The 46164-nt window shown below is 73.9% G+C and carries 31 protein-coding genes (1 of these 31 cut by a window edge); 19 read left to right on the forward strand and 12 right to left on the reverse strand.

What is annotated here, in order from left to right; genetic code table 11:
• Positions 1-757: the 5' portion of an ROK family transcriptional regulator gene (locus tag AC07BF_RS04530; protein WP_063349467.1), read on the reverse strand. The gene continues 422 nt to the left of window position 1, outside the view; only the first 757 of its 1179 coding nucleotides appear in the window; it begins with the start codon at positions 755-757; its stop codon lies off the left edge, out of view.
• A 419-nt stretch (positions 758-1176) separates the two neighbouring features.
• On the opposite strand from AC07BF_RS04530, the gene AC07BF_RS04535 reads away from it, so the two are divergent.
• Both AC07BF_RS04535 and pepN read left to right on the forward strand, forming a co-directional pair.
• Entirely contained in the window at positions 1177-2901 is a 1725-nt protein-coding gene (locus AC07BF_RS04535; protein ID WP_478332914.1) for an outer membrane protein assembly factor BamB family protein, read from the forward strand.
• Positions 2902-3066: 165 nt separating this feature from the next.
• Positions 3067-5649, forward strand: coding sequence for an aminopeptidase N (gene pepN / locus AC07BF_RS04540; protein WP_363580372.1), 2583 nt, complete (start codon positions 3067-3069; stop codon positions 5647-5649).
• A gap of 186 nt (positions 5650-5835) precedes the next feature.
• Here the strand turns inward: pepN and AC07BF_RS04545 are convergent, their stop codons facing one another.
• Positions 5836-6069 (reverse strand): hypothetical protein, encoded by a 234-nt coding sequence (locus AC07BF_RS04545; protein ID WP_363580370.1) that lies wholly within the window; start codon positions 6067-6069, stop codon positions 5836-5838.
• A gap of 106 nt (positions 6070-6175) precedes the next feature.
• Complete coding sequence (gene malQ / locus AC07BF_RS04550) at positions 6176-8311, reverse strand: 4-alpha-glucanotransferase (protein WP_478332915.1); 2136 nt, start codon at positions 8309-8311, stop codon at positions 6176-6178.
• Between the two features lie 259 nt (positions 8312-8570).
• Between malQ and AC07BF_RS04555 the strand changes: the two genes are divergently transcribed.
• The gene (locus AC07BF_RS04555; RefSeq protein ID WP_478332916.1) at positions 8571-12587 is read left to right on the forward strand and encodes a beta-N-acetylglucosaminidase domain-containing protein; all 4017 of its coding nucleotides are present in this window, start codon (positions 8571-8573) and stop codon (positions 12585-12587) included.
• A 112-nt stretch (positions 12588-12699) separates the two neighbouring features.
• Here the strand turns inward: AC07BF_RS04555 and AC07BF_RS04560 are convergent, their stop codons facing one another.
• Positions 12700-13344, reverse strand: a complete 645-nt coding sequence (locus AC07BF_RS04560) for an HNH endonuclease (RefSeq protein WP_363580364.1) — start codon at positions 13342-13344, stop codon at positions 12700-12702.
• Positions 13345-13780: 436 nt separating this feature from the next.
• On the opposite strand from AC07BF_RS04560, the gene AC07BF_RS04565 reads away from it, so the two are divergent.
• From AC07BF_RS04565 to AC07BF_RS04600, 8 genes are all read left to right on the forward strand, one after another.
• Positions 13781-14962: a mechanosensitive ion channel family protein gene (locus tag AC07BF_RS04565; protein WP_363580362.1), complete on the forward strand. Its 1182-nt coding sequence runs from the start codon at positions 13781-13783 to the stop codon at positions 14960-14962.
• 232 nt (positions 14963-15194) lie between these two features.
• Positions 15195-16385 (forward strand): ROK family transcriptional regulator, encoded by a 1191-nt coding sequence (locus tag AC07BF_RS04570; RefSeq protein WP_363580360.1) that lies wholly within the window; start codon positions 15195-15197, stop codon positions 16383-16385.
• 165 nt (positions 16386-16550) lie between these two features.
• Positions 16551-17906: an ABC transporter substrate-binding protein gene (locus tag AC07BF_RS04575; protein ID WP_363618758.1), complete on the forward strand. Its 1356-nt coding sequence runs from the start codon at positions 16551-16553 to the stop codon at positions 17904-17906.
• A 23-nt stretch (positions 17907-17929) separates the two neighbouring features.
• Positions 17930-18928 carry a carbohydrate ABC transporter permease gene (locus AC07BF_RS04580; protein WP_363580356.1) on the forward strand — a complete coding sequence of 333 codons (999 nt, stop codon included), beginning with the start codon at positions 17930-17932 and terminating at the stop codon, positions 18926-18928.
• Positions 18929-18969: 41 nt separating this feature from the next.
• Positions 18970-19878, forward strand: a complete 909-nt coding sequence (locus tag AC07BF_RS04585; protein WP_363580354.1) for a carbohydrate ABC transporter permease — start codon at positions 18970-18972, stop codon at positions 19876-19878.
• The gene (locus tag AC07BF_RS04590; RefSeq protein ID WP_363580352.1) at positions 19878-21167 is read left to right on the forward strand and encodes a 6-phospho-beta-glucosidase; all 1290 of its coding nucleotides are present in this window, start codon (positions 19878-19880) and stop codon (positions 21165-21167) included. The genes AC07BF_RS04585 and AC07BF_RS04590 overlap by 1 nt, the downstream gene beginning before the upstream one ends.
• 153 nt (positions 21168-21320) lie before the next feature.
• On the forward strand, positions 21321-22340 hold the full coding sequence (locus tag AC07BF_RS04595) for an N-acetylglucosamine kinase (protein WP_363580350.1): 1020 nt from the start codon (positions 21321-21323) through the stop codon (positions 22338-22340).
• 130 nt (positions 22341-22470) lie between these two features.
• On the forward strand, positions 22471-23049 hold the full coding sequence (locus AC07BF_RS04600; protein ID WP_363580348.1) for a hypothetical protein: 579 nt from the start codon (positions 22471-22473) through the stop codon (positions 23047-23049).
• 154 nt (positions 23050-23203) lie between these two features.
• Here AC07BF_RS04600 and AC07BF_RS04605 read toward each other — a convergent pair whose 3' ends face one another.
• Together AC07BF_RS04605 and AC07BF_RS04610 are read right to left on the reverse strand one after the other, a co-directional pair.
• The gene (locus AC07BF_RS04605; RefSeq protein ID WP_063349448.1) at positions 23204-23866 is read right to left on the reverse strand and encodes a response regulator; all 663 of its coding nucleotides are present in this window, start codon (positions 23864-23866) and stop codon (positions 23204-23206) included.
• On the reverse strand, positions 23863-25038 hold the full coding sequence (locus AC07BF_RS04610; protein WP_363627970.1) for a sensor histidine kinase: 1176 nt from the start codon (positions 25036-25038) through the stop codon (positions 23863-23865). The genes AC07BF_RS04605 and AC07BF_RS04610 overlap by 4 nt, the downstream gene beginning before the upstream one ends.
• 133 nt (positions 25039-25171) lie before the next feature.
• On the opposite strand from AC07BF_RS04610, the gene AC07BF_RS04615 reads away from it, so the two are divergent.
• A complete protein-coding gene (locus AC07BF_RS04615) occupies positions 25172-26086 on the forward strand; it encodes an ABC transporter ATP-binding protein (protein WP_363580342.1) in 915 nt (304 codons plus the stop codon).
• Positions 26083-26946 carry an ABC transporter permease gene (locus AC07BF_RS04620; protein WP_363580340.1) on the forward strand — a complete coding sequence of 288 codons (864 nt, stop codon included), beginning with the start codon at positions 26083-26085 and terminating at the stop codon, positions 26944-26946. Before AC07BF_RS04615 ends, AC07BF_RS04620 begins: the two co-directional genes overlap by 4 nt.
• A 19-nt stretch (positions 26947-26965) precedes the next feature.
• Here AC07BF_RS04620 and AC07BF_RS04625 read toward each other — a convergent pair whose 3' ends face one another.
• Positions 26966-27724 (reverse strand): tyrosine-protein phosphatase, encoded by a 759-nt coding sequence (locus AC07BF_RS04625; RefSeq protein ID WP_478332917.1) that lies wholly within the window; start codon positions 27722-27724, stop codon positions 26966-26968.
• Between the two features lie 287 nt (positions 27725-28011).
• Here AC07BF_RS04625 and AC07BF_RS04630 point away from each other — a divergent pair, with 287 nt between their 5' ends.
• The 5 genes from AC07BF_RS04630 to AC07BF_RS04650 all read left to right on the forward strand — a co-directional run bounded on the left by AC07BF_RS04630 (position 28012) and on the right by AC07BF_RS04650 (position 38071).
• On the forward strand, positions 28012-28827 hold the full coding sequence (locus AC07BF_RS04630; RefSeq protein WP_363580336.1) for a GntR family transcriptional regulator: 816 nt from the start codon (positions 28012-28014) through the stop codon (positions 28825-28827).
• A 99-nt stretch (positions 28828-28926) separates the two neighbouring features.
• Positions 28927-30042: a PucR family transcriptional regulator gene (locus AC07BF_RS04635; RefSeq protein WP_478332918.1), complete on the forward strand. Its 1116-nt coding sequence runs from the start codon at positions 28927-28929 to the stop codon at positions 30040-30042.
• Positions 30043-30197: 155 nt separating this feature from the next.
• Entirely contained in the window at positions 30198-30932 is a 735-nt protein-coding gene (locus AC07BF_RS04640; RefSeq protein ID WP_478332919.1) for a hypothetical protein, read from the forward strand.
• Between the two features lie 107 nt (positions 30933-31039).
• Positions 31040-33058: a flotillin family protein gene (locus tag AC07BF_RS04645; protein ID WP_363580330.1), complete on the forward strand. Its 2019-nt coding sequence runs from the start codon at positions 31040-31042 to the stop codon at positions 33056-33058.
• Positions 33059-33124: 66 nt separating this feature from the next.
• A complete protein-coding gene (locus AC07BF_RS04650; protein WP_478332920.1) occupies positions 33125-38071 on the forward strand; it encodes a DNA repair ATPase in 4947 nt (1648 codons plus the stop codon).
• 54 nt (positions 38072-38125) lie between these two features.
• Here AC07BF_RS04650 and AC07BF_RS04655 read toward each other — a convergent pair whose 3' ends face one another.
• From AC07BF_RS04655 to AC07BF_RS04665, 3 genes are all read right to left on the reverse strand, one after another.
• Positions 38126-39220, reverse strand: coding sequence for a restriction endonuclease (locus AC07BF_RS04655; protein ID WP_478332921.1), 1095 nt, complete (start codon positions 39218-39220; stop codon positions 38126-38128).
• Positions 39221-39496: 276 nt separating this feature from the next.
• Complete coding sequence (locus AC07BF_RS04660) at positions 39497-41326, reverse strand: FAD-dependent oxidoreductase (RefSeq protein WP_478332922.1); 1830 nt, start codon at positions 41324-41326, stop codon at positions 39497-39499.
• 108 nt (positions 41327-41434) lie between these two features.
• Positions 41435-42364 carry an AurF N-oxygenase family protein gene (locus tag AC07BF_RS04665; protein WP_363618774.1) on the reverse strand — a complete coding sequence of 310 codons (930 nt, stop codon included), beginning with the start codon at positions 42362-42364 and terminating at the stop codon, positions 41435-41437.
• 196 nt (positions 42365-42560) lie between these two features.
• On the opposite strand from AC07BF_RS04665, the gene AC07BF_RS04670 reads away from it, so the two are divergent.
• A complete protein-coding gene (locus AC07BF_RS04670; RefSeq protein ID WP_400807379.1) occupies positions 42561-43256 on the forward strand; it encodes a tyrosine-protein phosphatase in 696 nt (231 codons plus the stop codon).
• 85 nt (positions 43257-43341) lie between these two features.
• Here the strand turns inward: AC07BF_RS04670 and AC07BF_RS04675 are convergent, their stop codons facing one another.
• Both AC07BF_RS04675 and AC07BF_RS04680 read right to left on the reverse strand, forming a co-directional pair.
• The gene (locus AC07BF_RS04675; RefSeq protein WP_363580318.1) at positions 43342-44394 is read right to left on the reverse strand and encodes an alpha/beta hydrolase; all 1053 of its coding nucleotides are present in this window, start codon (positions 44392-44394) and stop codon (positions 43342-43344) included.
• 469 nt (positions 44395-44863) lie between these two features.
• The gene (locus AC07BF_RS04680) at positions 44864-45937 is read right to left on the reverse strand and encodes an RNA ligase family protein (RefSeq protein WP_478332923.1); all 1074 of its coding nucleotides are present in this window, start codon (positions 45935-45937) and stop codon (positions 44864-44866) included.
• Positions 45938-46164 lie beyond the last annotated feature (227 nt).

The raw sequence follows: 46164 nt of genomic DNA on the forward strand, positions 1-46164 counted from the left end.
CCGGCCCGGCCTCGTCCAGGGTGATGTGCCCGATCTCACCGGCGGTGCCGCCCGGCCCACGGTAGATCTGGCCATTGACCACCAGTCCGGCGCCGACCCCGCTGGCGACCTTGATGTACGCGAGGTCGCTCAGCCCCCGCCCGGCCCCCCAGACCAGTTCGCCGAGCGCGCCCAGGTTGGCGTCGTTGTCCACGTGCACCGGCATGCCGAGCCGTTCGGCCAGCTCCCGGCCCGGGGCGATGCCCGTCCAGCCGGGCAGGATCGCGGTGGAGCCCAGCGCACCGGTCTCCACGTCGATCGGGCCGGGCACGCCGAGGCCGACGCCGATCACCTTCTCCGGGCGGAACCCGGCCTGCCGGAGCAGCCGTTCCACCATCGCCTCGGCCCGGTCGAAGCCCTGCGCGGCGGAGACGTCCACGTCGATCGGGGCGCTCTCCTCGGCGAGCACCCGGTGCGCGAGGTTGCCGACCGCGACCCGCAGGTGGGTGTGGCCGAAGTCGATGCCCACCACGATGCCCGCGTCCCCGCTGAGCGAGACGCTGCGCGCCCGCCGGCCGCCGGAGGAGGTGTCGGCGACCACGACGGTGCCGCTCTCCTTCAACTCCCGCACGATGTTGGAGACGGTGGCCGCGGACAGACCGGTGCCGCGGGCGATCTCGGCCTGGGTCAGCGAGCCGGCCGTCCGCACCGCGCGCAGCACCCGCTCCAGGTTCGCCCGGTGCAAGGACGACTGCGAGCCCGGTGTGTCCGTCGACATGATCCACCCTCCCAGGGCGGGGACCCCTCCGCCGGGACGTCCCCTTCAACTCCTGAAGGGTAGGGCCTGTGCCGCGGATCGGCGCTGATCGGGCCGGGACGGGGCGACGGGGACCGGCGGCGGGCCCGGGAGCGCGCGGGGGAAAGTGGCGGGGGGAGGTGGCGGGGGAACGGACGGAAACGGGCCGACGGAGTCCTGGGTTCGACCGAAAAACACCCACCACTAGCATGGTGCCCTATCTCACGCGTCCCCCCGGACCGCGGGGCGGTATCGGCAGGGGGACGCTTCCAGGAATGACGGGGAATCAGATGGCAGGGGATCACCCTACGCCGGGGGCAGGCGCAGTGCCGGGCAGCGGCCCGCAGGACAATCGGGGCGTCTCGTTCGGGCGCCCGCCCGGCGGCGTGGATCCGGCCGCCGTGGCGGACCAGGTGACACAGCTCGACGGCGCGGCGATCCCGGGCCCGGCCTCGCCCGCCGGGCCGCCGCCGGCCCAGCCGCCGGCTCCGCCCGCGCAGCCGCCCGCCGCCGGTGCCGGTGCCGGTGCCGGTGCCGGTGCCGGCTACCAGCCGTACGCGCCGACCGCGGCCGCCTTCCCCGGCCAGGCTCCGCCGCCGCCGGCCGGGGCGCCGGTCGGCCCGTACGACCCGATGCCCGGTGGCGCCTACGGCGCGCCGGACGGCGGGCAGGCCTACGGCGCCGGCTACGGATACCCGCAGCAGCAGCCCGGGTACTACCCGGGCGCGCCGCTGCCCCCCGCGCCCAAGCAGCGCAACCCCGTGATGCTGTGGGGCGGGATCATCGGCGGCGTCCTGGCGATCGCCATCGTCGCCGGGCTGGTCGTGCTCCTCAAGGGCAACGACCCCGACCCCACGCCGAACGCCAGCTCCGGCGGCACCACCACGTCCGGTGGCGCCACTTCCGGAGGCACCGTCACCAACGCCCCGACCGCCGACAGCACCAGCGGCAGCACCACCGGTGGCACCACCGGCGGGGCCGGCTACAACATCGCCTGGAATGCCCCCAAGGCCGCCAACGCGGACAGCGGCTCGCAGCTGCTCGGCATCTGGGGCAGCGACAAGGTCGCGGTGCGCGCCGACAGCACCGGCATCCGGGCGTTCAACACCTCCGACGGCAAGGAGGCCTGGAACATCCCGGTCCCGGCCGGCAGCAAGGAGGTGTGCACCGCCTCCTACTCGGCCAACTCGAAGAACATCGCCGCCGTCTCCTTCAACACCGGTGACAGCGACTGCTCCACCATCGGCGCCGTCGACGTCAGCCAGGGCAAGCTGCTCTGGAGCGTCAAGGTCTCCACCGACCGGATGTCCTCGCCGACGCTCAGCGTCACCGACAAGGTGGTCGCCATCGGCGGCAACGTGGTCGGCGGCCTGAACATCGACAACGGCTCGGCCGCCTGGCAGTTCCAGCCGCGCGACAAGGACTGCAGCCTCTACGGCCGCGCGGCCGGCAGCCAGATCGCGGTCAGCGACCGCTGCTACGGCGGCTCCGGCCCGAAGTCGCAGCTGGTCATCGTGGACGCCGACAGCGGCAAGGCCGCCAGCACGCCGATCACCCTCACCGGCAGCATCGAGCGGATCGACAAGGTCGTCCAGGACCAGCCGCTGGTGCTGCTGATGAGCAGCGGCCCCAACGGCGACTACATCCTGCCGTTCGACAAGAGCAACAAGCCCGGCAACCAGATGTCGGTCAAGGAGCCCGGCGCGGACAGCCTTCGGCTGTCCGGCCAGTCCGACGCCTACAGCCAGAACGTGGTCAGCGGCACCACCCTGTACGCCCAGATCACCGGCGCCAAGTCGGCCGTCAACGCGTACGACCTGACCACCGGCAAGCGGATCTGGTCCGCCGCCAGCGCCACGTCCAACCAGGACATCCGGCTGGTGTCCGGCACCGACAAGGACGGCAAGGTCCGCGCCATCGTCAGCCAGGGCTACAACAAGCCCGCCCGGCTGGTGACGCTCTCGCCGGCCGACGGCTCGATGACCGACCTCGGCACCATGGCCATGCCCAACGGCCTGGACATCGGGATGAGCATGTCCGAGTACGTCCTCTCCAGCGACGGCAGCGCCGTGTACGCCTTCCGCCGCGGCAGCTCCGACGCGCCGCTGACCAAGTGGAAGAAGTGACGGCGGGGGGCTGAGCACCCCTCGGACACGAGCCCTCGCGGCTCGTCCTGGCGGGGCGGGAACGGGCGATCTGTCCGGACCCGCCCCGCCTGCGATTTTTCCGGGAGCCCGTCCGTTGGGTCATGGGAGGATTCGCCCCATCAGCCTGACGAAGGAGTGCAGCGAGTGCCCGGCACCAACCTGACCCGCGAGGAGGCCCGCACCCGGGCCGACCTCCTCCACGTGGACGCGTACGACATCGAGCTCGACCTGAGTTCGGCCCGCGAAGGAGGCACCTTCCGGTCCACCACCGTGGTCCGGTTCACGGCCACGACCCCCGGCGCGGACACGTTCATCGACCTCGTCGCGCCGAGCGTCGAGGAGATCACCCTCAACGGCGCGCCGCTCGACCCGGAGAGCTTCGCCGACAGCCGGATCCCGCTGCCGAACCTGGCCGCCGAGAACGAGCTGCGCGTCGTCGCCAACTGCGCCTACACCAATACCGGTGAGGGCCTGCACCGGTTCGTCGACCCGGTCGACGGCGAGACCTACCTGTACACCCAGTTCGAGGTGCCGGACGCCCGCCGCGTCTTCGCCTCCTTCGAACAGCCCGACCTGAAGGCCGCGTTCGCGTTCACCGTGACCGCCCCCACCGGCTGGGTCGTGGTCTCCAACTCGCCCACCCCGACCCCGGTCGGCGAGGGCGCCTCGCAGGTCTGGACGTTCGAGCCCACCGGCCGGATCTCCACCTACATCACCGCGCTCGTCGCCGGCCCGTACGTCGGCGTCTTCGACACCTACGAGAACGGCGCGCAGAAGGTGCCGCTGGGCGTCTACTGCCGCCCCTCGCTGCGCGAGTTCCTGGACGCCGAGGACATCTTCGCCGTCACCAAGCAGGGCTTCGACTACTTCCAGGAGAAGTTCGACTTCCCCTACCCGTTCGCCAAGTACGACCAGCTGTTCGTCCCGGAGTTCAACGCCGGCGCGATGGAGAACGCGGGCGCCGTCACCCTGCGCGACCAGTACGTGTTCCGCTCCAAGGTCACCGACGCCGCCTACGAGGCCCGCGCGGCGACGATCCTGCACGAGCTCGCCCACATGTGGTTCGGCGACCTCGTCACCATGGAGTGGTGGAACGACCTCTGGCTCAACGAGTCCTTCGCCACCTTCGCCGAGGCCGTCTGCCAGGCCGAGGCCCCCGGCTCCAAGTGGCCGCACTCCTGGACCACGTTCGCCAACCAGATGAAGACCTGGGCCTACCGGCAGGACCAACTGCCCTCCACCCACCCGATCATGGCGGACATCAACGACCTGGAGGACGTCCAGGTCAACTTCGACGGCATCACCTACGCCAAGGGCGCCTCGGTGCTCAAGCAGCTGGTGGCGTACGTCGGCCAGGACGCCTTCTTCCAGGGCGTGCAGGCCTACTTCAAGCGCCACGCCTGGGGCAACACCCGACTCACCGACCTGCTCGGGGCCCTGGAGGAGGCCAGCGGCCGCGACCTGCGGACCTGGTCCCAGGCCTGGCTGGAGACCGCCGGCATCAACGTGCTGCGGCCCGCCATCACGCTGAACACCGACGGCGAGATCGAGTCCTTCGCCGTCCTCCAGGAGGCCCCCGCGCTGCCCACCGGCGCCAAGGGCGAGGCCGTGCTGCGCCCGCACCGCATCGCCATCGGCCTGTACGAGCTCGCCGACGGCGCGCTGGTGCGCACCGACCGGATCGAGCTCGACGTCGACGGCCCGCGCACCGAGGTGCCCGAGCTCGTCGGCCGGCACCGCCCGGCCGTCGTGCTGCTCAACGACGACGACCTCTCGTACGCCAAGATCCGGCTCGACGAGGACTCGATGGCCGTCGTCACCGAGCACCTCGGCGGCTTCACCGAGTCGCTGCCGCGCGCCCTGTGCTGGGCCTCCGCCTGGGACATGACCCGCGACGGCGAACTCGCCGCCCGCGACTACCTGGCGCTCGCCCTCTCCGGCATCGGGCGGGAGAGCGACATCGGCGTCGTGCAGTCCGTGCAGCGCCAGGTCCGGCTCGCCCTCGACGCCTACACCGACCCCGACTGGCGCGAGCAGGGCCTCGCCCAGTGGGCCGCCGCCGCCGAGGAGCACCTGCGCGCCGCCGAGCCCGGCAGCGACCACCAGCTCTCCTGGGCCCGCACCCTCGCCTCCGTCGCCCGCACCGACGGGCAGCTCGGCCTGCTCGCCGGCCTGCTCGACGGCACCGCCGAGATCAAGGGCCTCGCCGTCGACACCGAGCTGCGCTGGACCCTGCTCACCCGGCTCTGCGCCACCGGGCGCGCCGACGAGGCCGCCGTGACGGCCGAGCTGGCCCGCGACAACACCGCGGCCGGCCAGGAGCACGCCGCCACCTGCCGCGCCGCCCGGCCCACCGCCGAGGCCAAGGCCGAGGCCTGGACCGCCGTCGTCGAGTCGGACACCCTCACCAACTACGTCCAGGAAGCGACCATCGCGGGCTTCCAGCAGTCCGACCAGCAGGAGCTGCTCGCGCCGTACGCGGCCAAGTACTTCGCCGCCGTCAAGGAGGTCTGGGAGACCCGCAGCCACGAGATCTCGCAGCAGATCATCGGCGGGCTGTACCCGGCGCTGCAGGTCACGCAGGCCACCGTGGACGCGACCGACGCGTGGCTGGCCGAGGCCGAGCCGGCCCCGGCGCTGCGGCGCCAGGTCGTCGAGGCCCGGGCCGGGATCGAGCGCGCGCTCAAGGCCCAGGCGGTCGACCGGGCGGCGGGCGCCGGCCGCTGACCTGCCGAGGCGCCCGGCGGGGTCCCGGTCGGGGTCCCGACGGGCGCCTCGGGGCTCCGGCGGGGCGCCGTCGGGGCGCCGTCGGGCGCCGTCGGGCGCCGTCAAGGTGCGCTGGAAACGCCTGAAGGGGCACCGGAGATCTCCGGTGCCCCTTCAGGGTCGTGCAGGTCCTGGTGGACGCGGTGGTTACTTCTTCTTGCCCTTGCCCTTGCCGTACGGCAGGCCCGCGAGGGCGGCGATGATCACGAAGGCGGCGATCGGGATCAGCACGTACAGGCCGATGGTCTGGCCGACGCTCAGGCCAGGACCCGGGTCGTCGCCGTCGTCCCTGGTGAAGGCCATGGCGGGCGACGACAGCAGCATCATCAGCGTGACCGTTGCGGAGACCGCGCCGGCTCGCAAAGCGTTCCTCTTGTCCACGTTTCCAACTTACCCGCCGCTTATGACCCCCCGCGCGTCGGGGTCGGCCTTCCGGAAGGGGGCCGTCCGCGGTGCCGGGGTCAGGCGGCGGGGCCGCACGGCGGGGTCAGACGGCGGGGTGGGCGCCGGGCGGGGCCAGCAGGTGGGCGAGCAGGCGGGCGGCCGGGGTGGCGGCCAGCCGGTCGAGGGTGACCGGGTCGCCGGCCCCGTCTGCGACCGGCAGGCGCCAGTTCGGGTACTGGTCCCAGGTGCCGGGCAGGTTCTGCGGGCGCGGATCGCCGACCAGGTCCGGCAGCCAGACGCCGACCAGCTCCGCCGGGGTCGCGCGCAGGAAGCGGTACAGCACCGGCATCGACAGCGGCTCGCCCGGCGCGAGCAGCCCCCGCGCGGTCAGCTCGGCCCGCCAGTCCGCCAGCTCGGCCACCGCCTCCTCCTGCTCCTCGCCCAGCGGACGGGCCAGCAGCCCGAGCCGGTGCCGCAGCTCGACGTGCTCGCCGGAGAGCCGGGCGGCGGTGCTCGGCAGGTCGTGGGTGGTGAGGGTGGCCAGGCAGCCCGGGCGCCAGCGGTCCGGGGCGAGGATCTCCCCCGCCCCCTGCCAGTCCCGCTCGAACCAGAGCACGGAGGTGCCGAGGATCCCGCGCGCCGCCAGCTCCTCCCGGACGCCCGGCTCCACCGTGCCCAGGTCCTCGCCGATCACCGCCGTCCCGGCCCGGTGCGCCTCCAGGGCCAGCACGCCGAGCATCGCCTCGGCGTCGTAGCGGACGTACGCGCCCTCGGTCGGCGGGTGGCCGTCCGGCACCCACCAGAGCCGGAACAGGCCCATCACGTGGTCGATCCGGACCGCGCCCGCGTGCCGGGCCGCCGTGCGCAGCAGCTCCGCGTACGGGGTGTAGCCGGCCGCCGCCAGCGCGTCCGGGCGCCAGGGCGGCAGGCCCCAGTCCTGGCCGTGGGCGTTGAAGGCGTCCGGCGGGGCGCCGACGGAGATGCCGCCGGCCAGCACGTCCTGGAGCGCCCAGGCGTCCGCGCCGTCCGGGTGGACGCCGACGGCCAGGTCGTGGATCAGGCCGACCGGCATGCCGGCCTGCCGGGCCGCGCGCTGGGCCTCCGCGAGCTGCCGGTCGACCTGCCAGGCGAGCCAGCGGTGGAACTCGACCCGGTCGGCGAGCTCCCGGGAGGCGTGCCCCACCTGTGGGCCGTCCGGGTGACGCAGCCCCTTCGGCCAACCGTGCCAGTCGGCGCCGTGCGCCTCGGCGAGCGCGTTCCACAGCGCGTGCCGGCGCAGCCAGTCGCCCTCGCGGCGCTGGTAGGCCTCGTACGCGGCCTGGCGGCCGGGGCCGCGCGGCACCTCGTGCAGCAGTTCCAGCGCCTCGCGCTTGAGCGCCCAGACGGCGTCCCGGTCGATCAGGCCGTCGTGCCCCAGCACCTCGTCGCGCAGCCGGGCGGCCCGGCGGCCCAGCTCCTCCGCCTCGGCGCGCTGGTCGCCCGTCAGGTAGGCGTACTCGGGGACGGCCTCGACCCGCAGGTGCACCGGATCGGCGAAGCGGCGGGAGGAGGGGCGGTAGGGGGACGGGTCGGTGGGGGCGGCGGGGGCGGCGGGCAGCGCCTGGTGCAGCGGGTTGATCTGGACGAAGCCCGCGCCGAGGCCGGCGCCCGCCCACTGGGCCAGCTCGGCGAGGTCGCCGAGGTCGCCCATGCCCCAGGAGCGGTCGGACAGCACGGAGTACAGCTGGGCGAGGAAGCCCCAGCTGTAGCCGGGCAGCGGGGGGAGCTTCTCCGGTGCGACGATCAGCGCCGCCTGGGCCTTGCCCTCGCCGCACTCCGCCCTGAGCACGTGCCGCCCGAGCGGCAGGTCCGGCGGCAGCCAGTGCGAGTGGCCGCGCGGCAGCTCCCACACCCCGCCGTCCTCCAGCTCCACGTGCAGCCGCGCGTCGGCCGGCACGTCCAGCGCCGTCCGCCGCCCTTGACGGACCACCACGCAGGGCGGCAGCAACCGGGCCTGCTGCGCGGCCCGGTGACGATCCAGCGCCTCGCGCGCCTGCTCCGGCGTCCCCGCCGCCACCCCGAGGGCCGCCAGCACCGCGACCAGCGTTCGCGCCCCCACGGCCACACCCCCCGGCCCGGGGTACCGGGTGTCCACCCCGTACGCCTGCGCCAGCGCCACCAGTTCGGGCGGTGGCGGCGGCGCGTCCTGCGTCGGCACCCTCAGCCCGTCGGCTCCGTCACGGTCGAGATAAGCGGCCACTCGCGGCTCCTGCGATGTCTCGGCAACGCCTGGTCAGGACGACCACAGTCCTACCCGGGTGATGGCCCGACGACGCTGCGCGACACGACCGCGCGGGTGGATCGGCCTGCCGGCCGGGGGCTGCCGCGGCCCCGGACCGAATTCTCGAACCGGGGCAGACCAGGCATAGCGGGCGGTCGCGTTGACACCGGGTTGGGTAGCTGGTGGGGTTGCGGCGATGTGGTCCAGGCCTGGCGAGGAGGCTCCTGTGGAAGCCCGAGTGTCCGTTGTGGCCGGGCGGCGGCTGCGGCAGCGGTTGGAGCGGAGTGCGGCGTTGCGGGAGGTGCTGTACCACCCGGCGGCGCTGGCGGCGCGGCGGGCCACGGCGCGGACGTGCCGTCAACTGGCGCCCAGGACGGCGGACCGGCTGATCGCCGGTCTCAAGGGGACGGAACCGCTGCTGGCGTCGGGGCGGGCGGAGCGGGCCCGGCGGGCGGCGGGGCGGCCGGGGCGGCGGACCCTGCAGATCGCGGCGGGGGTCGCGGCGGCGGCGGTGGTCGGCGGGCTGCTGGCCGGGCCGGTGTCGTCGGCGGCGTACGCGGCGTCGGCGGGGCCGGACGTGGTGAGCAGCGCGCCGCAGACGCCGCTGGGGAGCATGACGAACCCGCAGGTGTTCCCGCGGCCGCAGGAGCAGACGGTGGCCGGCAAGCCGGTCGCGGTGCCGGCCGTGGTGACGCTGGTGCCGGCACCGGACGCGGACCTCGGGGCGTTGGACGCCGTCCGGGAGGTGCTGGAGATCGCCGGGGCGACGACCGTCACCCCGCAGCCGGACGCCGACGCGCCGGCCGCCGGGTCGCTGGTGGTGTACGTCGGCGGACCGGCCGAGGCCGCCGACGGCGGGACGGACCGGACGCTGCGCGCGCTGTCCGCCGCGGCCGGCGGCAAGGACGGCGCCGCCCCCTCGACCGCGGGCATGCCGGCCGGTGGGTACGTGCTGTCGGTCGGTCAGCTGCCGGCCCAGGGCGGCGGGACGTACGGCGCGGTGGTGCTGGCGGGCGCGGACGCGGCGGGCACCTTCTACGCCGTGCAGAGCCTGCGCCAGCTGCTCGCCGCCGTCCCGGCCGGGCAGGGGCAGGCGCCGGGCGCCGCCGGGCTGGGCCTGCCCGGGATCACGCTGCGGGACTGGCCGAGCGGCGCGCCGGTGCGCGGCACCGCGGAGGCGTTCTACGGCAGCCCGTGGACCGCGCAGCAGCGGCTCGACCAGGTGGACTTCCTCGGCCGCTCCAAGCAGAACTTCTACCTCTACGCTCCCGGTGACGACCCGTTCCGGCTCTCCCGCTGGCGCGACGCCTACCCCGCCGCCCAGGCCGACGAGCTGCGCGAACTGGGCGCCGCGGCCCGGCGCAACCACGTCACGCTCGGCTACGCGATCGACCCGGGGCAGTCCCTCTGCTTCAGCTCCGGCAAGGACGTGAACGCGCTGGTGGCCAAGCTGGACGGGCTGCGCAAGCTCGGCTTCACCGCCTTCCAGCTCCAGTTCCTGGACGTCAGCTACGACGAGTGGCACTGCGGCGACGACCGCGACACCTACGGCACCGGCCCGGCCGCGGCCGCCAAGGCGCAGGCCGCGCTGGTGACCAAGGTGAGGGACCGGCTGATCGCGCGCAACCCGGGCCTGGCGCCGCTGTCCGTCGTGCCCACCGAGTACCACAAGCAGGGCGTCACGCCGTACCGCAAGGCGCTGGCCGCGGCGCTGCCGGACGGCGTGCAGGTGGCCTGGAGCGGGGGCGGGGTGATCCCGGAGAAGATCACCGGCGCCCAGGCCGCCGAGACCGGCGACCTGTACGGCCACCCGCTGGTCACCATGGACAACTACCCGGTCAACGATGCCAGCCCGGACCGGCTCTTCCTCGGCGCCTACACCGGGCGCGAACCGGAGGTGGCCACCCGCTCGGCGGTGATGCTCACCGGTGCCATGCAGCAGCCGATGGCCTCCCGGATCGCCCTCGCCACGGCCGGCGACTTCGCCTGGAACCCGGCCGGCTACCGGCCGGAGGACTCCTGGCAGGCCGCGGTGCGCTCGCTCGCCGGCCCGACCGGTGCCGGCAGCACGCCCGCCGGCACCGCCCTGTCCGCGGTCACCGCGCTGGCCGGCAACAGCTCCTCCTCGCCGCTGTCCCAGCAGGAGTCCGGCTACCTGACGCCGCTGCTCGACCGGTTCTGGGCCGCCGCCGAGCCCACCTCGGGCACCGCGTCGGACCTCGCCAAGCTGATAGAGGCCGCCGCGCCCCTGCGGGACGCCTTCGCCGCGATGGCCACCGCCCAGCAGACCCTCGCCGGCACCCAGGCCACCGCCCAGCTCGCCGCCGAGGCCGCGCCCTGGCTCGCCCCGCTGCACGACTACGGGCTGGCCGGGCAGTCCGCGCTGGACATGCTGCTGGCCCAGCACGGCGGCGACGGCGCGGCCGCCTGGAAGGCCCGGGTGGAGCTCAACCGGCTGCGCGAGCAGCTCGCGCAGAGCCCGGCCACGATCGGCGCGGGCGTGCTCGACCCGTTCCTGGAGCGGGCCGTCGGGGCCGCCGACAACTGGGCCGGGGTGGCCGGCGGCGGGATCACCCCGACCACCACCATGGGCACCGCGCACGACCACCTGCCCGCGCTGATGACCGACGGCGTAGCCGACACGTTCTACTGGAGCTCCGCTCCCCCGCAGCCCGGCGACGCGGTCGGCGTCGACCTCGGCGGCGGGCGCCCGGTCGGCGCCGTCACCGTGCTGATGGGCTCCTGGGGCAACGGGCCGGACGGCCGGAGCGCGGTCGACGACTACCTCCACGACGGCGTGCTGGAGTACAGCACCGGCGAGGGCGGCTGGAAGCAGCTCGCCGTGGTCAAGAACCAGAAGTCGGTCAGCGCCAAGCTGCCGGCCGGCTCGGTGGTGCGGGCCGTGCGGCTGCGGGCCACCGCCGCCCAGAAGACCGCCGTCGCGGTGCGCGAGTTCACCGTCACCGCGCCCGACGACGCCCCCGCCAGCGTCACCGGCGGCCCCGCCGCGCTGCCCGGCTCCTCGGCGTCCGCGGTGCTGGACGGCAATCCGGACACCGCGTACCGGGCCGCCAAGCCGCCCACCGCGCAGGACGAGCCGCTCACCGTCGAACTGGGCGCCGCCCGCCCGCTCGACCGGCTCACCGTGCTCACCGACCCGGGCGTGCACGCCACCGCCACCGTCTCGGTGCGCCGCTCGGACGGCGGCTGGACGGACATCGGCACCGTGCAGCCCGGCTACAACGAGCTGCCGGCTGGCGGGCAGGCCGCCGACGCGTTCCGGCTGGCCTGGAAGCCGGGCGGCGACCCGCCGGTGGTCAACCAGGTGATCCCCTGGTACGCGGACGTCCCGGCGGCCCGGCTCAGCCTGTCCGACCCGACCCTGGACGTGGTGACCGGCGCCGCCGCGCCCGCCCAGACCCGGGCCACCGTCGAGGCCGGCCGCCCCGAGGGGACCAGCGGCGAGCTGCACACCGAGGTGCCGGCCGCGGCCAAGGGCCTGACCGTGACCCCGGCGGCCGGGGTGACCGTGCCGCGCGGCGGCCGCATCGGCGTGCCGCTGCTGGTCAGCGCCGCTCCCGGGACGCCGTTCGGGACGTACCAGGTACCGGTGCAGTTCGCGGCCGGCGCCACCACCGTGAAGCAGGTGCTCCAGGTGCGTGTGGTGCCGCCGACCAGCGGTCCGGACCTGGCACTCGGCGCGAAGGCCACCTCCTCGGGCGACGAGACGCCGAACTTCCCCGCCTCGGCGGTCACCGACGGTGACCCGAAGACCCGCTGGTCCTCCCCCGCCAAGGACGACGCCTGGGTGCAGCTGGAACTTCCGCAGGCGACCCACCTGGGCGCGGCGGTGCTGCACTGGCAGGCCGCGTACGCCGCCGCCTACAGGCTCCAGGTCTCGGCGGACGGCACCACCTGGACCGACGCGGCGACGGTGGACAACGGCAAGGGCGGCGACGAGACCGTGCGCTTCGACGCTCCGGACGCCCGGTTCCTCCGGGTGCAGGGCGTGGCCCGGGCCAACAAGTACGGCTACTCGCTGTGGGGCGTCGAGCTGTACGCCGTCACCCCGCCGCCCCCGTCGCAGCCGCCGGCCGTCCCCCCGGCCCAGCCGGGCGGCGGCGCCACCACCGCGCCCACGGCCCCGACCACGGCCCCGACCGCTCCGAGCACCCCGGCCACGCCCCCGGCGAGCGGGACTCCGGGCGGGACGACAGGCGGGACGACGGGCGGGACACCGCCGCCGAAGCAGTAGCCGCCGCCTCCCCCACCGGACAACGCGGCGGGCCGCCGTGCTCCCCGGTGGGGGGCGCGGCGGCCCATGAGGCGTACCGACGGTATGACGGGCTGGCCCTTGTGGAGCGGGGTCAGGCGGAGAGCGGTTCGGGCTGCTCACCGCGGCGGACGGGGGCGGAGTGGGCCGAGTGCGCCCGGCCGAGCGGGACGGGGAGGCCCTGCTCGGTATGGTCGTGGTGCTCGTACTCGCCCCACTGCGGGGCGCGCAGCTGGTCGGAGCCGCCGTACGGCTCCAGGTAGGGACGCCAGCGCGGGTCCTTGATGCCGGTGCCGATGATCCGCCAGGCGAGGCCGCTGGGCGGGGCCGGTGGCCGCTTCATCCGCCAGCCGAGTTCGGTGAGGTGGCGGTCGGCCTTGGTGTGGTTGCAGCGGCGGCAGGCCGCCACCACGTTGTCCCACCGGTGCTGGCCGCCCCGGCTGCGCGGGATGACGTGGTCGACGCTGGTGGCGGCGGCCCCGCAGTAGACGCAGCGGCCGTGGTCACGGGCGAACAGCGCCCGGCGGGTGAGCGGGACGGGCCCGCAGAACGGGACCCGGACGAAGCGGGTCAGGCGGACGACGGACGGCGCCGGGAGGGCGCTGGTGGCGCTGTGCAGAGTGACTTCCGAGTCCTCCAGGCTGACCGCCTTGTGGTTGAGGACCAGGATGAGTGCGCGGCGCATCGATACGACGCCGAGTGGCTCGTAGGACGCGTTGAGGACCAGGACATGCGGCACGGATGCCTCCTTGGACGCCTGCGGCGCGTGGCTCGCGCCGGGACGAGCGGTTGGATCGCACAACTGGTGCGCGATCTCCCCCAGTGTCGCCTTACGCCTTTGTACGGCGCCACCACTCCTGTGTAACGGACCTGGTGTGAACTTCGGGTGTGGCCTCTGTCATAGCCGGTATGCCCTGGGGAAGGTCGGGTTGCACCCGGGTGCCCTCGGGGTGCCGCCCGTGGCCCTCCCGGGGGAGCGCTCGGCCGGTCGGAGCAGCGGTCGACCCCGTCGTCCGGGGGAGCGCACCGGTGCGCTGACGGGGCGTTCGTGTTGCTCCGTACGCCCTTCGGCGTGTCCGGTCGGGTGTTCGGCGCCGGTTAGGCTGAGGCGGACGGTCCGCGGGCCGCGTGCCGCGGCGCGGGCCCGCCACGCCCCCTTGCAGGAAGGCCCGCACGTGTTCCGCTCCGGCGCCACCGGTATCGCCGACGCGTCCTCGACGCTCTCCACTCCGACACCGGCGCCCAGCCCGACCGCGCCGCAACTGCCGCAGCTGGACCTGAGAATCCCGACCAGCGCGCAGGAGGTCAGCGACACCACCAAGCAGGCCGCCAGCTGGTTCGACACGCACTGGCAGGGCTGGCTGGCCGGCGGGGTGCGGATCGTCTTCATCGTGCTGCTGGCACTGGTGCTGCGCGCCGTGGTGCGCAAGCTGATCACCCAGCTGATCACGCGGATGGCGCGCTCGCACGACCACCACGAGGAGAGCCGGCTCGGCGGGCTGCTGGCCAACACCGGGGTGGTGAACCCGGAGCGGCGCCAGCAGCGGTCGGAGGCGATCGGCTCGGTGCTGCGCAGCGTGGCGTCGTTCTCCATCCTGGGCACGGCCGCGCTGATGGTGCTGTCCGCGCTGGGCGTGAACCTGGCGCCGCTGCTGGCCAGCGCCGGTGTGGCCGGTGTGGCGATCGGTTTCGGCGCCCGCAACCTGGTGACGGACTTCCTCTCCGGGGTCTTCATGATCATGGAGGACCAGTACGGCGTCGGCGACGAGATCGACACCGGGGTGGCCGCCGGCACGGTGCTGGAGGTCGGCCTGCGGGTGACCAAGCTGCGCGGGGCCAACGGCGAGATCTGGTACATCCGCAACGGCGAGGTGAAGCGGATCGCCAACATGAGCCAGGGCTGGTCGACCGCCTCGGTGGACGTGCAGGTCGGGTACAAGGAGGACCTGCTGCGGGTCGAGGACCTGATCCAGGAGACGGCCGAGGCGCTGTCCAAGGAGTCGCCGTACGACGAGCTGGTCTGGGCGCCGGTGTCCGTCCTGGGCGTGGAGTCGGTCGCGGCGGACTCGGTGATGGTGCGGATCGAGGCGCGGACCGCGCCGGGCAAGGCGCCGGCGGTGTCCCGGGCGCTGCGCCAGCGCCTGAAGACGGCCTTCGACCAGGCCGGGATCAAGGTCAAGGAGGAGGCCGCGCCGGTGGCCGCCGCGGCGACGGCGGCCCCCGCCACCGGGGTGGTGATCTCCCCCGCGACCGAGCCGGCACCGCCGTCCGCGCTGTCCGACCCGACCTCGCCCCGGTACCGGGCGACCGAGCCGATACCGGCGCCGAGGCCGACCGACGACCTCGCCAAGCCGTAGGGCCCCAGGCCCGGCAGCACGAAGCCCCGTTCCCAAGACCCTTGGGAACGGGGCTTCGTGCTGCCCGGTAACGCTTCGGCATCCTCCGGGCCACGGACCATTGACACCCCGCTGACGGGGCCCGTACGGTCCTTCCCAAGCGACTGGAAACTTTCCTAACAGTTCGGCTCCCCGAACCGGCGGGTTCACCCTCGTCGCTCCCCCCACCAGCCGGAAGAGGAGGATTTCGCGCGTGACCAAGACCACCGCCAAGGCCCCCCTCGCCGGCACCCCCAGCCTGCTGCGCGCCATCAACGACCGCGCCGCCCTCGAACTGCTGCTGGAGAACGGCCCGCTCTCCCGCACCCAGATCGGCACCCTGACCGGCCTCTCCAAGCCCACCGCCTCCCAGCTGCTGGCCCGTCTGGAGGCGGCCGGACTGGTCCTGCCGGTCGGCACCACCGCCGGCGGCCCCGGCCCCAACGCGCAGCTGTACGAGGTGAATCCGGCCGCCGGCCACGTCGCCGGGCTGGACGTCACCAACAGCGAGATCAGAGTCGCCGTCGCCGACATCACCGGCTCCACGCTGGCCGAGCACGCCGTGCCGACCAAGGGCGTGCCGGCCGCCGAGACCGTCGCCAAGGTCGCCGCCGCCGTCGCCGAGACCGTCCGTGCCGCGGGACTGGCCGCGGGCAGCCTGCGCACCGCCGCGATCGGCGTCGGCGGCGCCCCCGACCCGGTCACCGGCAAGCTGCGCTACGCCTCCCACCTGCCCGGCTGGCACTCGCCGCGGCTGGTCGAGGAGCTGTCCGAGGCGATCGGCGCGCCCGTGTCGATCGAGAACGACGTGAACCTCGCCGCCGTCGCCGAACAGGCCTCCGGCGCGGCGCGGGGCTCCGAGGACTTCGTCCTACTCTGGGCCGGTGCGGGCACCGGCGCCGCGATCGTCATCGCCGGCCGGCTGCACCGCGGCTTCACCGGCGGCGCCGGGGAGGTCGGCTACATGCCGGTGCCCGGCTCACCGGTCGCGCGGGACGTGCGCCGCCGCAAGTTCGGCGGGTTCCAGGAGCTGGTCGGCACACCCGCCGTCCGGACCCTGGCCCGCGAACACGGGCTCGGCGCGCCCACCGCCGAGGAGTCGATCGCCAAGGCCCTGGAGACCCCGGGCGCCGGCGACGCCTTCCTCGTCGAACTGGCCGGCCGGCTCGCCGTCGGACTGGCCGCGATCGTCGCCGTCGTCGACCCCCAACTGGTGGTCCTCTCCGGCGCGGTGCCCACCGCGGGCGGCGAACGCCTGCGCGCCCTCGTCGAGGACGAACTGGCCAGGCTCTCCATCGCCCGGCCCGAGGTCCGCAGCAGTGCCCTGCCCGGCTCGCCCGTCCTGCTCGGCGCCCTGCAACGCGCGCTGGCGGACGCCCGCGAGGCGGTCTTCTCCACCCACTGACAGCCACCCACTGACAGCCGCCCACCGACGCTCACAGACGCCCACCCACCGACGCTCCCCGGTCGCCCGTCACCCCGCACGCACCCTGCACCCACCTCTCCCAACCCCCGAACGCGGGCCCCGAGGCAATGACGCCTGCCCGCGCACCCCCAGGAGGACCTCGAAGTGCACTCCACCACCTCCCGCAGAGGCCGTCGCACGATCGCCGCCGTCACCGGCACCGCCGTCCTGGCCCTGCTCGCCACCGCCTGCACCGGCAGCAGCGAGAGCAGCGGCAGCGACGACTCGGCCAGCGGCAAGGACGTCACCATCACCTTCTGGCACGGCTGGAGCCAGGACAACGAGGTGAAGGCGATCAACGACAACATCGCCGCCTTCGAGAAGGCCCACCCCAACATCCACGTCAAGGCCGTGGACAACATCGCGGACGACAAGGTCAACCAGGCCCTGCGGGCCGGCGGCGACGACGCGCCGGACGTGGTCTCCTCCTTCACCACCAACAACGTCGGCATGTTCTGTTCGACCAAGGCGTTCACCGACCTCAAGCCGCTGCTGCAGAAGAGCGGCATCGACCCGGTCAAGACCTTCCCGGCCGCGATGCTCAACTACACGCAGTTCCAGGGCAACCAGTGCTCGCTGCCGCTGCTCGGCGACGCCTACGGCCTCTACTACAACAAGAAGGCCTTCGCCGACGCGGGCATCGCCAACCCGCCGAAGACCTTCAGCGAGTTCGCCGAGGACGCCAAGAGGCTGACCCTCGCGGACGGCGACGGCTACAAGCAGCTCGGCTTCATGCCGCTGTACCACGGCTACGAGTCGACCACCGAGCACTTCCTGGGCCAGTACGGCCCGACCTACTTCGGCGCCGACGGCAAGTCGAACATCGCCACCGACCCGAAGGTCGCCGCGATGCTCAAGTGGCAGAAGGGCATGGTCGACCAGCTCGGCGGCTACACCAAGCTGGAGAAGTACCGCGCCACCTTCGGCGAGGAGTTCAGCGCCAAGAACCCCTTCCTCACCGGCCAGGTCGCGATGGCCATCGACGGCGAGTGGCGCACCGCCGCCCTCGCCGAGAACAAGCCCGACTTCGACTGGGCCACCGCCGCGTTCCCCGTCCCGGACGACCAGGCCGACACCTACGGCCGCGGCTACCAGACCGGCACCATCGTCGGCATCGCCAGCAGCAGCAAGAAGCAGGCCGCGGCCTGGGAGCTGGTCAAGTACCTGACCACCGACACCGACGCGGTGGTCAGCTTCGCCAACGCGATCCACAACGTGCCCAGCACCTTCGACGCGCTCAACTCGCCGAAGCTGACGAACGACCCGAACTTCAAGACCTTCATCGACGTCGCCAAGAACCAGCACTCGGGCACCACCCCGGCGGCCGTCAACGGCAGCGGCTACATCGCCTCCCTGCAGAACCTCGGCTACGACTACGAGTCCGGCAAGCAGCCCGATCTCGCGGCCGGCCTCGCGGCCACCGCCAAGGAGATCGACGCCGCCATCGCCCAGGCGAAGTAGCGGAAACGGTCCACGGAGCTCCCATGTCACTCGCGTTCGGCACCCGCAGGGGCACCGGATCGACCGACCCGGCGGCGCCCTCCACGCAGCACCTGCTGCGCCGGAAGCGCCGCCGGGAGGCGGCCCGCAACCTCGCCTTCCTCTCCCCCTGGCTGATCGGCTTCGGCGTCTTCTTCCTGTACCCGCTGATCTCCACCGTCTACTTCTCCTTCACCAAGTACAACGGCTTCGGCGCCCCCTCCTTCAGCGGCCTGAAGAACTGGGACTACGTCTTCAACGACCTCCCGGCGTTCTGGCAGGGCCTGCGCAACACCGTGTGGCTGGTCTTCATCATGGTGAGCCTGCGGGTCGCCTTCGGCCTCGGCATCGGCCTGCTCATCACCAAGGTCAAGACCGGCGTCGGCTTCTTCCGCACCGCGTTCTACCTGCCGTACCTGGCACCGCCGGTGGCCGCCACCGTCGCCTTCGCCTTCCTGCTCAACCCCGGCACGGGCCCGGTCAACCACTTCCTCGGTGAGATCGGCCTCCCGCAGCCCGGCTGGTTCGCCAGCGCCGACTGGTCCAAGCCCGCGCTCACCATGCTCGCCATGTGGGGCATCGGCGACCTGATGGTCATCTTCATGGCCTCGCTGCTCGACGTCCCCAAGGAGCAGTACGAGGCCGCCGAACTGGACGGCGCCGGACCCTTCCAGCGGTTCCGGTACGTCACGCTGCCGAACATCTCGCCGATCATCATGTTCGCCGTGGTCACCGGCGTCATCCAGACCATGCAGTACTACACCCAGGCGATCGTCGCCGGGAAGGTCGCCGGCGGCATCGCGGGCAACTCCGGCCAGCAGTTCGAGCCCGGCTTCCCGCAGGGCTCCACCTGGACCCTGCCGCAGATGGTCTACAACCTCGGCTTCCAGCGCTTCAACTACGGCGCGGCGTGCGTCGTCGCCCTGGTGCTGTTCGCCATCTCGATGGCCGTCACCTCGCTCCTGCTCCGCCGCAAGTCCGGCTTCATGGCGAGCGACGACTAGTCCGTGTGCTGCTGACCCAGCGGACCGATGAGGACCCGATCATGACTCTCAGCTCCACACTCACCAAGGCGCCCGCCCCGGCCGGCACCTCCCGCGCCTCCGGCCCGGCCGCCCGGGCGGCCCGCCGCCGCGCGATGCTCAACTGGGTGGCCGTGCACTCGCTGGCCATCGCCGCCGCCCTGTTCTTCCTGCTGCCGTTCGTCTTCGCCTTCCTCACCTCGGTGATGACCGACCAGCAGGCGCTCACCACCGACTACTGGCCCACCTCCTGGCAATGGGGCAACTACGGCAAGGTCTGGGACACCCCCGGCTTCCTCACCTGGTGGCGCAACACCCTGCTCTACGCGGGCCTCGGCACCGTGCTGACCATCGTCTCCAGCCTGCCGGTCGCCTACGCGCTCGCCAAGTTCCGCTTCCGGGGCCGCAACCTGGCGCTGATGGCCGTCATCGCCATGATGATGCTCCCGCCGCAGGTCACCGTCATCCCGATGTACCTGTTCTGGGCCAAGCAGCTCGGCCTCGGCGGCTCGCTCTGGCCGCTCATCATCCCGATGGCCTTCGGCGACGCGTTCTCGATCTTCCTGCTGCGCCAGTTCCTGCTGACCATCCCCAAGGAGTACATCGAGGCCGCCCGGATCGACGGCTGCGGCGACCTGCGCACCCTGCTGAAGGTCGTGCTGCCGATGGCCAAGCCGGCCATCGCCGCCGTCGCCCTGTTCCAGTTCTTCTACTGCTGGAACGACTACTTCGGCCCGCAGATCTACGCCAGCAACAACCACGAGGCCTGGACTCTCTCGTACGGCCTGGAGTCGTTCAAGGGCGCCCACCACACCAACTGGAACCTCACCATGGCCGCCACCCTCCTCGTGATGGCACCGGTGATCATCCTCTTCTTCTTCGCACAGAAGGCCTTCATCGAAGGCGTGACACTGACAGGGGTCAAGGGCTGATGTCCGCACTCAAGTTGGCAATCGTCGGCGGCGGTTCGACGTACACCCCGGAGCTGATCGACGGCTTCGCCCGGCTCCGCGACACCCTGCCGATCGGTGAGCTGGTGCTCATCGACCCGGCCGCCGACCGGCTGGAGCTGATCGGCGGGCTCGCCCGGCGGATCTTCGCCAAGCAGGGGCACGGTGCCGTCGTCACCACCACCGTCGACGTCGAGGCCGGTGTCGCCGACGCCGACGCCGTGCTGCTGCAACTGCGCGTCGGCGGGCAGGCCGCCCGCAACCGGGACGAGACCTGGCCGCTGGAGTGCGGCTGCGTCGGCCAGGAGACCACCGGCGCCGGCGGCCTCGCCAAGGCGCTGCGCACCGTCCCGGTCGTCCTCGACATCGCCGAGAAGGTCCGGCGCGCCAACCCGGACGCCTGGATCGTCGACTTCACCAACCCCGTCGGCATCGTCACCCGCGCGCTGCGCAACGCCGGCCACAAGGCCGTCGGCCTGTGCAACGTCGCCATCGGCTTCCAGCGCAAGTTCGCGACCCACCTCGGTGTCGACCCGGAGCTGGTCCGGCTCGACCACGTCGGCCTCAACCACCTCACCTGGGAGCGCGGCGTCACCCTGCTCGACGCCCCGGGATCGGCGACGGGCCGGGAGGTGCTGCCGGAGCTGCTCGCCGCGCACGGCAAGGCCATCGCCGAGGACCTGCACCTGCCGCAGCCCGTCATCGAGCGGCTCGGCGTCGTGCCGTCCTACTACCTGCGCTACTTCTACCAGCACGACGCCGTCGTCGAGGAACTCAGGGTGCAGGGCTCGCGGGCCGCCCAGGTCGCCGAGATCGAGCGGCAGCTGCTGGAGATGTACGCCGACCCGGCCCTCGACACCAAGCCGGAACTCCTCGGCCAGCGCGGCGGCGCGTTCTACTCCGAGGCGGCGGTCCAGCTGATCGCCGCGCTGCTCGGCACCGGCGGCGGGACGTCCGTGCAGGTCGTCAACGCGCCGAACAACGGCGTGCTGCCGTTCCTGCCCGACGACGCCGTCATCGAGGTCCCGGCCGAGGTCGACGCGAACGGCGTCCGGCCGCTCCCCCAGCGGGCCGTCGAGCCGCTGTACGCCGGCCTCATCGCCGCCGTCACCGCGTACGAGCACCTCGCCCTCGACGCCGCCCTGCACGGCGGCCGCGACCGGGTCTTCGACGCCCTGCTCGCCCACCCGCTGGTCGGTCAGCTCGAACTCGCCGACCAGCTCACCGATCGGCTGCTCGCCCACAACCGCGAGCACCTCGCCTGGGCCTGACGGCCCGGGACCCGGCTTCGCACCCGGGCCCCGTCCGGAAAGCAGCCCGGCCCGCGATATGAGGGTGTCGCGGGCCGGGCACTGCGAGGAGACCGATCACCCCCGGCCGGGGACCACGCCACGGCCGGGCCACGTACGAGCCGCGGGGACCTGATGACCCACCAGCCCGAACCGATCCTGCCCGGCGTCCTCGCCATCGACGCCGGCAACTCCAAGACCGACGTCGCCCTGATCGGCGCCGACGGCACCGTCCACGGCACCGCCCGCGGCGGCGGCTTCGCACCCCAGAAGATCGGCGGCGCCGCCGCCGTCGCCGGCCTCGCCCCGCTCGTCGAGCAGGCCGCCGCCGCGGCCGGCCACCCCGCCTGGAGCGGCGTCCTCACCAGCCACGTCAGCGCCTGCCTGGCCAACGCCGACCTGCCCGTCGAGGAGGAGGCCCTGCGCGCCGCGCTGGAATCCCACCCCTGGGGCGCCAGCAACACCGTCGTCAACGACACCTTCGGCCTGCTGCGGGCCGGCACCGACGGCCCGCGCGGCGTCGCCGTCGTCTGCGGCGCCGGCATCAACTGCGTGGGCCTGCTGCCCGACGGCCGCACCGCCCGCTTCCCCGCCCTCGGCGAGCTCACCGGCGACTGGGGCGGCGGCGGGGGCCTGGCCGTCACCAGCATGTGGCACGCCGTCCGCCACGAGGACGGCCGCGGCGGCCCCACCGGGCTCTCCCGCGCCATCGCCGAGCACTTCGGCCTGCCCAGCGCCGGCGCCGTCGCCGAGGCCGTCCACCTCGGGCACCTGCCGACCAGCCGGCTGCACGAGATCGTCCGAGTGCTGTTCGCCGTCGCGGAGCAGGGCGACGAGGTCGCCCTGGGGCTGATCGACCGCCAGGCCGACGAGATCGTCCGGCTCGCCGTCGTCGCCCTGCGGCGGCTGGAACTGCTCGAAACGCGGACCCCGCTGGTGCTCGGCGGCGGCGTGATCTCCTCCCGGCAGCCGCTGCTGCTCGACAACCTGACCGCCCGTCTGGCCGAGGCCGCGCCGCTCGCCGAACCGCGGGTCGTCGTCGCGCCGCCCGTCCTGGGCGCGGCGCTGCTCGGACTCGACCACCTCGGGGCGGGCCCCGAGGCCCAGGCCCGGCTGCGCGAGGCGTACGAGGCGCAACGGCCCGTCGCCGCCTGACCGTTACGCCGCCCCTCAAGACTCCCGCCGCCGCCGGATCCGCACATCCGGCGGCGGCGGGAACCACAGCCCGTGCACCAGTCGTGTACCTGCGTGACGAGTTCCGCCGCTGTCCGGGGAGACTAGTGCCATGGCCGTGCCCCGAACCCTCCTCGCCGCGCTGCTCTGCTGCACCGCCGCAGCCGCCCTCGCCGCCTGCACTCCCGCCGACTCCGCGCCCACCGTCGCCGCCGCCTCCGCTGCGGCCGCCGCCGACGGGGCGTACGACGACGAGGACGACCTGCTGGACGACGACCTCGCCGACCCCGAGCCCAGCATGGACACCTCCCCCGTCCCCACCGCCGACTGCGCCACCCCGACCCCGACCGAACGCCCCGGACACACCGTCCTCGTGGTCCTCGCCACCGAGGACGGCGACGTCACCGCCCAGCCCGCCCGCTACTCCTGCGACGAGGCCCGCTACGAGGGGACGGGGACGCCGGCCCGCTACGGCTTCGCGACCGCCGGGGTCGAGGCCACGCTCGTCGACCGCCCGCACGGCGACCCGACCAGAACCGTCCGGCTGGAGGACGTGCTCGGGCACCTGGAGGACTGCCTGGCCGAGCACGAACCCGACGACGCGCCGTACGGGTGCTACGGCAACGTGTACGACGTGGTGCTGGACTCGCACGGGCGGATCATGCGGATCGGGGAGCTGGTCGAACCGTGATCCCGCCGTGGACCGGCTGGGCTCGGGACCGGGTCAGGATCGGCTCGGGACCGGCTCGGAACTGACTCAAGATCGGCTCAGGACCGGCTCGGGACCGGTTCGGGACCGGTTCAGGACCGGCTCAGGACCGGCTCGGGACCGGCTCAGGACCGGTTCAGGACGGGGCGACGAGGCCGAACTCGTAAGCCTGGATGACCAGGTGGACCCGGTCCCGGGCGTCCAGCTTGGTGAACAGCCGGGCCACGTGCGCCTTGGCGGTGGCCACGCTGATGGTCAGCTCCTCGGCGATCTCGCCGTTGGACAGCCCGCGGCCGACCAGCGTCAGCACCTCGCGCTCACGGTCGGTGATCCCGTCGACCGTCGCCCGGCCGGACCGGGCGGCGGCGGGCTGCGGGCGGGCGGCGAACTCGCCGATCAACCGGCGGGTGATGCTCGGCGCGATCAGGGCGTCCCCGGCGGCGACCACCCGGACGCCGTCGAGGATGGTCTCCAGGGCGAGGTCCTTGACCAGGAAGCCGGCCGCCCCGGCCCGCAGCGCGCCGTACACGTAGTCGTCGTCGTCGAAGGTGGTGAGGACGAGGACGTGGGTGGGCAGGCCGGGGTCGGCGGTGATCCGGCGGGTGGCCTCGATGCCGTCCATGCCGGGCATCCGGATGTCCATCACGGCGACGTCGGGGCGCAGCCGGCCGACCAGTTCCACCGCCTCGGCGCCGTTGCCGGCCTCGCCGACGACCTCCAGGTCCGGGGTGTCGGCGATGAGCACGCGCAGACCGGTGCGGATGAGCGGCTGGTCGTCGACCAGGACGACACGGATCACGGGGAGACCTCCACGGGGAGCGGCAGTCGGGCGGCGACCTGGAAGCCGCCCGCGGGGCGCGGGCCGGCGCTGAACTCGCCGTGCAGCAGGCCGACCCGCTCGCGCATGCCGGCGATGCCGTAACCGGAGCCGGCGGACGGCCCGGCAACTCCGGCGCCGAGGTCGACGACGGTGACGGCGACCTCCTCGGGGCCGTAGTCGACGGTGACCCGGCAGTCCCGGGTGCCGGAGTGCCTGACCACGTTGGTGACCGCCTCCTGCACAATGCGGTAGGCGGCGAGGTCCACCTCGGGCGGCAGCGGGCGGGGCTCGCCGAGGCGGGTGAGCGCGACCCGCACGCCCGCGCCGGCCGTCTGCTCGACCAGCCGGTCCAGCTCGCCCAGCCCCGGGGCGACCTCCATCGGCGCGGACTCCGGTTCGCCCTGGCGCAGCGCGCCGAGCATCCGGCGCAGCCCGGCCAGGGTCTCCCGGCTGGTCGCCTCGATGGCGTTCAGCGCGTTGCGGGTCTCGGCGGGCTGGGTGTCCATGACCCGGCTGCCCATCCCGGCCTGGATCGCGATGATGCCGATGCTGTGGGCGACCATGTCGTGCAACTCGCGGGCGATCCGCAGCCGTTCGGCGGTGATCGCCTGCTCGGTGGCGCGGCTGCGCAGGGCCTCGGCGTGCACGCGGTTCTGCCGGACGGTGTTGCCGACCAGCCAGGCGATCGCGGCGGTCGAGGCGAACGCGGCCTGGGCGACGAAGTCGGTGTGGTAGTCGTTCGCCACCCGCCAGACCGCCAGGACGGCCACCATGGCGACCGGCATCGCGGCGGCGCACAGCGACACGGCCCGGGAGCGGGTGGCCGTGCAGTAGCCGATCGCCACCTCGGCGAGCAGCAGTTGCACCACGGCCGTCTCCTGGATCCGCATGCCGATCGTGAAGACGCACGCCGCCAGCGGGATCGCCACCGCCAGCAGCGGCAGCCGGACCAGCAGCGACGCCATCAGGACCGTGACCACCGCGGTGACCAGCAACGGCATGTCCTCGAAGTTGCCGTTGTAGCGGAACAGGTGGGCCAGCTCGTCGCTCCGCTGGAAGCCTCGGAACGTGATGACGGCCACCCAGAACGCCGCCACCCAGACGCCCGGCGGCAGGCGCCTGAGCAGGGGCGGACGAGGGTTGGTGATCATCGCCCGATGGTAGCGGCGGCCCGTGCGGCGGCACATCGGCCCGAGGGCGTAATCCCCCGGGCCAGTGCGGCGGCCGGCGTTGTGGCCCGCGGCCCGATGCCCAGCCGGGGCCTCGGACGGCACCGTTGTCCCCGTGATCGAGATCGAGCGACTGACCAAGCGGTACGGCGCCACCACGGCCGTCGACCAGTTGACCTTCACCGTCCGGCCGGGCACCGTCACCGGCTTCCTCGGCCCCAACGGCGCCGGCAAGTCCACCACGCTGCGGATGATCCTGGGGCTGCACACCCCGACCGAGGGGTCCGTCACCGTGGACGGCGCGCCCTTCGCGGACCGGCCGCGCGGACTGCGCCACGTCGGCGCCCTGCTGGACGCCCAGGACGTGCACGGCGGGCGCAGCGCCCGGGCCCACCTGTCGGCGCTCGCCCGCGGCAACCGCATCCCGCTCCGGCGGGTGGACGAGGTGCTCGCCGAGGTAGGCCTCGGCAAGGCCGCCGGGCGCCGGATCGGCGGCTACTCGCTGGGCATGAAGCAGCGGCTCGGCATCGCCGGCGCGCTGCTCGGCGACCCGCCGGTGCTGCTGTTCGACGAGCCGCTCAACGGCCTCGACCCGGAGGGCGTGCTGTGGGTGCGCGGCCTGTTCCGCCGCCTCGCCGAGGAGGGGCGGACGGTCTTCGTCTCCAGCCACATGATGGCCGAGATGGAGCACACCGCCGACCGGCTGGTGGTGATCGGCCGGGGCCGGCTGATCGCGGACGAGAGCCTGGCGGAGTTCTCCGCCCGCAACGCCGTCACCAGCGTGGCCGTCCGGACGCCCGAACTGCCTTCGCTCGCCGAGGTGTTGCGGACCGAAGGGGCGGCCGTACGGCAGGCGCAGGAGCCGGACGGCGCGGTGGTGACCGGGCTGCCCGCGGCCCGGATCGGCGAACTCGCCCTGCGGCACGGCCTGGTGCTGCACGAGCTCGCCACCCGCACCTCGTCCCTGGAGTCGGCGTTCATGTCCCTGACCGCCGACAGCGTCGAATACCCGGCAGGAGATGCCCGATGAGTACCGCCACCCTCGCCCCCGCCCGCCCCCGCACCCGCCCGGCCGAACCGCGGCCCCGGTTCGGCGACCTGCTTGCCGCCGAGTGGATCAAACTGCGCTCGCTGCGGTCCACGTACTGGGTGCTGGCGCTCGCCTCGCTGGCCGCGATCGTGGTCAACCTGAACGCCGTCCACACCGACCTCACCTACATCGACCACCCCCGCCCGCCGGTGCCCGGCTTCCCGCCGTACCGGTACGACCCGCTCTTCCACGGCCTCAGCAGCATCTCCGGCGCCCTGATGGCCGTCGCGGCCGGCAGCCTCGGCGCGATCACCGTGTTCGGCGAGTACACCACCGGCATGATCCGCACCACCTTCGCCGCGGTGCCCGACCGGCGGGGCGTGGCCGTGGCCAAGGTGGTGCTGGTCGCCGGCCTCACCTCGCTCGCCGGGGCGGTGGTGTCCGCGGTGTCCTTCTTCGGCAGCAACGCCATGCTGGCCTCCCGGCACGTCGGGCTCTCCATCACCGACGAGGGTTGCCTGCGGGCCGTCCTCGGCTACGCGGCGATCGTGCCCGTCTGCGCGCTGATCGGGATGGCCCTCGGCGCCCTGCTGCGGCACGCCACCGCTTCGATCGTCTCGCTGGTCATGCTGCTGTTCATCGTGCCGATGCTGTTCGGCGGCGACCGCTACCGCTGGCTGAAGGAGATCGGCAACCACCTGCCGCTCGCCGCCGAGGGGAGGCTGACGATCAACCCCAACTCCTCGACGACGATGGGCAAGTACGCGCCGAGCGTGCTCGACTCCTGGATCACCCTGGGCGCCTGGGCGGCCGTCGCGCTGGCGGCGACGGTGGTCCTGATGCGGCGGCGGGACGTCTGAGCCGGACGGAACCGGGGCGTCAGGCGGCCGAGGCGGCCGCCTTGGCGCGGAAGGCGCCGAGAGTGGCGACGGGGACGCCGCAGGCGGGGAGGAAGGCCTCGGCGCCGCCGTGGCGGGTGCGGACGCGGTCGAGGAAGACGGCCATGGCCTCCGCCGGGGCGTCGAGGAGCGGGGCGGGGATGGTGAGTTCGCGGCCCTCGGAGTCGGTGACCCGGGCGCCGCGGGCGTTGAGCGCGGTGCGGTGGCGCTCGGAGAGGCCGGCGAAGATCTGCGGCAGGGCGTCGGCGGTGCGGGCGTAGTCGGCGACGATCCGCTCGGCGGGCACGCCGAGGAGGTCCAGCAGCAGGGCGGTCAGCAGGCCGGTGCGGTCCTTGCCGGCGGCGCAGTGCAGGAGGACAGCGCCCGGGCGGGCGGCGGCCTCGACGGCGGCGGTGACGGCCTCGGGCGCGGACTCGGCCAGCAGCACGTAGTAGTCGCCGAGGTCGGCGGCGGTGGCCATGGTGCGCATCCGGGCGGCGAGGCCGTCGCCGGTGGGGTTCACCGGGGCGGCGACGACGGCTATCCCGGCGGCCTCGGCGGCGGCCCAGTCGGCGGGGTCGGTCTCACGGGTGTCGCGCAGGTCGACGATGGTGCGGATGTCGCAGGCGCGCAGCTGGGCGACGGTGGCCTCGTCGGCGGCCGGGAACGGCTGGGCGGAGCGGTACAGCACGCCGGGGCGGATCCGCCGGCCCTCGGGGTCGCCGAGGACGGCGGAGTCGCGGAAGTTGACCAGGGACATGCGCGGGGCCTTTCGGTGGGGCCGTGGGGAGGGGCCGGACATCCAGACGTGCATCAAGACATCTAGATGTCTAGTCCCTCCCCGGGGTGCGGGGCAAACCACGGTCGCCCGCACCCCTCCATCCCACCCCCGCCGACCGGTCCCGTCGACCGGAGGGAGGGGACGGGGCGGGCGGGCGGCGGGCCCCGCGGTGGACGGGCCGCGGGGCCCGGCCGTGGGCTGGCTGCGGGCCCGGCCGTGGGCGGGCTGCGGGCGGCGGCGGGCTCGGGGTTCGTAGGATCGGGCATGTGGCGACGAACCCTCCCAACACCCCGCTCTACCGACGGCTGGCCCGGCGGCTCCAGGAACGGATCGACGCCGGCGCGTACCCGGCGGGCGCCCGGCTGCCGAGCGAGCCCGAGCTGAGCGCCGAGTTCGGGGTGAACCGGCTGACCGTCCGGCAGGCGGTGGCGGAGCTGGAGCGGGCCGCCGTGGTGGAGATCCGGCGGGGCGTGGGCACGTTCGTCCGCCCGCCGGCCGTCCGCGTCTCGATCGCGGTGGACCCGCGCAGCCAGCGCTTCGACCTGGGCAGCGTGCACGCCGCGCTCCCCGACACCGGCGACGGCGAGTTCGTGCTGGGCACCCCGCCGGTGGCCGGGTCGGCGGAGGACGAGGAGGCGGCCCGGCAACTGGGCCGGGCGCCGGCCGAGCTGTCCCGGGTGGACACGGTGATCCGACTCGGCGGGCGGGCCCGGGCCGTGTGCAGCTACTGGGTGCCGTTCGGCCCGCTGCCGGACGCCCTGGTGCGGCCCGGCCGGCCCGGGAACCTGGTGCTGGACCTGGCCCGCGCGGCCGGGGTGGAGCTGGAGTACGACTGGCGGGCGTTCGGCGCGATCGGCGCGGACCTGGCCGACGCCGAGCTGCTGGGCGTCCCGCCGGGCACCCCGCTGCTGGTCCGCGAGGGGGTCAGCTGCACCCCGGACGGCGCCCCGGCGCTGTACGTCCGGCGGCGGATCGACGGCAGCAGCGCGCGCTTCGTCCTGAACTTCCGCGAGCCCCGGCCGGAGCCGCCTGCCGACCCTGCGGCCGACCTGCCGCCCGGACCTCCGCCCGGCCCGCGATAGCGCCAGGTCAGCCGCCCACCCCGCACCGTTCGGCGTCGTATCGATCCTGCTAAAGTTCCGCGCCGGATCATCACGCGTCACGGGGGGCGGAGTACCGCGGTGTCCGAGGGGACCGAGCACGACATACCCACCGAACTCGCCGAGGTCTACCTCGGGCTGCTCGCCGACGCCTCCCGCACCGGGAGGCTGCTGCGCCGGGACGAACTGGAGTGCCTGCGCACGCTGGGCGAGCACTGCGCCGAGGCCGGGTACGGGCTGCGCGACGTCGTCGCGCACTGCCTGGCGGCCACCCGGCGGGCCTGGCAGGTGCTGCCGGGCATCACGGCGGCGGGCGGCGTCGGGGAACTGCGCCGGATCGGCGACGCCGTGCTCGCGGCGACCGAGGCCGCACTGGCCGCGCTCGGCGAGGGACACGAGCGCGCGCAGCGCATGGCGGTCCGCCAACAGGAGTCCGCGCGGCGCGAGTTCATCGACGACCTGCTGTACGGCCGCAGCGACCTGGGCCTGCTGGCGGAGCGCGCCGAGCGGTTCGGGCTGCGGCTGGCGGGCTCGTACGCGGTGGCGGTGGCCGTCGGCGACACGCCGTACGCGGACGTCCACCCGCTGGTGCACCGGGTGGAACGGGAGCTGGTCGGGCGGTTCGGCGAGCGGGACGTCCTGCTCGCCGGCAAGGACGGCCGGCTGGTGTGCATCGCCCCGGACACCGAACGCGCCGTCCTGGAGGCCTTCGCCGACCTGGCGCTGCGCCCCGGCCCCGGCTACCGCCCGGTGCTGCGGGTGGCCACCGGGCGCCGGCACTCGGGGGCCAGCGGGGTGCTGCGCAGCTACGAGGAGGCGCTGGGCGCGCTGGACTACGCGGACCGGCTGGACCTGCCGGCGCGGCAGCTGAAGGCCGAGGAACTGCTGGTATTCCCCGTGCTGATGCGCGACCGGGCGGCGATGGCCGACCTGGTGCGCAGCGTGCTGGGCCCGCTGACCGAGGCGCGCGGCGGTGCCCGCCCCCTGCTGGACACCATCGCGGTGCAGGCGGAGGCCGCGTACGTGAACGCGGAGGCGGCCCGGCGGCTGGGGCTGAGCGTGCGCACGCTCGGCTACCGGCTGGAGCGGATCAAGGCGCTGACCGGCTACGACCCGTCGGACGCCCTGCAACGGTTCACCCTGGAGACGGCGGCGATGGGGGCCCGGTTGCTGAACTGGCCGGAGCAGCCGCTGTAGGCGGCGGCCAAACGCCCCCGGGCGGTGCGTTCCAGGGTGTCAAAGGGCCGTAAAGATTGCCGGATCCTGGCAATGTGCGAACGACCCCTCCGCTGTCACGATCTCCATGGCGCCGAGGTGCGGTGCCGTGGGAACAGCGGGGGAGCGTGGCCGGGATGGGGGGATTCGTCGCGGCCGCGCTGGCTTTTCCGACGGCGCTGTTCAGCTTCGCGCTGGTGGTGGTGGTCGGGTACTGGCTGCTGATGCTGGTCGGCGGCCTGGGGTTCGACGCCCTGCACGGGGGACACGGCGTCGGGCATGCCGGTCACGTCGGCCACGCCGGTCACGCGGGCGACCTGGGCCACGGTGCCGGGGGGCACGGGGCCCACGGGGGGCACGGGGGACACGGGGCCCAAGACGGGCACGGCGCCGACGGCGGGGGCGCCCACCACCACGGAGGCGTGCTGGGCGCGCTGGGGCTGGGCGGGGTGCCCGTGACGGTGGCGGTGTCGCTGCTGGTCGCGCTCGCCTGGTTCGTCAGCCTGGCCGGCACCGTCCTCACCTCGGGGGCACCGGCGCGCGGCGGCGTGTTCGCCGTCGCGCTGGTCGCCTCCTGGGCGGGCACCCGGCTGCTGGTCCGGCCGCTGTCCCGGCTGTTCCCCGAGGACCGTCCGGCGACCCGGGGGGACTTCGTCGGCCGCGTCTGCGTGATCCGCACCGGCCGGGTGACGGCCGACTTCGGGCAGGCGGAGGTCACCGCCGAGGACGGCTCCACCGCGACCGTCCAGGTCCGCACGCTCACCGAGGAGCCCGGGCTGGCGGCCGGCCGCACCGCCCTGATCTTCGACTACGACGCCGACGGCGAGCACTTCCTGGTGGCGCCGTTCGACCCGGCGCTACCGGGCGGCTGACTCCCCCCGGGCGTCCCCTTACCCCCTTTCACCCCGTTTGTCTCGCTCGTTCCGCTTTCGTCCGCTCGACTTCGCACCATCTCGTCATCTCGTCAAAGGACTCCGTGATGGACACCATCGCCGTGGGTTTCGGCATTCTCGTCGCCGTCGTACTGCTCATCGTGCTCGCCATGCTGCTGTTCGTGGGCCGCTTGTTCCAGAAGGTCGAGCAGGGCAAGGCGCTGATCGTCTCCCGCACCAAGAAGGTGGACGTCACCTTCACCGGCGCGATCGTCCTCCCGGTGCTGCACAAGGCCGAGTTGATGGACATCTCGGTGAAGACGGTGGAGATCCACCGCGCCGGCCGGGACGGGCTGATCTGCCGGGACAACATCCGGGCGGACATCCGGATCTCCTTCTTCGTGCGGGTGAACAAGACCGTCGAGGACGTCATCAAGGTCGCGCAGGCCATCGGCACCGCCCGCGCCAGCGACCCGTCCGCGATCCAGGAGTTCTTCGCGGCCAAGTTCGCCGAGGCGCTGAAGACCGTCGGCAAGCAGCTCGACTTCACCGACCTCTACACGCACCGGCACGAGTTCCGGGACCAGATCATCGCGGTCATCGGCACCGACCTCAACGGCTACACCCTTGAGGACGCGGCCATCGACCACCTCGAACAGACCCCGATGAACCAGCTGGACTCCGACAACATCCTCGACGCCCAGGGCATCCGCAAGATCACCGAGCTGACGGCGATCGAGCACGTGCGCACCAACGAGTACCAGCGCACCGAGGAGAAGGAGATCACCCGGCAGAACGTGGACGCCCGGGAGGCCGTCCTCGAACTCCAGCGCCGCCAGGCCGACGCCGAGATCCGCCAGCGCCGCGAGATCGAGACCCTGCGGGCCACGGAGGACGCGGTGATCGCCCGGGTCCAGGAGGAGGAGCGGCTGAACGCCCAGACCGCCTTCCTCCGGACCGAGGAACTGCTCGGCGTGCAGCGCGAGAACCAGGCCCGCGAGGTCGCGGTGGCGCAGAAGAACCGCGAGCGGGTGATCGCGGTGGAGAACGAGCGGATCGAGAAGGACCGTCTGCTGGAGGTCATCGGCCGCGACCGGGAGACCGAACTCGCCACCATGGCCAAGCAGAAGGAGGTCGAGTCCCGCCGGCGGGAGGTCGCCGACGTGGTCCGCGAGCGGGTGGCGGTGGAGCGGACCGTCGCCGAGCAGGAGGAGGCCGTCAAGACGCTGCGCGCCACCGAGGACGCCGAGCGCACCCGCCGCGCGGTGATCATCCAGGCCGAGGCGCAGGCGCAGGAGAAGCTCGTCAAGGACATCAAGGCCGCCGAGGCCGCGGAGCAGGCCGCCTCGCACAAGGCCCGCGAGTCGCTGGTGCTGGCCGAGGCACGCCAGCAGGCCGCCGAACTGGACGCCACCGCCAAGATCCGGATGGCCGAGGGCATCCGGGCGGAGGCCGCCGCCGAGGGGCTGGCCCAGGTGCAGGTGCGCGAGCAGGAGGCCGCGGCGGTGGAGAAGGTCGGCCGCGCCGAGGCCGCCGTCCAGGCCGAGAAGGCGAAGGCCGCCGCGCTGGAGATCGGCGCCAAGCTGAAGGCCGAGGCCGAGGGCCTCACCGAGAAGGCCGCGGCGATGGCGAAGCTGGACGAGGCCTCGCGCGGGCACGAGGAGTACCGGCTGCGGCTGGCCGCCGAGAAGGACGTCCGGCTGGCCGGGCTGGACACCCAGCGACAGATCGCCGAGGCGCAGGCCGCGCTGGTCGCGGCCGGGTTGGAGAAGGCGAAGATCGACATCGTCGGCGGGGACGGGGTGTTCTTCGACCGCCTGGTGCAGTCGGTGACGGCCGCCAAGAGCGTCGACGCCTTCGTCGGGCACTCGCAGACCGCCCAGGCCCTGGCCGGGCCCTGGCTCGACGGCAGTGCCAGCTTCACCGAGGACCTCACCCGGGTGCTGTCCTCGGTGTCCACGGCGGACGTGCAGAACCTGACGGTGTCCGCGCTGCTGATGCGGATGATCGGCGCCGGAGGCGGCGAGCAGGCCGGGCAGTTGCGGCAACTGCTCACCTCAGCCCAGAAGTTGGGGATCGCCGAGACGTCGATCGGGGCGCTGGCGTCGGTCAACGGCTCCAAGTGAGCGCCTGAGTCGCCTGAGTACCCGATCTCCTGAGCAGTTGAGAAACCGAGTAGTTGAGGAACTGACGTGGTGGACGCCCTCGACGCCCGGCTCGACGCCGGCACCTACGAGGTCCTGCGCGGCCGACTCGCCCGGTCCGCCGCCGAACTCGCCGACCGCGCGCAGGCGTTGAACGCCCACCGGGTCGAGGAGTTCGGCGGCGGGGAGCTGCGGCTGGTCGGCACCGGCCGGCTCACCACCGGCCGGGCCTGCCTCCCGCAGGACCTCACCGCCGCCGGCGGGCTGCTGCTGCTCGGCACCCGCCCGGGCAGCGCGCCCGACACCGCCGTCTCCGCTTCCACCGTCTCCGCCACCATCTCCGCCTCCGGCTCCGTCTCCGCCTCCGTTTCCGCCGGCGCCCCGTCCGAGGGTTCCCCGGGCGCCGGGCCGCTCGGCGAGGTCCTGAGCGTCCACCACCCCGACCTCACCCCCGCCCCCACCGAGGGCACGCTGCTGGACGACCCGCGCCTGCGCCAGGACCTCGCCGACCTGCACCGCTACTTCCGCGACGCCCGGCTGGAACGGCTGCGCCCCGTCGGCGGCCGCCTGCTCGCCGTCTTCCGCACCGGCCCCGCCGCCGCCGACGTCCGGGTGCTGCGCTGGCGCCCCGTCGACGACCTCGCCGACGACGGGCACCCCGCCTACCAGGACGGGCGCGGCGAACGCGACCACACCGCCGCCGACGGCCAGCAGCTCGCCTGGACCGCCCTCACCCGGGACGACCAGCTGCCCGCCGCCCCCGGCAGCCCACCGCGCGCCGACCTCGGCGGCGAACTCCGGCTCGGCATCGACGGCGGCCGGCTGACCGTCACCGCCCCCGACGGCCGCGAGCTGCACCACGAACCCCTCGCCGAGGCCCTGCAGACCCTCGCCGACGCCCAGATCGCCCACGCCCGGCTCGGCACCCTGCTGCTGGTGCGCGTGCGCCCGTACCAGGAGGAGACCGTCCGGCACCTGGTCTGCCACCTGCCCACCGGCCGGGTCACCCGGATCGACGCACTCGGCCAGGCCTGCCTGCGGCTGCCCGCCGACCAGGGCGTGGCCTTCCCCGGCGGCTGCCACCTCGCCGACGGCACCGTGCGCAGCTACGACCAGCCGGTGGACGGCCTGGCCTACGAGCGCACCCTCGTCTCGCCCAACGGTGAGGACGTGCTGTACGAGTTCCGCTCCCCCGCCGACGGCCGCGCCCTGCTCCAGCCGTACAACAGCGTCCGCCAGGAGGCCGCCGCCCCGCTGCCCTGCCAGGGCTACGCGCTGCTCGCCGACGGCACCCTGATCGCCCTCCGCCCGGCCGAGGACGGGCCCACCCGGCTGCACCCCGTCCAGCTGTGGCAGACCCCGTTCACCAGCGAGCGCCACGCGGCCGCGCAGCCGCCCGGCACCGGCCCGCTCGCCCGGATCGGCAACGCCGACCTCGTCCGCGGCCTCGCCGACTGCCTCTCCCTGGCCCGGCTCGCCGCCGCCGGCGCCGACACCCCGGCCGGCCACCAGGCCGTCCTCGCCACCTGCACCCGCACCGCCGACCGGCACCACTGGCTGGGCCAGCCTGGCCTCGGCGACCTCGCCGCCCCGCTCGCCGAGATCCGCGACACCGCCCGGCAGGTCATCGCCGAGTACGAGGCCGTCGCCGAACTCACCGCGCACGCCGCCCGGCAGACCGAACAGGCCACCGAGCACGTCGAAGGCCTGCTGCGCACCGCCCGCGGCGAGACCCTCGCCGACGCCGCCGAATGGGTCGACCGGCTCGCCGGGCTGCGCCGCGCCCAGGGCCGGATCGAGGCGCTGCGCGACCTGCCGCGCGCCGACCCCGCCCGGATCGACACGCTCGCCGCCCACCTCGCCGAGGGCCTGACCGAGGCCGCCGCCCGCGCCGTCGGACACCTCGCCGAACCCGAGGCCTTCGCCCCGCACCGCCGGCGCGCAGGCGAACTCGCCGACCGCTGCGCCGCCCTCGCCACCGCCGCCGAAGCCGAGCCGCTGGGTCTCCAGATCTCCGAGCAGAGTGAGGCGTTGCAGACCGTCTCGGAGCTCGTCGGCACCCTCGACCTGGCCGACGCCACCACCCGCACCGCCATCCTCGACCGGCTCGCCGACGTCCTCGGGCTGCTCAACCGCGCCCGCGCCGCCCTCACCGTCCGCCGCCGCGACCTGCGCACCCGCGAGGCCGCCGCCGAGTTCGCCGCCGAAACCGCCCTGCTCGCCCAGGCCACCACCGCCGCGCTCGCCGCCGCCGACACCCCCGAGGCCTGCGACGACCAGCTCGGCCGACTCCTGCTGCGGATCGAGCAGTTGGAGACCCGCTTCGCCGACGCCGACCCGGCACTGGGCGAACAACTCGCCGACCGGCGCACCGGAATCCACGACGCCCTCACCGCCCGCCGCCAGCACCTGCTGGAGGAACGGGCCCGCCGCGCCGACCGGATCGCCGCCTCCGCCGCACGCATCCTCGACACCCTGCACCGGCGGCTCACCGCCCTCGACACCGCGGCCGAGATCGACGCCGCCCTCGCCGCCGACCCGACCGCCGTCAAACTCCGCGACCTCGCCGCCCAGTTGACCTCACTCGGCGACCGGGTCCGGGCCGAGGAGCTGACCGGACGGCTGCGCGCCGCCCGCAGCCGCGCCCACCGGGCCCGACGCGACCGCGCCGAACTCGCCGGCGACGGCCCCGGCACCCTGCGGCTGGGCCGCCACCTGTTCGCCGTCACCACCCAGCGGCCCGAACTCACCCTCGTCCCCTGGCACGGCCGCCCCGCCTTCACCCTCACCGGCACCGACTACCGCTCCCCCGTCACCGACCCGGCGTTCGCCGCCACCGAGCGCTACTGGGGCCGGCCGCTGCCCTCCGAGACCCCCGCGCTCTACCGGTCCGAATACCTCGCCGCCAGCCTGCTGCTGGCCGCCGAACCGGACGGGCTGGACGCCCTGCGCGACACCCTGCGCACCGAGGACGACCTGCTGGAGTTCGTCCGCCGCGCCGCCGAACAGCGCCCGGACGAGGGCTACCAGCGCGGCGTCCACGACCACGACGCGGCGCTACTGCTCCGCGCCCTGCTCGAACTCCATGCCGAGGCAGGCCTGTTGCGCCACCCGGCGGCCGCCCGGGCGGCCGCGCAGCTGTACTGGGCGCACGGCGCCGACGAGCGGCAGCGACTGGTCTGGCACACCCGGGCCCGCTCGCTCGCCCTCGCTCTCACCCTCGCCCGACAGGCCTTCGTCGCCGCACCGAAGCCGACCGCACCGGACCCGACCGCGCCGGACCCGACAGCATCGGACCCGACCGCGCCGGACCCCACCGCGCCGGCCCCGGCCGCACCCGCGGCCCTGGCCGCGCTTTCCGTCCTGTCCGACGAACTGAGCTCCGCCGTCACGGAGTTCACCTCGTGCCCGCAGCCCGCCGGCCCGTACCTGGTGGCCGAACTCGCCGCCGCCACACCCACGTTCGCGTACGCGCCGGGGGCCGCCGCGCTGCTCGACAAGTTCCACGCCGCACCCGAATCCGCCGGCCTCACCGAAGCGCTGGCCGCACTGCCCGCCGAACCCGCCCTGCTGCCCGCCAGGCGCCAACTCGCCCAGGCCTGGCTGGAGTCGAGCGCCGCCGACGCCGACCCCGGCGACCTCGCCGAGGCCGCCGCCGCGCTCCTCTGCCCGTCCCTGCCACGCCGGCCCGCCGAAGGCGCCGCCACCACCCGCCTCACCGGACTGCTCGGCGACCACCCCCGGCTCCCGGGCGGCGCACTCGACCTTCGCCTCGACGAACTCCTTACCCGCGTCGCCGAGTTCGCCGCCACCGAGGCCCCCGGACACCGCGCCTACCAGCGGCTGCGCGCCGACCTGCTGGCCGCCGAGCACACCCGGCTACGACTCGACCAGTACCGGCCGGCCCCGCTCAACGGCTTCGTCCGCAACCAGCTCATCGACCAGGTCTACCTGCCGCTGGTCGGCGACAACCTCGCCAAACAGCTCGGCACCGCCGACGCCGGCGGACCGGTCGACCGCAGCGGCCTGCTGCTCCTGGTCTCCCCGCCCGGCTACGGCAAGACCACCCTCGTCGAGTACCTCGCCGAACGGCTCGGCCTGCTGCTGGTCACCGTCAGCGGCCCCGCGCTCGGCCACCGGGTCACCTCCCTCGACCCCGCCGAGGCCCCCGACGCCACCTCCCGCCGCGAGATCGAGAAGCTCAACTTCGCCCTGCACGCGGGCGACAACGTGCTGCTCTACCTCGACGACGTCCAGCACACCTCGCCCGAGCTCCTCCAGCGCTTCATCCCGCTCTGCGACGCCCAGCGCCGGATCGACGGGGTGTGGGACGGCGAGGCCCGCGAGTGGGACCTGCGCGGCAAGCGCTTCGCCGTCGTCATGGCCGCCAACCCGTACACCGAGTCCGGCCGCCTCTTCCGGCTGCCCGACATGCTCGCCAACCGCGCCGACGTCTGGAACCTCGGCGACGTCATCGCCGGGCGCGAGGACCTCTTCGCGCTCAGCTTCGTCGAGAACGCGCTGCCCGCCAACCCGCACCTGGCCCCGCTCGCCACCGCCGACCGCGCCGACCTGGACACCCTGCTGGCCCGCGCCACCGGCACCCCGGGCGGCACCCTCGCGGGCGCCTGGCCCGCCGCCGAGGCCGAACGGATGACCGCCGTCCTCGCCGGACTGCTCCACCTGCGCGGCACCGTCCTCGCCGTCAACCGGGCCTACCTGGCCTCCGCCGCCCAGGACGACCGCACCCGCACCGAACCCCCGTTCCTCCTCCAGGGCTCCTACCGCAACATGGCCAAACTCGCCCAGCGCCTCGACCCGGCCCTCACCCGCCCCGAACTCGACGCCCTCCTCACCGACCACTACCGCGCCGAAGCCCAGCCCCTCGGCGCCGACGCCGAAGCACAACTGCTGAAGCTGGCCGAACTCCGAGGCGGCCTCACCCCCGCCCAGGCCACCCGCTGGGAGGAGCTCAAGCGCACGTGGCGGGGGTGACGCGCCCGGCGGCGCTCCCCGCGTCAGCGGCCGGTTCGACCCCTCGGCGCCGCGCTACGGGGTCGACGCCTCGGCGTCGCGCTGGGGGGTCGACGCCTCGGAGTCGCGCTGGGGGGCCAACACCTTGGCCAGCGGGGTCCGCCGCTCCGCCCAGGACACCAGCATCTCGCGGTCGATCAAGGTCGCGCCCACCGTCGGCAGGGCGGCGAACTCGCGCGCCGGCTTCGAGAACCCGCGGTTCGTCACGATGAGGATGATCCCGGCCTGGAACACCGCCCTGGCGCCGCCGAGCGCGTGCTGCACGACCGGCTGGCCGACCGTCGCCCTCGGGTCACCGGAGTGCTTGCACTGCACCATGAACGGGACGTTCAGGTCGGTGACCCCGAGGACGTCGCCGCCCATGTCACCGGCGCCGCCCTGCACCCGCGTGACGGTGAACCCGTCCCGTTCCAGCAGCGCCGCGACGGTGTGCTCGAAGGTCGTGAAGTGACCGTCGTCGATCTGCCCCAGGGTGATCGTGCTGCGCTTGGAGAACGCCTCGGTGGACATCCTTTCGTCGAGCATCCTCTCGTCGAACGTCCGTCCGTCCACCGTCCCGTCATCGTCCCGGTGCCACTGACGGCGGCCGAGCTTCGCGACCACCTCGACAGCGACGGTCCGCGCCTGCCGGTCGATCTCACCGAGGCCGAGGCCGTCCGCATCCCCCGGGGGCGCGGCCTCGCCACCGCTCTCCGCCGCCGCCTCACCCAGGCGTCCGGCCCAGTAGTGGCGCTCGAGGCCGCCGAGAGTCCTCCGCAGGCCGCACAGGTCGCGCTGCCACCCGTGGATCCGCAGCGCCAGCGATCCCAACCACTGGTCCAGGTCCGGGGGCGCCGGAAAGAGGCTGAGCTCCTCGGCCCGCACAGCCGCCCGCTCGATCAGGTCCACGGTGTCGATCACCGTCTCGATCAGATCGACGGTGTCGCGGAGCGACCGCCGGAACCCCTTCGCGCCGACGGTGTGCCGGACGAGCACCATCGACTCACTGCGGTACAGGTCGTCGAACCGGTCACGGTCCCGCTCGTACGAGAGCCACCGCTCCAGAGCCTCGACCGCCTGGTCCACGAACCACCGCAGGTCGCCGTGCTCGTCGTCCTCGTACTCGTACATTCCGCCCCTCCCGTGAGCCACCGGGGGCAGCCTAGGCAACGGGTCCGACACTGCGAGCGGCGTCGTCCGACCGGCTGGCCGACGATCCGGCTGGGCAGCTGATCGGATCGCCGGCCGAAGCGAGCCAAAAAATATGTAGACCGGTCTACATTTAACTGCTTGCTGGAACTGCGTACAGGAAGTCGGACAGGCCGACTTCCTGTACACGGCGCGCCAGGATTAAGTAGACCGAGCGACATATTCTTTCGCGCCGACCAGCGCCAACCCGCTGCCCGCCTACCGCCGGCGGGCAGCCGCCAGCAGGGCGGGGACGGTGGCGAGCTTGACGCGGGGGCGGCCCTCGGCCTCGCCCCGGGCGCGCTCCGCCCGCTCCACAGCACGCAGTCCCTTGAGCCCGACGGCGTCCGGGCGACGGTGGCGGATGAGGCGGTCGAAGTCCGTACGGCTCGCCGCCGGGGCGGCCAGCGCGTGGGCCGCCGCGTCGTCCAGGAGCGCGTCCACGGTCTCGCGGGCGCACGCCCGGTTGGCGCCGATCCCGCCGGACGGCCCGCGCTTGGCCCATCCCACCACGTACGTACCGGGCAGCGGCCGCCCCGTCGCCGGGTCCACGACTCGCCCACCCCGGTGCGCGACCGTCGCCGTCCGCTCGTCGAAGGGCAGCCCGGGCACCGGTACGCCCCGGTGCCCTATGGAACGCACCACCAGGCCGGCCAGCAGCGTGTCCGTCTCCCCGGTCGGCTCGGCTGCCCGGCCGCCCACGAGGGTGGTCCGGGCGACGGTCAGGCCCGTCACCCGCCCGCCCCCGGTGGACGCGCCGGGCCCGCCGGGTTCACCGGGTTCACCGGGTTCACCGGGTTCACCGGGTTCACCGGGCGGGGTGAACGCGGTGAGCGCGGTCGGCGCGGACAGGAAGCGCAGCACGATCCGCCGGCCCGGCGCCGGCCCGGCACCCCCGTCGAACGGCACCAGCGGCAGCCCGGCGAGCAGTGCAGCCCTCGCGTCCGACGCGGTCGGCGCAGCGGCCGTTCCGGCGGTCGGCGCAGCGGTGGTCCCGTCGGCCGTCCCGTCGTCCGGCGCGGCGATCGTCCTGGTGGCCGCCTCGATCGCCGCCCGCACCTCCGGGTGGTCCTCGACCACCACCTCGACGCCCGGCAGTTGCCGCAGCGCCAGGAACTCCGCCTTGGTCCAGGCCGCTTGGGCGGGCCCGCGCCGGGCGAGCAGCACGACTTCCCGCACCCGGCTGCGGCGCAGTGCGGCGAGGGCGTGGTCGGCGATGTCGGTGGTGGCGAGCCGGTCGGGGTCGGTGAGCAGGATGCGCGCGATGTCGACGGCGACGTTGCCGTTGCCGATGACGACCACCCGTTCGGCGCCGGGCCCGGACAGCTCCACCGCGTCGGCGGGCACGGTCGGTTGGGCGTTGTACCAGCCGACGAAGGTGGTCGCGGGAAGGCTGCCCGGAAGGTCCTCGCCGGGGATGCCGAGCCGCCGGTCGGCGGCCGCGCCGACGGCGTACACGACGGCGTGGTGGTGGGCGGCGAGTTCCTCGTGGGTGAGGTCGGTACCGATGTCCACGTTGAGGTGCATCCGCAGCCTGGGGTCGTGGAAGACGCCGGCGAAGCTGTCCGCGATGCGCTTGGTGGACTGGTGGTCGGGCGCGACCCCATGCCGCAGCAGGCCGCCGGTGACGGGCAGCCGGTCGATCATGGTGATCTCGGCGCCGGTGCTGCGCAGCAGTTCCTGCGCGGTGTACCCGGCGGACGGGCCGGTGCCGACGATGGCGACGCGCAGCGTGCCGATCCCGTCGGGCAGGCTGCGCGGGAAGGTGGGCGCGCGCCAGGCGTGGTCGTTGGGGTGGTCGCGGTACCAGTCACGGTTGAGGTCGCCGAACACGGTGTCGGGCCCGCGCAGCCGGTCGACGGGGAACACCGCGTCCACGGGGCAGGCATCGGCGCAGGCGCCGCAGTCGATGCAGGCGGCCGGGTCGATGTACAGCATGTCGGTGGTGCCGAACTCCGGTTCGTCCGGGGTCGGGTGGATGCAGTTGACCGGGCAGACGGACACGCACGAGGCGTCGTTGCAGCAGGTCCGGGTGATCGCGTAGGCCATGGCCGGGGTGGGGTCCCTCGCTACAGGTGGTGAAGTGCGGGAGTCGGAGCCTTTGTTGACGTGTCGCGTTTGACGTGTCGCTTTGACGTGTCCGCCTTTGACGTGTCGTCAGAGCATGTGGATGCGCCGGTAGATGGCGGCCGAGCGGCTGGTGAGCAATCCGGTCTCGGCGAGGAACGCGATCAGGTGCCGGGAACTGGTGCGCATCATCGCCTTGCGGTGCTCGTTGGCCCGCACTTCGGCGATCGCCCGCTGGGTGTCGAGCCCGGCGGCCCGGTAGACCCCGGGGTGCACCATGCTGGAGACGATGACGTACGCGCCGACGGCGATGCCGGTGGCCGAGGTGCGGCGGCGGGCGGGGCCGGCGTGGCGCACCCGTTCGCGGATCTCCTGCCGGGCGAACTTCATGTGCCGCGACTCCTCGACGACGTGGATCCGGGAGGTGCCGCGGACGATGTCCAGGACGTTCTCGCCGCGCATCCAGTCACGCTGCATGACGTCGAGCACCTCTTCGGCCACCAGGATGCCGCCGTAGGCGAGTTCACCCTTCGCCAGGGCCTTGAACGCGCGCCCGGCCTGGGCGATGACCTTGTTCGGCCGGTACGCGGGGACGCCCATCTTCTCGCAGGCGCGGGCGAACATGATCGAGTGGCGGCACTCGTCGGCGATCTCGGTGAGCGCGAACTGGAACTCGGCGTTGGCGGGGTTCTTCAGGTACTGATCGCGCAGCACCATCTGCTGGAGGATCATCTCGAACCATATCCCGGTGTTCATGATCGAGCAGACCTCGTGCCGGGTGAGGGTGACCCGCTGGTGCTCGGTCATCTCGTCCCACAGCCGGGTGCCGTAGAGGGTGCTCCACTCCGGGTTGAGGCCGTAGTGGTCGGCTGGAAGCGGTGCGTCCCAGTCGATCTCGGTCGAGGGGTCGTAGGAGAGGGTCGCGGCGGACTCCAGCAGCCGCTTCGAGACGTCGTCGTCGGCCGCGGTGTGGCCGTGCGCACCCACCGCCCGCCCTGCCGCCGCGTTGGTGAGAGCCATGGATGCCTCCAGATGCCTGCCCCTACGGGTGCCCGCTCACCCGCTTATTAGACGGACAGTACAATAAGAGCCCGCCGCCGAGAACCCCTTGCGCAGCACCGGACGGCGCACGACCACAACTCCCGCGCCCCTTCCCGTCCGTGGCCTCCCCCAGCCGCCCCCTCCGCCCCTCTCCGTCCCCCGGATACAGTGAGACGTGATCGCCAACCAGCCCGAGGCGGGTCCGGAGCGCGTCGCCCCCACCGGCGTACGGAACTTCCGCGACGCCGGCGGCGTCGGCTCCCTGCCGCGCGGCGTGCTGTACCGCTCCGCAGCCCTGCACAGCTTGCACGGCCTCGCGGCGGAGGGCGCGGACACGCTGCGGCGCCTCGGCCTGCGGACGGTCGTCGACCTGCGCAGCGACCCGGAGGTGGCGGAGCGCCCGGATGCCGTCGACCTCGTCGACGCCCGGTACCTGCACGCACCGGTCTTCACCGAACGACGCTGGCCTGCCGACCAGTTGGAGCTGTACCCGCTGATGGCCGAGCGCGCCGGCGCGGCGGCAGTGGCCGTCCTGCGCCGACTGCTCGTCGGCGGGGGCGAGGCCGCGCCGGTCCTGGTCCACTGCGCCTCGGGCAAGGACCGCACGGGAGTCGTCGTCGCCGTCCTGCAGACGCTGCTGGGCGCCTCCGAGGCGGAGGTCCTCCAGGACTTCCTGCGCTCGAACGACGAACTGGGCCTGGCCAAACCGCCGCCGGCCGGGGCCGCGCACAACGCCCTGCCCGTACGCGAAGTGCATCTGCGGCGCGCGCTGCTGTCGATCCGGAGTCACCACGGATCGGTGGCGGAGTACCTCCTCGCGCACGGCGCGCAGGCGTCGGAGCTCGCCGAGGCACGGCGGATCCCGGCCTGAACGAGCAGCCGGGCAGGGGCCGTTGATTCCTCCGAACGGGCCCCCGCCCGGTGCTGCGCCGAGCCGTACCGCCCCTGGTTGCGCGCTACGCGGCGCCCAGCGCCTGCCGCAGCGCCTCGGCCGCCTCCGCCGTCGCCTCCCGGAAGCGGCGGCCGATGCCGAGGTAGCTGGCGTAACCGTGGATGAGGTCCGGCTGGCGGCTCAGGCGCACCGTCACCCCGGCCGCTTTCAGCGCCTCGGCGTAGGCCTCGCCCTCGTCCCGCAGCGGGTCGAAGCCCGCGGTGCCGACGTACGTGGGCGGAAGCCCGGACAGGTCGGCGGCGAGCAGGGGCGACAGGCGCGGGTCCGTCCGGTCGGCCGGCGCGGGCGCGTAGCGGTCCAGGAACCAGTCCATGTCCGCGCTGGTCAGGAAGAACCCGTCGGTGAACAGGTCGCGCGAGGGCCGCCGGACGGAGGCGTCGACCGCCGGGTACAGCAGCAACTGGAACACCGGCGCCGGACCGCCCCGCCGCACCGCCGCCTGTGTGGTGACGGCCGCCAGGTTCCCGCCCGCGCTGTCGCCGCCGATCGCGATCCGCTCCGGATCCGCGCCCAGGTCCGCCGCCTTGGCGTACGCGAAGTCGAACGCGGCCAGCGCGTCGTCCGCAGCCGCCGGGAACGCGTGCTCGGGCGCGCGCCGGTACTCCACCGACAGCACCCGCACCTGCGCCCGCTGCGCCAGGAACCGCACCACGTGGTCGTGGCTGGCCCGACTGCCGACCACCCAGCCCCCGCCGTGCAGGTACACCAGCAGCCCGGAACCCGCCGCCAGCCTGCCCGGCGTGTACAGCGTGGCCGCCAACTCGCCGTACTCCTGCGGGATTCCGACGTTCCGGACGGCTACCGGCTGGATCGTCGCCCCGCCCACCAGGTACCGCGCGTGCTCCATCGCCTCCCGCGACGGCCCGACCCCGGCGGGCAGCACCAGGGCGGCCTTCGACAGGCGCTGCAACTTGAGGATCAACTGCGCGTCCAGCGAGAGCACTTGACCGTCCCGCACCACCGGCGCGCCCGCGATCGCCCGCCGCAGCCCCTCCGGCAGCGCGTACGCGCCCCGGACGACGGCGGACTGGATCCGGACAGGGAAGGGAATCGCCATCTCTGCTTGCCTCCTGGAGCCTCACCCGGAGCCCTCGACCGGGGGCTGGGGCCGGGAGCCCATGATGGGCCCGGCCCACCCCGGGCGGAAGCCCCTCTCGACGCCCCCTTCACCCACCCTCGACCACCGACGCCCTCTCCGGCAAGAAATATGTAGACCGGTCTACAGTTTCTCCATCGCCGTTACTTCCACCGCCTCCATCCGCGCAGGAAGTCGACCAGGCCGACTTCCTGCGCGCACCACCCGGGCGGCGGCAAGGAATCAGTAGACCGACCGACATATTCTTCCCGAACACCCCTCCCACTTCCACGCCCCACCCACCCTTGCGCTGTCACCCTTCGGTCGGAGCCGGCGACGGGCCCTCCGCATGGGCGGGCGACGTTCTTCAGGAATCCTTCCGCGCCCGACCGGCCTGACCAGCCCGACCGCTCAGCCTGTCAGCCCCTCGGCCCCTCAGCCCCTCAGCCCGTCAGCCCGTCAGCCCGGCCCGGCTCGTCGGCGAGCGCCGGTCCTCGGCGTCGAACGCCGCCAGGGAGCGCGCTCCGGGCCCGAGGGCGGCTTCCAGCGCGCGCAGGACGTCACCGTCCAATCCCCCCACCGCCTCGGCGAGTTCCTCCGCCACGTCCCGGGTCAGCTCCGCCGCCACGACGTCCTCGGGCGCACGCGGACCGAGCTTGCTGACGGCGGCGGCGGCGCGGGCGGGGGTGAGGAGTGCCGCGGCCTGGACCAGGAGCCAGGCGGGGACCCCGGCCGCGCCCTGCGGCGGCGGCAGGTACGGGCGGGCACCGTCGTAGCGCTCGTCCTCGGCGAAGGCCCGCTGCTTCACCTTCACCACCGGACGCGCGCCGACCCCCTCGGGACCCGTCTCCCGCCAGGTACCGGCGGGTTTGAGGACGTAGCCCTCGCCGAGGTTGTCGGCGAGTTCGGGGAGCCCGAGGAGCGCGGGGACCAGGGTGGGGAAGGCGGCCGGAAGTTCCTGGAGCACGGTGAGCGCACCGCGCCCGATCGAGGGGGCGCAGGCGAGTCCGGCGGTGCCCGCGGCGTCACGCAGGTCACGGTCGGAGATCCAGGACCGGCCCTCGGCGGTGTCGACGGCGGCATCGAAGAGCAGCCACTCCAGCCCCGGCGCGTACCAGACGCCGGTCTGTACGGGCTCGACTCCGGCGACGGCGGGCACATCGGGGTGCGGGTAGCACCCGCCGGCCAGTTCACCGTAAACAGTCACCACAGCGCCCCCACCTGCGCCCCCGCCCGCGCCCCCGCCCGCCGCCTCGCGCACCGCCGAGGCGAACCGGGCGGCCGCCACCGCCAGCGCCGGCCAGACCCGGCTGACGCCGAAGAAGCCGTCCAGCGCGTCCTCCCCCAGGAGCTCCCGCCGCTTGGCCGGACGGACCGCACCCCCCTCACAGACCACCGCGAAGTGCGCCCCGTGCACCTTCTCCACGGCAACCCACTCCCGGTTCCCGGACGCGGAGAGCCGCCCCCTCGCCGAGATCTTGGGGTACGGCCGCAACGCGGAGCCTTCGAACCTGGTGTCAGCCACACCCGAAATCATCGCCGCGAGCCCCACCCCCGGACAACGGAGTTTCACCTCCCCTCACAACCCCCGCTACGCGCAGCCCCAGCCATCACAGAGCGCCCGCGCCAGATGGGCCACCACAGGCCGGTGGGGGGGGGGGGGGGGGGGGGGGGGGAGGAGGGGGGGGGGGGGGGGGTGTGGGCGTTCTTTGCTGTGGGGCTGCGCTCCCAATACGGAGAGAAGAAGAAGTA

This window comes from Kitasatospora sp. NPDC043950 (genome assembly GCF_056435345.1).

Excerpts from the sequence above, each read along its gene's own strand:
- AC07BF_RS04660 (WP_478332922.1), bottom strand. The coding sequence starts at position 41,326 with ATGGCCTACGCGATCACCCGGACCTGCTGCAACGACGCCTCGTGCGTG.
- AC07BF_RS04655 (WP_478332921.1), bottom strand. The coding sequence starts at position 39,220 with ATGTACGAGTACGAGGACGACGAGCACGGCGACCTGCGGTGGTTCGTG.
- AC07BF_RS04585 (WP_363580354.1), top strand. The coding sequence starts at position 18,970 with ATGACTCTCAGCTCCACACTCACCAAGGCGCCCGCCCCGGCCGGCACC.
- AC07BF_RS04595 (WP_363580350.1), top strand. The coding sequence starts at position 21,321 with ATGACCCACCAGCCCGAACCGATCCTGCCCGGCGTCCTCGCCATCGAC.
- AC07BF_RS04610 (WP_363627970.1), bottom strand. The coding sequence starts at position 25,038 with ATGATCACCAACCCTCGTCCGCCCCTGCTCAGGCGCCTGCCGCCGGGC.
- AC07BF_RS04590 (WP_363580352.1), top strand. The coding sequence starts at position 19,878 with ATGTCCGCACTCAAGTTGGCAATCGTCGGCGGCGGTTCGACGTACACC.
- AC07BF_RS04645 (WP_363580330.1), top strand. The coding sequence starts at position 31,040 with ATGGACACCATCGCCGTGGGTTTCGGCATTCTCGTCGCCGTCGTACTG.
- AC07BF_RS04640 (WP_478332919.1), top strand. The coding sequence starts at position 30,198 with ATGGGGGGATTCGTCGCGGCCGCGCTGGCTTTTCCGACGGCGCTGTTC.
- AC07BF_RS04665 (WP_363618774.1), bottom strand. The coding sequence starts at position 42,364 with ATGGCTCTCACCAACGCGGCGGCAGGGCGGGCGGTGGGTGCGCACGGC.
- AC07BF_RS04625 (WP_478332917.1), bottom strand. The coding sequence starts at position 27,724 with ATGTCCCTGGTCAACTTCCGCGACTCCGCCGTCCTCGGCGACCCCGAG.
- AC07BF_RS04600 (WP_363580348.1), top strand. The coding sequence starts at position 22,471 with ATGGCCGTGCCCCGAACCCTCCTCGCCGCGCTGCTCTGCTGCACCGCC.
- AC07BF_RS04675 (WP_363580318.1), bottom strand. The coding sequence starts at position 44,394 with ATGGCGATTCCCTTCCCTGTCCGGATCCAGTCCGCCGTCGTCCGGGGC.
- AC07BF_RS04580 (WP_363580356.1), top strand. The coding sequence starts at position 17,930 with ATGTCACTCGCGTTCGGCACCCGCAGGGGCACCGGATCGACCGACCCG.
- AC07BF_RS04620 (WP_363580340.1), top strand. The coding sequence starts at position 26,083 with ATGAGTACCGCCACCCTCGCCCCCGCCCGCCCCCGCACCCGCCCGGCC.